Origin of the sequence: Pectobacterium punjabense, assembly GCF_012427845.1 — a bacterium.
In the GTDB taxonomy this organism is placed as follows: domain Bacteria; phylum Pseudomonadota; class Gammaproteobacteria; order Enterobacterales; family Enterobacteriaceae; genus Pectobacterium; species Pectobacterium punjabense.
Map to the genome: position 1 here is coordinate 979,939 of NZ_CP038498.1, position 57,671 is coordinate 1,037,609.

The 57,671-nt window shown below is 49.0% G+C and carries 55 protein-coding genes and 1 pseudogene (2 of these 56 only partly in view); 35 read left to right on the plus strand and 21 right to left on the minus strand.

The annotated features are described in order from the left end of the window. The 4 genes from manD to E2566_RS04365 all read left to right on the plus strand — a co-directional run. Nucleotides 1-414 carry the 3' end of a D-mannonate dehydratase ManD gene (manD, locus tag E2566_RS04350; protein ID WP_107168207.1) on the plus strand. It extends 801 nt beyond the left edge of the window, so the window shows 414 of its 1,215 coding nt (coding positions 802-1,215); its start codon lies beyond the left edge, outside the window; the stop codon is at nucleotides 412-414. A gap of 101 nt (nucleotides 415-515) precedes the next feature. After that, nucleotides 516-1,850, plus strand: a complete 1,335-nt coding sequence (locus tag E2566_RS04355; RefSeq protein WP_107168206.1) for an MFS transporter — start codon at nucleotides 516-518, stop codon at nucleotides 1,848-1,850. A gap of 55 nt (nucleotides 1,851-1,905) precedes the next feature. Next, nucleotides 1,906-3,372: a mannitol dehydrogenase family protein gene (locus E2566_RS04360; protein ID WP_107168205.1), complete on the plus strand. Its 1,467-nt coding sequence runs from the start codon at nucleotides 1,906-1,908 to the stop codon at nucleotides 3,370-3,372. Nucleotides 3,373-3,462: 90 nt separating this feature from the next. Continuing rightward, nucleotides 3,463-4,149, plus strand: a complete 687-nt coding sequence (locus E2566_RS04365) for a GntR family transcriptional regulator (protein WP_011092523.1) — start codon at nucleotides 3,463-3,465, stop codon at nucleotides 4,147-4,149. Nucleotides 4,150-4,215: 66 nt separating this feature from the next. Here the strand turns inward: E2566_RS04365 and E2566_RS04370 are convergent, their stop codons facing one another. From E2566_RS04370 to E2566_RS04400, 7 genes are all read right to left on the minus strand, one after another. Further along, a complete protein-coding gene (locus E2566_RS04370; protein WP_107168204.1) occupies nucleotides 4,216-5,577 on the minus strand; it encodes an esterase-like activity of phytase family protein in 1,362 nt (453 codons plus the stop codon). A 33-nt stretch (nucleotides 5,578-5,610) separates the two neighbouring features. Beyond that, nucleotides 5,611-6,951 (minus strand): phospholipase D-like domain-containing protein, encoded by a 1,341-nt coding sequence (locus tag E2566_RS04375; RefSeq protein WP_107168203.1) that lies wholly within the window; start codon nucleotides 6,949-6,951, stop codon nucleotides 5,611-5,613. Next, entirely contained in the window at nucleotides 6,944-7,627 is a 684-nt protein-coding gene (locus E2566_RS04380; protein WP_107168202.1) for a MotA/TolQ/ExbB proton channel family protein, read from the minus strand. The genes E2566_RS04375 and E2566_RS04380 overlap by 8 nt, the downstream gene beginning before the upstream one ends. An 85-nt stretch (nucleotides 7,628-7,712) precedes the next feature. Further along, nucleotides 7,713-9,953 (minus strand): TonB-dependent receptor family protein, encoded by a 2,241-nt coding sequence (locus E2566_RS04385; protein ID WP_107168201.1) that lies wholly within the window; start codon nucleotides 9,951-9,953, stop codon nucleotides 7,713-7,715. 78 nt (nucleotides 9,954-10,031) lie between these two features. Beyond that, nucleotides 10,032-10,766, minus strand: a complete 735-nt coding sequence (locus tag E2566_RS04390) for an energy transducer TonB (RefSeq protein ID WP_107168200.1) — start codon at nucleotides 10,764-10,766, stop codon at nucleotides 10,032-10,034. A gap of 1 nt (nucleotide 10,767) precedes the next feature. Further along, entirely contained in the window at nucleotides 10,768-11,172 is a 405-nt protein-coding gene (locus E2566_RS04395) for an ExbD/TolR family protein (RefSeq protein ID WP_107168199.1), read from the minus strand. A gap of 311 nt (nucleotides 11,173-11,483) precedes the next feature. Then, nucleotides 11,484-12,677 carry a multidrug efflux MFS transporter gene (locus E2566_RS04400; RefSeq protein ID WP_107168198.1) on the minus strand — a complete coding sequence of 398 codons (1,194 nt, stop codon included), beginning with the start codon at nucleotides 12,675-12,677 and terminating at the stop codon, nucleotides 11,484-11,486. A gap of 413 nt (nucleotides 12,678-13,090) precedes the next feature. Here E2566_RS04400 and azuC point away from each other — a divergent pair, with 413 nt between their 5' ends. Then, nucleotides 13,091-13,147 (plus strand): stress response protein AzuC, encoded by a 57-nt coding sequence (gene azuC, locus E2566_RS22020; RefSeq protein ID WP_125176151.1) that lies wholly within the window; start codon nucleotides 13,091-13,093, stop codon nucleotides 13,145-13,147. Nucleotides 13,148-13,263: 116 nt separating this feature from the next. Here azuC and E2566_RS04410 read toward each other — a convergent pair whose 3' ends face one another. The 3 genes from E2566_RS04410 to E2566_RS04420 all read right to left on the minus strand — a co-directional run bounded on the left by E2566_RS04410 (nucleotide 13,264) and on the right by E2566_RS04420 (nucleotide 17,396). Then, the gene (locus E2566_RS04410; protein ID WP_107168197.1) at nucleotides 13,264-15,129 is read right to left on the minus strand and encodes an Svx/AvrXca family virulence/avirulence protein; all 1,866 of its coding nucleotides are present in this window, start codon (nucleotides 15,127-15,129) and stop codon (nucleotides 13,264-13,266) included. A 252-nt stretch (nucleotides 15,130-15,381) separates the two neighbouring features. Then, nucleotides 15,382-16,692 (minus strand): purine-cytosine permease family protein, encoded by a 1,311-nt coding sequence (locus E2566_RS04415; RefSeq protein ID WP_107168196.1) that lies wholly within the window; start codon nucleotides 16,690-16,692, stop codon nucleotides 15,382-15,384. Nucleotides 16,693-16,706: 14 nt separating this feature from the next. Beyond that, a complete protein-coding gene (locus tag E2566_RS04420) occupies nucleotides 16,707-17,396 on the minus strand; it encodes a helix-turn-helix transcriptional regulator (RefSeq protein ID WP_107168195.1) in 690 nt (229 codons plus the stop codon). A 594-nt stretch (nucleotides 17,397-17,990) separates the two neighbouring features. On the opposite strand from E2566_RS04420, the gene E2566_RS04425 reads away from it, so the two are divergent. The 4 genes from E2566_RS04425 to E2566_RS04440 all read left to right on the plus strand — a co-directional run bounded on the left by E2566_RS04425 (nucleotide 17,991) and on the right by E2566_RS04440 (nucleotide 23,136). Beyond that, nucleotides 17,991-18,884 carry a LysR family transcriptional regulator gene (locus tag E2566_RS04425; protein ID WP_107168194.1) on the plus strand — a complete coding sequence of 298 codons (894 nt, stop codon included), beginning with the start codon at nucleotides 17,991-17,993 and terminating at the stop codon, nucleotides 18,882-18,884. A 147-nt stretch (nucleotides 18,885-19,031) separates the two neighbouring features. Continuing rightward, nucleotides 19,032-19,958, plus strand: coding sequence for an AEC family transporter (locus E2566_RS04430; protein WP_107168193.1), 927 nt, complete (start codon nucleotides 19,032-19,034; stop codon nucleotides 19,956-19,958). A gap of 208 nt (nucleotides 19,959-20,166) precedes the next feature. Beyond that, nucleotides 20,167-22,371 carry a ferric-rhodotorulic acid/ferric-coprogen receptor FhuE gene (gene fhuE / locus E2566_RS04435; protein WP_107168192.1) on the plus strand — a complete coding sequence of 735 codons (2,205 nt, stop codon included), beginning with the start codon at nucleotides 20,167-20,169 and terminating at the stop codon, nucleotides 22,369-22,371. Nucleotides 22,372-22,641: 270 nt separating this feature from the next. Beyond that, on the plus strand, nucleotides 22,642-23,136 hold the full coding sequence (locus tag E2566_RS04440; protein WP_107168191.1) for a DUF2569 domain-containing protein: 495 nt from the start codon (nucleotides 22,642-22,644) through the stop codon (nucleotides 23,134-23,136). A gap of 9 nt (nucleotides 23,137-23,145) precedes the next feature. Here the strand turns inward: E2566_RS04440 and E2566_RS04445 are convergent, their stop codons facing one another. From E2566_RS04445 to E2566_RS04465, 5 genes are all read right to left on the minus strand, one after another. Then, on the minus strand, nucleotides 23,146-23,715 hold the full coding sequence (locus E2566_RS04445) for a fimbrial protein (RefSeq protein WP_107168190.1): 570 nt from the start codon (nucleotides 23,713-23,715) through the stop codon (nucleotides 23,146-23,148). A 27-nt stretch (nucleotides 23,716-23,742) separates the two neighbouring features. Beyond that, nucleotides 23,743-24,777 (minus strand): hypothetical protein, encoded by a 1,035-nt coding sequence (locus E2566_RS04450; protein WP_107168189.1) that lies wholly within the window; start codon nucleotides 24,775-24,777, stop codon nucleotides 23,743-23,745. Nucleotides 24,778-24,795: 18 nt separating this feature from the next. Further along, entirely contained in the window at nucleotides 24,796-25,545 is a 750-nt protein-coding gene (locus tag E2566_RS04455; RefSeq protein WP_107168188.1) for a fimbrial biogenesis chaperone, read from the minus strand. A gap of 33 nt (nucleotides 25,546-25,578) precedes the next feature. Next, nucleotides 25,579-28,077, minus strand: a complete 2,499-nt coding sequence (locus E2566_RS04460; RefSeq protein WP_107168187.1) for a fimbria/pilus outer membrane usher protein — start codon at nucleotides 28,075-28,077, stop codon at nucleotides 25,579-25,581. A gap of 142 nt (nucleotides 28,078-28,219) precedes the next feature. After that, a complete protein-coding gene (locus E2566_RS04465; protein ID WP_107168186.1) occupies nucleotides 28,220-28,768 on the minus strand; it encodes a fimbrial protein in 549 nt (182 codons plus the stop codon). A 682-nt stretch (nucleotides 28,769-29,450) separates the two neighbouring features. On the opposite strand from E2566_RS04465, the gene E2566_RS04470 reads away from it, so the two are divergent. Both E2566_RS04470 and E2566_RS04475 read left to right on the plus strand, forming a co-directional pair. After that, nucleotides 29,451-30,218 carry a winged helix-turn-helix domain-containing protein gene (locus tag E2566_RS04470; protein ID WP_107168185.1) on the plus strand — a complete coding sequence of 256 codons (768 nt, stop codon included), beginning with the start codon at nucleotides 29,451-29,453 and terminating at the stop codon, nucleotides 30,216-30,218. Continuing rightward, nucleotides 30,205-30,675, plus strand: coding sequence for a FidL (locus E2566_RS04475; RefSeq protein ID WP_107168184.1), 471 nt, complete (start codon nucleotides 30,205-30,207; stop codon nucleotides 30,673-30,675). Before E2566_RS04470 ends, E2566_RS04475 begins: the two co-directional genes overlap by 14 nt. Before the next feature lie 62 nt (nucleotides 30,676-30,737). Here the strand turns inward: E2566_RS04475 and E2566_RS04480 are convergent, their stop codons facing one another. Next, nucleotides 30,738-31,319, minus strand: coding sequence for a TetR/AcrR family transcriptional regulator (locus E2566_RS04480; protein WP_107168231.1), 582 nt, complete (start codon nucleotides 31,317-31,319; stop codon nucleotides 30,738-30,740). Nucleotides 31,320-31,412: 93 nt separating this feature from the next. On the opposite strand from E2566_RS04480, the gene E2566_RS04485 reads away from it, so the two are divergent. Continuing rightward, nucleotides 31,413-32,306 (plus strand): ABC transporter six-transmembrane domain-containing protein, encoded by an 894-nt coding sequence (locus E2566_RS04485; protein WP_107168183.1) that lies wholly within the window; start codon nucleotides 31,413-31,415, stop codon nucleotides 32,304-32,306. Between the two features lie 117 nt (nucleotides 32,307-32,423). After that, nucleotides 32,424-32,993, plus strand: a complete 570-nt coding sequence (locus tag E2566_RS04490; protein WP_165800628.1) for an LOG family protein — start codon at nucleotides 32,424-32,426, stop codon at nucleotides 32,991-32,993. A 166-nt stretch (nucleotides 32,994-33,159) separates the two neighbouring features. On the opposite strand, the gene cueP is transcribed toward E2566_RS04490, so the two are convergent. The 3 genes from cueP to E2566_RS04505 all read right to left on the minus strand — a co-directional run bounded on the left by cueP (nucleotide 33,160) and on the right by E2566_RS04505 (nucleotide 34,978). After that, nucleotides 33,160-33,711 (minus strand): copper-binding periplasmic metallochaperone CueP, encoded by a 552-nt coding sequence (cueP, locus tag E2566_RS04495; protein ID WP_107168181.1) that lies wholly within the window; start codon nucleotides 33,709-33,711, stop codon nucleotides 33,160-33,162. A 219-nt stretch (nucleotides 33,712-33,930) separates the two neighbouring features. Beyond that, nucleotides 33,931-34,332, minus strand: coding sequence for a VOC family protein (locus E2566_RS04500; protein ID WP_107168180.1), 402 nt, complete (start codon nucleotides 34,330-34,332; stop codon nucleotides 33,931-33,933). An 85-nt stretch (nucleotides 34,333-34,417) separates the two neighbouring features. After that, on the minus strand, nucleotides 34,418-34,978 hold the full coding sequence (locus E2566_RS04505; protein ID WP_233671870.1) for a TetR/AcrR family transcriptional regulator: 561 nt from the start codon (nucleotides 34,976-34,978) through the stop codon (nucleotides 34,418-34,420). 144 nt (nucleotides 34,979-35,122) lie between these two features. On the opposite strand from E2566_RS04505, the gene E2566_RS04510 reads away from it, so the two are divergent. Then, nucleotides 35,123-35,656 carry an HPP family protein gene (locus tag E2566_RS04510; RefSeq protein ID WP_107168178.1) on the plus strand — a complete coding sequence of 178 codons (534 nt, stop codon included), beginning with the start codon at nucleotides 35,123-35,125 and terminating at the stop codon, nucleotides 35,654-35,656. An 83-nt stretch (nucleotides 35,657-35,739) separates the two neighbouring features. On the opposite strand, the gene E2566_RS04515 is transcribed toward E2566_RS04510, so the two are convergent. Next, complete coding sequence (locus tag E2566_RS04515) at nucleotides 35,740-36,366, minus strand: TetR/AcrR family transcriptional regulator (RefSeq protein WP_107168177.1); 627 nt, start codon at nucleotides 36,364-36,366, stop codon at nucleotides 35,740-35,742. A 117-nt stretch (nucleotides 36,367-36,483) separates the two neighbouring features. Between E2566_RS04515 and E2566_RS04520 the strand changes: the two genes are divergently transcribed. Beyond that, entirely contained in the window at nucleotides 36,484-37,071 is a 588-nt protein-coding gene (locus E2566_RS04520; protein ID WP_107168176.1) for an NAD(P)H-dependent oxidoreductase, read from the plus strand. Nucleotides 37,072-38,109: 1,038 nt separating this feature from the next. On the opposite strand, the gene E2566_RS04525 is transcribed toward E2566_RS04520, so the two are convergent. After that, nucleotides 38,110-38,616 carry a GNAT family N-acetyltransferase gene (locus tag E2566_RS04525; RefSeq protein WP_107168175.1) on the minus strand — a complete coding sequence of 169 codons (507 nt, stop codon included), beginning with the start codon at nucleotides 38,614-38,616 and terminating at the stop codon, nucleotides 38,110-38,112. Nucleotides 38,617-39,492: 876 nt separating this feature from the next. Here E2566_RS04525 and E2566_RS04530 point away from each other — a divergent pair. From E2566_RS04530 to pilO2, 20 genes and pseudogenes are all read left to right on the plus strand, one after another. Next, nucleotides 39,493-40,380, plus strand: coding sequence for a ParA family protein (locus E2566_RS04530; RefSeq protein ID WP_012822364.1), 888 nt, complete (start codon nucleotides 39,493-39,495; stop codon nucleotides 40,378-40,380). Continuing rightward, a complete protein-coding gene (locus tag E2566_RS04535; RefSeq protein WP_133169848.1) occupies nucleotides 40,377-40,766 on the plus strand; it encodes a hypothetical protein in 390 nt (129 codons plus the stop codon). The genes E2566_RS04530 and E2566_RS04535 overlap by 4 nt, the downstream gene beginning before the upstream one ends. After that, nucleotides 40,759-42,120, plus strand: a complete 1,362-nt coding sequence (gene dnaB-PI, locus E2566_RS04540; RefSeq protein ID WP_012822366.1) for an SPI-7-type island replicative DNA helicase — start codon at nucleotides 40,759-40,761, stop codon at nucleotides 42,118-42,120. The genes E2566_RS04535 and dnaB-PI overlap by 8 nt, the downstream gene beginning before the upstream one ends. Then, complete coding sequence (locus E2566_RS04545) at nucleotides 42,120-43,844, plus strand: ParB family protein (RefSeq protein ID WP_012822367.1); 1,725 nt, start codon at nucleotides 42,120-42,122, stop codon at nucleotides 43,842-43,844. Before dnaB-PI ends, E2566_RS04545 begins: the two co-directional genes overlap by 1 nt. Continuing rightward, nucleotides 43,834-44,073, plus strand: coding sequence for a TraR/DksA C4-type zinc finger protein (locus E2566_RS04550; RefSeq protein WP_012822368.1), 240 nt, complete (start codon nucleotides 43,834-43,836; stop codon nucleotides 44,071-44,073). Before E2566_RS04545 ends, E2566_RS04550 begins: the two co-directional genes overlap by 11 nt. Continuing rightward, nucleotides 44,070-44,735, plus strand: coding sequence for a DUF7168 domain-containing protein (locus tag E2566_RS04555; protein ID WP_012822369.1), 666 nt, complete (start codon nucleotides 44,070-44,072; stop codon nucleotides 44,733-44,735). The genes E2566_RS04550 and E2566_RS04555 overlap by 4 nt, the downstream gene beginning before the upstream one ends. 105 nt (nucleotides 44,736-44,840) lie before the next feature. Next, a complete protein-coding gene (locus E2566_RS04560; RefSeq protein ID WP_012822371.1) occupies nucleotides 44,841-45,422 on the plus strand; it encodes a DUF2857 domain-containing protein in 582 nt (193 codons plus the stop codon). Between the two features lies 1 nt (nucleotide 45,423). After that, nucleotides 45,424-45,654: a ParE family toxin-like protein gene (locus E2566_RS04565; RefSeq protein ID WP_012822372.1), complete on the plus strand. Its 231-nt coding sequence runs from the start codon at nucleotides 45,424-45,426 to the stop codon at nucleotides 45,652-45,654. Beyond that, nucleotides 45,651-45,848: a hypothetical protein gene (locus tag E2566_RS04570; protein WP_012822373.1), complete on the plus strand. Its 198-nt coding sequence runs from the start codon at nucleotides 45,651-45,653 to the stop codon at nucleotides 45,846-45,848. The genes E2566_RS04565 and E2566_RS04570 overlap by 4 nt, the downstream gene beginning before the upstream one ends. 241 nt (nucleotides 45,849-46,089) lie before the next feature. Further along, nucleotides 46,090-47,385 carry an STY4528 family pathogenicity island replication protein gene (locus E2566_RS04575; protein ID WP_165800627.1) on the plus strand — a complete coding sequence of 432 codons (1,296 nt, stop codon included), beginning with the start codon at nucleotides 46,090-46,092 and terminating at the stop codon, nucleotides 47,383-47,385. Nucleotides 47,386-47,890: 505 nt separating this feature from the next. Next, nucleotides 47,891-48,643, plus strand: coding sequence for a PFL_4669 family integrating conjugative element protein (locus E2566_RS04580; RefSeq protein WP_107168173.1), 753 nt, complete (start codon nucleotides 47,891-47,893; stop codon nucleotides 48,641-48,643). Nucleotides 48,644-48,657: 14 nt separating this feature from the next. Beyond that, the gene (locus E2566_RS04585; protein ID WP_107168172.1) at nucleotides 48,658-50,670 is read left to right on the plus strand and encodes a DNA topoisomerase III; all 2,013 of its coding nucleotides are present in this window, start codon (nucleotides 48,658-48,660) and stop codon (nucleotides 50,668-50,670) included. 627 nt (nucleotides 50,671-51,297) lie between these two features. Continuing rightward, nucleotides 51,298-51,801 (plus strand): STY4534 family ICE replication protein, encoded by a 504-nt coding sequence (locus E2566_RS04590; protein ID WP_014701084.1) that lies wholly within the window; start codon nucleotides 51,298-51,300, stop codon nucleotides 51,799-51,801. A gap of 69 nt (nucleotides 51,802-51,870) precedes the next feature. Further along, nucleotides 51,871-52,419 carry a single-stranded DNA-binding protein gene (locus tag E2566_RS04595; RefSeq protein ID WP_107168171.1) on the plus strand — a complete coding sequence of 183 codons (549 nt, stop codon included), beginning with the start codon at nucleotides 51,871-51,873 and terminating at the stop codon, nucleotides 52,417-52,419. A 172-nt stretch (nucleotides 52,420-52,591) separates the two neighbouring features. After that, on the plus strand, nucleotides 52,592-52,834 hold the full coding sequence (locus tag E2566_RS04600; protein ID WP_107168170.1) for a DUF4160 domain-containing protein: 243 nt from the start codon (nucleotides 52,592-52,594) through the stop codon (nucleotides 52,832-52,834). Next, nucleotides 52,818-53,066: a DUF2442 domain-containing protein gene (locus E2566_RS04605; RefSeq protein ID WP_107168169.1), complete on the plus strand. Its 249-nt coding sequence runs from the start codon at nucleotides 52,818-52,820 to the stop codon at nucleotides 53,064-53,066. The genes E2566_RS04600 and E2566_RS04605 overlap by 17 nt, the downstream gene beginning before the upstream one ends. Nucleotides 53,067-53,212: 146 nt before the next feature. Next, nucleotides 53,213-54,447 (plus strand): annotated as a pseudogene (gene pilL2 / locus E2566_RS04610) (PFGI-1 class ICE element type IV pilus protein PilL2). Further along, a complete protein-coding gene (gene pilM / locus E2566_RS04615; RefSeq protein ID WP_107168167.1) occupies nucleotides 54,447-54,884 on the plus strand; it encodes a type IV pilus biogenesis protein PilM in 438 nt (145 codons plus the stop codon). The pseudogene pilL2 and the gene pilM overlap by 1 nt, the downstream one beginning before the upstream one ends. A 9-nt stretch (nucleotides 54,885-54,893) precedes the next feature. Beyond that, nucleotides 54,894-56,615 (plus strand): PilN family type IVB pilus formation outer membrane protein, encoded by a 1,722-nt coding sequence (pilN, locus tag E2566_RS04620; RefSeq protein ID WP_240618607.1) that lies wholly within the window; start codon nucleotides 54,894-54,896, stop codon nucleotides 56,613-56,615. Nucleotides 56,616-56,618: 3 nt separating this feature from the next. After that, a protein-coding gene (gene pilO2 / locus E2566_RS04625) for a type 4b pilus protein PilO2 (protein ID WP_107168166.1) crosses the window boundary here: on the plus strand, nucleotides 56,619-57,671 show its 5' portion. It continues 255 nt past the right edge of the window; the window shows 1,053 of its 1,308 coding nt (coding positions 1-1,053); the start codon lies at nucleotides 56,619-56,621; its stop codon lies off the right edge, out of view.

Genomic DNA, 57,671 nt, shown 5'->3' on the forward strand with positions numbered 1-57,671 from the left:
AGCATTTGGGATTGTAAACAGCTGATTGAAGAACAGCTTATCGACTACATCCGCACCACGATTACCCACGCGGGCGGGATTACCGGTATGCGTCGTATCGCCGACTTTGCGTCGCTCTATCAGGTACGCACCGGTTCGCACGGGCCGTCGGATCTGTCACCTATCTGCATGGCGGCGGCGCTGCATTTTGACCTCTGGGTGCCAAACTTCGGTGTGCAGGAATACATGGGCTATTCGGAGCAAATGCTGGAAGTGTTCCCACATAGCTGGACATTCGATAACGGCTACATGCACCCAGGCGAAAAGCCGGGGTTGGGCATCGAGTTCGATGAAAAGTTGGCGGCCAAATATCCCTATGACCCCGCTTATTTGCCGGTTGCCCGTCTGGAAGACGGTACGTTGTGGAATTGGTAATAAAATAATTATAGTGCATTAATGAATAGAACACCTTACCTACCTAAATATTCAGTAATGCACCTCTCTCATAATATATTTTGAAAGGTAATAATATAATTATGTCTAGTGCAAACCATGTTGAAGATATTCATGATAATACACCAGTGATAAAACGTGTTGCTACTGCATCAGCAATCGGAACCGCAGCGGAGTATTATGATTTCTTTGCTTATGGCACCGCGGCTGTTTTGTTTTTTGGTCAACTTTTCTTTCCAAGTTCGGACCCATTAATTAGTACTCTGGCCGCTTTTGCAACCTATGCTGTTGGTTTTCTTGCTCGTCCATTAGGGGGGATTGTTTTCGGGCATATTGGCGATAAAGTCGGCCGAAAAAAGGCACTGGTAATTACAATTTTAATTGTAGGATTAGGGACATTTTGTATTGGTCTGTTACCTACATATGAAAAAATTGGTATTTGGGCGCCTGTATTATTAATTTTTATCCGCATCCTTCAAGGATTTGGTGTTGGGGGTGAACAGGCGGGAGCCGTTTTGATGACTGCTGAATATTCTCAGCCCGAACGCCGAGGTTTTTTTGCCAGTTGGGTACAAATTGGCGCACCAACAGGTTTCCTTCTGCCTCTGGCCTTATTTGCGTTGTTAAATGGTACGCTTTCTCATGAGCAAATGCTGGACTGGGGGTGGCGTATTCCGTTCCTGCTGAGTTTGCTGCTGGTTATCGTGGGGCTCTTTATTCGATTAAAAATTGATGAGTCACCTGTCTTTACTCAGATCAGAGAAACAAAAGCTGCGGAGTCACGTCCTGTTGTCGAAGTTATTCGCGATTTTCCTGGTATCGTCGCTAAAGGAGTGTGTGCCAAGCTTGTTGAAGCATGTACCTTCGCTATGTTTACCGTTATTGTGCTGGCATATGGTAAAGCGAATAATCTTGATGAAACATTATTGATGGAAACGATGATCGTTGCTGTGATATTAGAAATTATGGCAATACCATTAATGGGACATCTTTCTGATAAATTAGGCCGTAAACCTATCTATATTATTGGTGCGCTGCTTCAGATTGTTATGATTGTTCCTTTCTTCTTGGCAATCAATCAGGATAGCTATTGGTTAACACAGCTTGTGATGATTATGGTATTAACGATCGGCCACAGTATGTGTTACGCACCACAAGCATCATTCTTCCCTGAATTATTCCCTACCCATATTCGCTGTAGTGGTATTGCCTTAATATGGCAAGTTGGTTCATTAGTTGGTAGCGGAATTCTTGGACTGTTGGCCGTTAAAATTCTTCAGGTAACTGACGGCCATTATTATGGCTTGGCGACCTACGTTATTGTATTAGGAATTATTTCGGTCATTGGATTGTTATTAATGCCAGAGACTGCGCCTAAACGAATTAAGCGTGAACTACACTCATGGGGTGAAAACTGATTATTATCAGTACATTTTATTTTTTAGTTAAATTTTGCCAACATCAGGGATAACGATGAGTATTAATGAGTTTTCTACGCTTAAGCCGCAGGTTGTGGTGCCGCGTTACGACCGACGCCTGCTAAAAACACGTATTGCGCATATTGGCTTTGGCGCATTTCACCGGGCGCATCAGGCGGTCTGTGCCGATAAGCTGGCGGCGGAGCAGGGCAGCGACTGGGGATATTGTGAGATTAACTTGATCGGCGGCGAGCAGCAGATCGAAGCCATTCGCCAGCAGGATTTACTGTGGTCGGTTTCCGAAATGGCGGATAGCGGCTGGCATAGTCGGGTCATCGGTATAGCGACCCGTGCGCTGCACGCGGAAGTCGAGGGCATTGAGGCCGTGCTGGAAGCGCTAAGTGCGCCGGATATCGCCATCGTATCGATTACCGTGACGGAGAAAGGCTATTGCCACCATCCGGCTACCGGGCAATTGAATAGTGAACATCCGCTGATTTGCCACGATCTGGCGTTACCCGCAGAACCACGCTCCCTGCCCGGCGTGATTCTGGCTGCGATCAAACGCAGACGGGAACGTCAGTTACCGGCATTCAGCGTGATGTCCTGCGACAACATGCCAGAGAACGGACACGTTACGCGCAACGTTATCGTGCAGTTGGCCGAACAGCAGGATGTCGAACTGGCGCGCTGGATTGAACAGCACGTCACCTTTCCTTCCACGATGGTTGACAGGATTGTTCCCGCTATCACCGAGGAAACGCTGGAGACGATCCAAGGGCAACTGGGCGTCGCCGATCCGGCTGGGGTCGCCTGCGAGCCGTTCTTCCAGTGGGTGATTGAAGATAACTTTGTTAACGGCCGCCCCGCATGGGAAAAAGCGGGCGCGGAGTTGGTACAGGACGTGCTGCCGTTTGAGGAAATGAAGCTGCGTATGCTCAACGGTAGCCACTCGTTTCTCGCGTATCTGGGCTATCTTGCTGGCTACCAGCACATCAGCGAGTGTATGCAGGACGGTGCGCTGGTCGCGGCGGCACACCATCTGATGCTGCGTGAGCAGGCACCGACGCTGCGTACGCAGGGGGTCGATCTCGCCGCCTATGCGGATGCGCTGCTGGATCGCTATCGCAACCGGGCGCTAAAACACCGCACCTGGCAGATTGCGATGGACGGCTCGCAAAAACTGCCGCAGCGGATTCTGGATTCGATCCGCTGGCATCTGGCGAACGGCAGCCGTTTTGATGCGCTGGCGCTCGGTGTGGCGGGGTGGATGCGTTATGTCGGTGGTATAGATGAGCAAGGGCAACCGATTGAAATCAGCGATCCGTTGAAAGAGGTGATTGCTGAAACCGTGCAACACAGCGTCGAGGGTGAAAGCCGAGTCGCGGCATTGCTGACGCTGACGGCGATTTTTGGTGAGGATTTACCGAAGAACCCCGCTTTTGTAGCGTCGGTGACGCAGCACTATCTGTCATTGTTAGCGAAGGGCGTGAAAGAAACGTTGCAGAAGATAGTCTGGTAGACCGAAAAGCGCGGCGAGTTCGGTAACACTGACACTCGCTGCGCTAAGCGTGTATCATAAGCGCTAAATTTCTTGGCTAAGCACAGCGGCATGGACACCTCTTTTCAGATTAACAACAGCGAACCAGTCAACCAGCAAATTTATCGCGTACTGCGTAAAGACATTGTGGAATGCAATATTCCGCCGGGTAAGTTGCTGTCTGAAAAAGAAATCTCTGTGCGTTTTGATGTTTCCCGCCAGCCGGTTAGAGAGGCTTTTATCAAGCTGGCCGAAGCCGGGCTGGTGCAGATCATGCCGCAGCGCGGTACGTTTGTGATGAAGATCTCCGAGCAGCGCGTGGCGGATGCTCGCTTTATCCGTCAGGCGCTGGAATGTGCCATTGTGCGTCGGGCAGCCGAAATGGTGACAGATGAGCAACTGCTAACGTTGGAGCACAACTTACGCCGTCAGGAACTGGCCGCGCAAAATGAGCAGGTGCGCGAGTTCCTTAGCCTCGATGACAGCTTCCATCAGCTTCTGACACAGATTGCCAACTGTCCGCTGGCGTGGGAAACCATCGAATCGATCAAAGCAACGATGGATCGCGTGCGTTTTCTCAGCCTGAGCCAGGTTTCACCACCGCCCAGCCTGATCCAACAGCACTACCTGATTTTTAGCGCCCTGAAAGCGCGCGATCCTGATGCTGCCGAAAAAGCGATTCGTGAACATTTGCAGGAAATGATCTATTCGATCACGCCGATTGCGCAACAGAATAGCGACTGGTTCGAGCACGCCTGAACGCGTTGACCTAAGTGTGTTGAATAGTGGCTTCCCCGTCTCCGGTGGAAGCCATTTCACAGAAGACTACCTGATCGGCTGTGGCAGGGTAATCACCCACAGTTCGTTATCGGCTTCTGGCTTCTCCAACGGTTTGATGGCTAACGTCGTCTCGACCGCCTTGCCATCTCGCGTCAGTTTGCCATCGGCAGTAACCTGATAGTCGTCCGCCTTATCTTTCGCTTTCACTGGGGATTGCAGCACGGATTGCAGACCAAAATCGTTGTCGTTAATGACGGCCAGCGTTTGTTTATCCACCAGCGCCAGACCTTCCACTTTCTCCTGCTGCCAGCCGAGTTTACGCAGATCCACCAGCTCCTGCTTGCTCGCTAGCGTAATGCCGCGTTTTTCCAACTGGGCGAGATCGTCAAACTCTGGCGATTTGCCATCGGCATCGAACGGCGTCAGGTCGCTTGCCTTGCTGATATCGACCAGATAGATGCGGTTCTGCATTTGCTTGTCTTTATCCGCACCTTGCTCGACCAGCAGAATACGCTGATTATCCAGCGCGACGATATCGCCGATCTTGGCATCCTTCGCTTTCTTATAGCTGTCGATGTTGATGGGGTAGCCCACCATGCGGCTGGTTTTGGTTTCCGGGTTAAACATCACCAGACGCGTAAACTGCGCTTTGTTTTTGCTTTTGCCGTCGATATCCAGCGTGCTTTGCACGGCCATGACGATCGTGCCGTCCGGCAGGCGGGTCAGCCCTTCAAAACCCCGATTCGGCTGACGCCACTTGATGATATTCGGTAAACCGCTGGCAACCGAGTGTTCGTTGCCCGCAGGCGTCGGCCCGAATTTTTGCAGGATCTTCCCGTTGGCATCAACGTGAATCAGGAACGGACCGTATTCGTCACACAGCCAGAAGCCACCTTTACCATCCGGCGTGATCCCTTCGGTGTCCAGCCCGCGCTGGCTGGTGCTGAGCGGTTGTAACGCGTCATTCAGCGCCACTTCGTTGGTGGTACCGATAAAATCCGCAGGCAGTGGCAGGCCGGTGATGTTGCCCTCGGCATCGTGCAGCGAGCGTGGGTTTATGGCTTCGGCAGCTTTCGCGCTCACCCGAATATCCATAATTAGCGGTGCATAATCGGGGCTAGCGAAGATTTTGGCCTCTTTCTCTCCGACCAACGGCGCATCGGCGTTCGGGCCACGATCGGTGATGGTAGTGAACATTAGGTCATCGCCTTGTTTGCCCGTGAAGTAAAGACCAGAGCCGATACCGACAGGCAGACCGTTGGGAAAATTTTTGGCGAATTTGCCCTGATATGAAACATGATCGCTGGCCGGGAAGGTGACGACATAACGCGTCACTTTTTCTCCTTCGGCCTGAACGCTGAACGGCAAAAATCCGGCAACCAGCAGTGCTAACAACGTGTGTTTCATGCTATTCCCCATCAAATGTCATTGTGGTCGTGGCTACGGTGCGTTGACCGTGCCGCCTGTGGTAGACGAAGGGCTGTTCTCCTTCTCCTTATCTTTTTCTTTCATTCCACCTGGATCGGGCCGGGGGTAATCATAATCAATGCGCAGGGGATGTGCATAGGCGCTGTTCCACAGTTGTGTATAAAGCATGTCCACCCGCTGTGCCATTGCCGGGTTCTGGATCACCATTTCCAGATTGCGCGAGTTGTCCAGATAGCCGCCGCTCCAGTTGCTCGTGCCGATCCAGGCTTTTTTGCCATCGATTGTCATGATTTTACTGTGAATCACGCGGGCAAACGGGATGAAGCCGCTGCTGGCTTGAGGGATCGACACCGTTTTGATCTGGATGTTGGGTAGCACCGCCAGGCTTTTCAGGTAGGCGATGTTCGGCATTTTGGTGCTCCATTCGGACACCATCAACTCTACCTGTACACCGCGTGCGGCAGCAGCGCGAATGGCGTTATCGATAACCGCGTAGTAAGGGCGTGTGTTATCCGAGCCGTAGGAAAGCGGGACGTAATCCATCACCTGAATGCGAACCTGCTGCTGAGCTTCGGCTAGCAAACGGGGAAGCTCTTCTTCGGAATCTATCACTCCGGGAGGATTAAACGCTTTGGGGCTGGCAACCAGATAGTTGCCCGAACGGTCAACGGTGTCCGTTGCGGCGGGTAACGGCGAAACCGTTTCACCGTTGGCTAGTCGCGCCTGTGCCTGCCAGTCTTGTTCAAAAATGGCGCTAATCTGATGAACCACGTGCGGATCGTCGATCAATAACCCCGTTTCGTGAATGTGTTCCAGTGCTCGCCAGTCAAGATTCTGGCTGCCCATGTAGGCCTGTTTGCCATCAACCAGCAGGTATTTGGCATGCACAATACCGCCGCTCAGACGTTCAAAAGGAATCACGCGTAGCTCCAAATTAGGAATCGTTTTGAGCTGTTCCAGCGTGTCCTGCGTAGAAATTTTTAGCCCTTTTTCTTCAAGCAGCAGTCGGATTCGCACGCCGCGCTCTCCGGCGGCACGCAGATGCTGTAAGACGTTATCAAAGCGCGTTCCTGCCTGATTCGCGACGTAGAATTGGCCTAGTTCAATGGTGTATTGGGCGTTATCAAACAGCGATATCCATACTGCATCGCTAGGGCGTAAGTCGGGGGCGGTCAGCGTGGTTTCGACCGGGGCGTCATACACGAGTTCATAGCCGGGAATGCGATAGCCGCTCGTGCTGGTGTCGGCATAGGCTGACACACTTACAATAAACAATACGCCTCCTGTCAGCAGTGTGTTGATGCAATGTTTCCAGCGTCGCCCCGGATGGGTGAAACCACTACAATTAAGCATAGCGTTTCTCCGCCATCGCTTTTTCTGTCATGGCACTGTCTGTCACGGAATGATGCGCCACAGCAGGGCCCGCTTTCTGTTGGCGAGTATGCGGCATTCCGGCGCGAATCAGCAGGACTTTCAGCATTTCGTTGATGTGTTCCATCCGGCTTTGCAGGAAATTGTTCCCCAGCAGGCAAATCAGCGCGATGGCGATCCCCAGCCCGGTGGCGTACAGCGCGGTTCCCATTCCGGCAGAAACCTGACTCGGGTCGGAAATTCCGGCGGCAGACAGGGCTTTGAAGGTTTCGATGATCCCCATGATGGTGCCGAGTAGCCCCAGTAGTGGCGCTGCGGTGACGACGGTTTCCAGAATCCATAGTCCGCGCGACAGCTGTGGCTTACTTTGCAGGTATTGTGCGTCGATCAGGTCGTTCAGCGCATCGCGGTTTTCTGCCTGATGTGACTGCGCCAGTACGGGCGTAACGACACTAATGGGCAGACTAGGGCGCTGGGTCAGCGCGTCCGGCAGATCGTGGACGTGGCGAATATCCGCCGTTAGCGTGCGCTCCAGCCGTTTGGCCTGCCGACGCGTATAGGAAAAGTAGAGGCTGCGTTCGATGATGATCATCAGGGCGATCACCAGTGAGGCGTACATGACGTAGAAAATAATCTCGTGCAGCATATCGGCGTTCATGGCCTGATCCTTCTATTGCCTTGTTGGGCGTTGTTTGTGATGAGCGCCAGCGCGGGAAACCGCGCTGGCGTATGACATTATTGGATTAGAACGTGGCTTCCAGTGAGGCGCTGAAGGTGCGTTCTTCTCCGACGTTGTAAAACGGTGTGCCTGCCGATACGCCGTTGTACGATCTTGAGTTGAAGCTTACTGAGCGCGCAGAGTCGAGATACGCTTTGTCGAACAGGTTGTTGACGCCAAAGCGTAAGGTGGCGCTTTTCACGATCTTCTTATCCACTGGCAGATAGACGCCGGCGCTGAGATCGAAAACGGTACGTCCACCGATCTTCTCGTCATTGGTCATGTCGCCGTAGAACGAGCCAACGTAGCGGCTGTTCACGCCAGCGTAGTAAAGGCCGTCGTCATAGCCCAGTCCGAGGTTGAGCATATTTTTCGGCGCATTAGCGACCTGCTTGCCCGTGGTAGGGAGCTGGCTACCGCTGGTGGCGAGATTGTTTTTCTGCTCGGTGTCGGTATAGGTGTAAGCCGCAAAGTAGTTGAAGTTATGAGGCAGTTTGCCGCTCCATTCCAACTCCAGACCTTTGTTTTCTACTTTCCCGGCATTGATCATTTCGTAATCGCCGTTGGCGTCACGGCTGGAGATCTGACGATCGGTAAAGCGGATAAAGAACAGCGAAGCGCTCAGCAGCATGTTCTCATCCTGGAAGCGCCAGCCGAGTTCCTGATTCCAGCTCAGCTCCGGTTTGGTGTTGATGGAGTCGCCAACGTTGTACAAGATGTAGTTGGGCGGGGTACGCATGTTGCGCGTGATGTTATAGAACACCTGATTTTCGGTGTTGATGCGGTAAGCCGCGTTAAAGCTGGGCAGGAATTCGTGGTACTTCTTGTTCTTTTTCTCTGCAACGTTATACAAGCTGCCGAGGTTAGTGCCGTCACGTTCTACGTGCTGATAGGCGAGACCGCCAGTGAACGTCCATTCCGGTGAGAAGAACCAGGTGTCCTGTACCCAGATTTTATGTGCTGGCGTGACGGTAAACTGGTTACGCCCTTGAACCACCTTCCCGTTGGCGTCAGTGATCTGATTCGCATCGCCGGGTTTGCCTGAGATGTTAACCGGGTTGCCGTCGCTTTGGAGCGGAATGAATGGCTGCGTTTGGCGCTGGCGGGCACGTTCAAACCAGTAGCCGATATCCAGGCTATGCTCGTCGTTAAGATCCCATTTCAGCTTGGTGGTGATACCCGGTCGCCAGGTTTCCGTCCACGACGGGCGGTAGTAGGTGTTGGAGGTCAGATTACTGAGATCGTAGTTACCCGCGCGGTCTGACGTCGCGGATAACACGCTGGCGCTTCCGCTACCAAAGCTGCCGCCGTTCGTCGAGAAATAGTAAGGCTGTAAGGTCAATGCCAGATTGTCGCGTAGCTGCAATTTCTGAGTGAAGGTGACATTCAGCGTTTCAAAGTTATTGCGGTTGATTTTGTAGTATTGAGAAATCTGTCCACGGCTGTTGTAAACCGGCGTTGTAGCGTAATCCATCTTACGCCCGTTTTGCTCGAACTGCCGTTTGCTCAACGTCGAATAGTTGATGGCATCTTGCTGATTATATTTCACAATCAGGCTACTGCTGTGGCCATTTTCATGTTCATACAGGCCATTCCACTCGACTTTATCGGCGCGGGAATAGCCTGCGCCACGCCATTTGTCGGAGTCGGTATACGAGTAAGAAAGCCAACTGCTAAAACCGTTGTGTTTACCGGTTTCCAGACGGGCGAAGGTCTTGCTGAGATTGTTACTGCCGAACGTCTGCTTAACGAAGCCGCCAAACTCTTTCGCCGGACGGTGGGAAACCAGCCCAATGTTACCGCCGCTGGCACCGATGTGCGGACCATCCATTTCTGACGAGCCTTGGGTAACGAAAATCTGCTCCAGGTTTTCCGGGTCACCCATGCCGTTCGGGTACACGGCGTAGTCACCGGAGTCATTAACGGGGATACCGTCTGATGACAGGCCGACCTGATCCGCACTCATGCCGCGCATGGTATAGCTGACGCCGCTCAAGCCGCTGGCATCGTTACTGCTGACATTCAAACCCGCCGTGTATTTCAGTTTATCAATGGCGTTGCCTGCTGCTGGCATCTTGTCCAGCGCGTCTTTCGTCACGGTCGAGCGTGATTTGGCGCTGTCTTCCTGAACCATTAGCCCTGCGCCGAGCGGTTGCCCCTGTACGTTGATCGTGCCGACATTTGTCGCTTCCTCTGCCAGTGCGGAACCTGCCAATAAGGCGCCGACGACGGACAAACATACCCCAGAAAGTGTGAACGGTTTCATTTAATAATCCTAGTTTTATCAATAAGGTATTGTTGACGTTACTTTTGCTTATTCACCCTCTTGCTCAGGCGCGACACGCTATTGCGCCTGATAATCGAACGTGGCTAAAAAGCGTTTTGTGCTTTGTCCTGCAAAGGCGTCGGCAGGGAAAGCCCGAACCTGTTTGATGCTCTGTAAGCTGGCTTGCGCAGCACGGTTTAGCAACATGCTTGGCGCTTTGCTGTTGATCCCTGAGCTGATAACGCGTCCTGTGCGATCCACTTCCAGCCAGACTTCAACGCGGCCTTCGGGACGCTCAAGCGATGCCTGTCTTCCAGTTGGGTAGCGTTTGATTTGTTCAAGCTGCGCGCGCAGCGCCTGCGCATAGCTATTTTCCAGCGCGGCGACATTCACCGGCGGCGTGGAAGGGGCTGCCGGTGTTGGAGGCTTGGCCGGGGCTTCCGGGCGTGGTGTAGTCGGTTTAGCCTGAGCAGGTGTCGGTTTAGGTTTGGTTTCTGCCTTGGGTTTAGCCTCTGATTTAGGCTTAGGCTTCACTTCCGGTTTCGGAGGCGTAACCGGCGGAGCTTCTATGATCGGATCGGGTTCATTAACCGGAATCGGCTCTGGTTCTGGTTCCGGCTGTGGCACAGGTTCTGGGATCGGTTCGGGCTGGGGAACTGACTCCGGTTCAGCCAGCGTGAGTGCCATGACCGTTTCGTCGTATTGCTGCTGAACTTTCAGCGGTGGTTGTTGGCTGGCGAAGAACAGGCAGGTGGCAAAGACCGGTAATGGTAACCAACTGATGGTGTGGCGTGAGCGATAGAGCAGATACATGTCACGATTTCCGGGTTGCGATAGAAATGGACGAAAAGCCCCCTTGACGCAGGGTATCCATGACGGCGACCAGACGCTCAACCTCGACGCTTTTATCGCTGTTGATAATGATGGTGGTTTGCTGGTCTTGTTGCTGCTGTTGCAGCGTCGTAACGAGATCGCTCAGTGCCATCGGCTGTCCGTCCAGCTCAAGATGATCCTGTGCGCCCAGTGTGATGATCGCTTTCTTCTGCGGTTTAAGTTGCTGTGCGCTGCCTGCGGCGGGGAGCTGTGTTTTCAGGCCTAGCGCTGGAATAACGTTCATGCTGATCAGGACAAAGAAGACCAACAGGAACATCATCACATCGATCATGGGAACTAAATCGATGTGGGCTTTCTGCTTTTTAGGTTCGTTCCAGTTTCTCATTACTCATTTCCCTACAGGCGCGAATGCCTGAATATCTGAACAGGGCAATTCGCGTGGCGCCGAAACAAAGCAGCCAATATAGGTAGGGTTTGTTTAATTTTTCTTACATTTATGTGATTATTTTTTCATTTTGATCCGTTTTTTTGGTAATTTTTTGTCAAAAAATAAGTTTTTTGATGTTTTTACATCATGAATTAACAGCAGCGGGAGAATCCCCTGAGAAAGGAAAAGTACGCCAGTCGAGTGAGAACAGCAGAAAAGCAATAGCCAGTGAAGCCACTGGCCGGAGGAGGGATTCTTTAACTTGAGAGCTATCCTTTTCCGCGTGGTTTCCTGAAAGCGAAAAAGAGTTGCAGCGTGTTGCATAGCACCAGAAAAGCGGTGACAACGAACACCCAGCGGAACCCCATCAGGGCGGAGACACCGGAACCCATCAGTGGCCCCAGCACGTTGCCTAAATACATGAATGACTGGTTATAGCCGAAGATGCGGCCTGTCACCTGCTGACTGCTGTATTTGACCAACAGCGCCTGCACGGTTGGCATCAGTGCACCATCGGCAAAGCCCAGCATGAAACGCAGAATGCCAAGCTGTGTCGGGCTTTGTACCACTGCCATGACCAGGAATAGCAGTACGCTGATCGCCAGCGCGGCGATCAGGACGCGATGTGCGCCGATGCGGTCACCTAAACGGCCAAGGCGTGGTGCCGATAGCAGAGCGGAAACGCCAGGAATGGCCGCAATCACGCCGCTGATAAAAGCAATATTGTCCGTGCCGGGAGCCAGATCGCGGATGAATAAGGTGAGAATAGGGCTGATGGAGCCGTTTGCCATCTGGATCATCATTGTCGTAATGAACAGACAGATGATAAGTGCTGGATAGGGAAGCGAAGCAAAGACCGCTTTCCCGCTGAGTCGATTCTCTTTGGTGACCTTAACCACACTCTCTTTAATCGCGAAAAGCGTAATCAGGAAGCTGGTAAACAGCATGCCTCCCGTGATGAAAAAGACGATACGTAGCCCGATATAGTCAGCCATAAAGCCACCGAATAAGGGACCGAGGATGACGCCTGCGATCTGTCCGGTCGATAGCATCCCCAGCGCCCAGCCGCTTTTTTCACGCGGAACCTGTGAGGCGATCAGTGCCATCGCGTTGGGAATGTAGCCGGAGGTCAGCCCCATTAACGAACGCAGGATGAACAACTGCCACACGTTGGTCGCTAACCCTTGCAGCGACATCACGATCGCCATGCCGAGCGCAGCGCGCAGCAGCATGAGCTTGCGCCCCTTACGGTCGGCGAGGCTTCCCCATAGCGGTGCCACGGCAGCAGAGATGAGAAAAGACGAGCTGAAGATCAAACCAGACCACAGGCTCAGCGATTCGTGTGAATTCACACCAAGCTGCTCAATGTACAGTGGCAAGAAGGGCAGTATCTGGCTCATGGCCAGCCCGGTGAAAAAGCATCCCAGCCAGGCAGAGAAGAGGTTAAGTTTCCAGGTTTCCATGTGGGCGGAAGGGGCCTTCATCAGCGAATAACCAATGGCGAAATTGTGGTTACCGTGCGTAAAAAGTGGGCTAACTGCTAGCGAATAGCGCTCAATTAATAACGGAGAGTGACTAAAATTTCGTCTTTCATCATGAGCATAGCATAGCCCGCAGCGTATTGGTTACTGAGGGTAATGATTCGCAACAAAAGAAAATCAGCATCAGTAGGGGATAGCGTGGGTTAATATAATTTTGTGATTCACGTCACAAAAAATGTGCTTTTGCTAGGCTGCCGTTGTACAATTCACCGACATAAGGCAAAGCATCGCCATTAAGAGAAAAGTTATTCCATCGCGTGATTAAAACTATTGCTTAATTAAACAATAAGTTAAGTAAAACCAAGGTGAAAAAAGTGCGTAACTTCTTTAAAAAAATGCTGGCGGCTTACCTGAATACTTATAAAGACGTGCCGCCTGGCGCACTGTTCTAAGAATCTGTGCTATGCAAGCAGGCCGCCATATTGGCGGCCTGTTTATTGATGGGGCCGACTTATTTTGAGAATCAACGTAACGTGGTTCTCAGTCCGTTCCCATTTTCATCGTGATATTACTTCGTACTGTAGACCGGAACCGCTGTCACTTCTGGCACGGCCTCGGTCAAGTAAGCACCGGCTGCGCTGCTTTTGACTTCATTCTCATCAATAAAGCCATAGAACACGCCCTGCGACGCGGAAACGCCGCGAATTTCTGCATCCCCGCGCATTTGCGCATTGCCTGATAACACAATACCGCGTTCATAGGCTCCCGGCCCCATGAAGACCGTATGTAGCCGCGCGTTATCACGTACGACAGTATCGCCCTGCATAACGGTGAGGCCGCTCACAACGGCACGACCTTCTACTGTTCCGCTCAGAATCGTTGCACGATCTTCAATTCTGGCGTTATCCCTCACCGTACCACCGATGACGCGAGCGTAAGGCCCGACGTATGCGGTAGGGGCGACATTCGCGGAATTAGACACCCAGCCGCCGCCGTTTGGATGGCGAGAGCCGTTAGCGGTTGGATTTGGCGCTCCGGGCTGGCTGCCCTCCGGCCAAACGCCAGTGAAATCAGCCATCCACGGATAGCGGTAAAGGGAGTAGTAAGCCTGATCCCACTTGATTTTCTGCATTTGCGACGGTGTGCCCATCACGACCATGTAAATGCCGCGATCGTCCTGTCGAATAGTGAAATTTTTCACCGTTGCCGATGCACCGCGCTGCAATTCGCTATAACGTGAAACACCGTCTGCGCCAATCGCAACAAGACCCCAGCGCCAGTCTGAATTAGGCTGCGGCATGGTTACCGGATCGTTTTTCAGTCCAGGGAAGCGGGTAATGGCCGATTTACTTTGCACCATGCCACGGAATTTGACGGTGATTTTCGTCGCACCATTTTCAGGGATTAATCGGACGATGTTGTAGCCCAACTGCTGCGGAGCCTGATCGAACGGTACAGAGAAACGCCTGAGGCTGGCGCTGGCACCGACCACCGGCTCAAGCGCTGTGGTTCTCAACAGACGGTCGGCGTTACTCTGGTTAGGTTGTACCGCACCATAGCCGCCATAGGTTGAACGATAGAAACGACCACGATCGAAACCATCGGGATCGACGTAATCCCAGTTGACGTTGTGCATCGCCCAGTCGCCGAAGACGTCGTTGAATTCAGACTGGCTCCAGCCCATGTTGGTGCGTAAAACGGATAGCGGATCGGCGGTAGACTGGCCGCTTTCGCCCCATTTCGGCGCTTTTGCCCACATATCGTTGATAGCACCATAACCGAAACGGTTCTTCAGGTATTCCATAAACTGCCAGTTGCAGTAGCGGTTACGCGTTGAACCCAAATAAATATGCGAATAGTTGACCTGCATTTCTGAACAGTGTGCTGACGTACCGCGGAATTCATCCATCTGGTGCGTCATCCAGTTCGCGTGGGATTCCCAAATCCAGCCCACGTAGTTATCTCCCGTGCTCTGAAAACCGCCAGTTTGCCCTTGCAGCGCATGGGTAAATTCGTGCGCCAGCCCCCAGTTATCCTTGAGTGAGGCTGGCCCGATCCACATCCCCATACTGCCACCGCCAGCAATACCGCCGCTGAGGCCAAAAGTGGGATCGATGTGGATATTGGCTTTATATTTCACGGTTTGTTTGCAGTAAGGTTCGGGATACTGAATTTGGTTAATGAACTTATCCCAAATTTGTTCCAGTTTCTGCCCTGCGGCAACCGCATCATTACGGTTAACGTCGTTATTATTCCAGCGGAAGGCAAAGTGCTCCGTTTGGTATTTCACGGAAGGCATATCAGTGATGGAATTATCCACCTGCCAACTGCCTGCGACACAAGCCTCAGCGGCGTTTGCCGTATTGACCATTAATGCGCCACTTAAAACGAGTAGACAGTTTAGGGGCGTGAGACGTGTTTTTATTTTTGGCATAAATCCTTTTCCTAGCATGAATATTGCTAATTAGACTTATTATTTCGCGAGAATAGATTCCTCGTTAATATATAAGACTCCATCCCAAGGCCATCATGGCCTATACCCGTCATACTTCAAACTGCCTGTGCGTGAACGCCCATTCAGTTGGAATTATTCAGGAGCTATTTTGCTTAAGTGAAAATATATCGACCTCTGTAGAAAGAGGTCGATTGGAGTATAGGTTAATTTTACCGTGTTAACTATTTCATTTTAAGTTTTGGTTATGTCCTGGTTTCCTAAAATAATGTGATTGTTGGTGTAGTGCTTTATTAACCAATAAAGCAAGCTGGCAGCCAGTAACGAATTAAAGGCAGGTACACCCCACTCAAAGGCTAATCCGACGATGGCTCCAACAACGCTGGCGATAATTGCTGGCCAGCCAATCAGTGGCGTTTGCGTGCTGTCGGGTAATTGGCCTTCAGCACGACTGGTGTCGAGCAGCGTTCTGTGAGTGCGTAGAATATAATAATCAACCAGCATCACGCCGATAATTGGTGGGAATAACACGCCCAATAGCGTCAGGAAATCGATAAAGCGGTCCAGAATACCAGCCACGGATAGCGCGGTACCGATGAGGCCAATCACCAGTGTTATTGATACATAACGCAGTTTTTTCCCCGTTACGCCTTCTATCGCATTGGCGATACCTAAAGAGGAAGAATAAAGATTGATATCATTTACCCTCAATGTCGAAAATATAACGGCAATGAGCCCAAGTCCGCCCGCAGCCTGGGACATGATCGTTACGACGTCCGCAGTATTGAGTGCGCGGGCAATAATGATGGCGAGGCCATTCACAATAAATTCCCCGACGATAATCGACAGCATTGTCATCCAGAAAACGTGTTTTCCTTTTTGGGAATAACGCGTCATATCTGGGGTAATTAAGCTGGCGACAATACAGCCGCCTACCACCATCGTCGCGCCTGCGCTAATGGAAATAACCTCGCCGTTGGGGGCTGAGGCAAGCAGTTCAGCAATATTGTGGCCGGAGAGCGTCATGATCGAAATATAGCCGACGACGAGAACAAACATCGGTACGGCAATTTTAGCGGTGAAGCGTAATGCTCTGAAGCCAAAGGCAACCAGCAGTGTCAGCGCAATGCCGGAAAGGGCAGCAGACCAGCCAAAGCCGAGTTTATTTTCCATTGCGAAGTTGAGTGCTTTGGCGAATACGGCATTTTGGACACCAAACCAGCCAATAAGGCTAATGGCGATAACCAATCCAATCAGGACTGATCCAATACGGCCGAAACCGCACCAGCGCGCCAGAAGGCTGCCGGACATGCCTTCTTTCATCCCTGCATAGCCTAATCCCACGGTCACTACGCCAAAAATGGCGCTGCCAATAAAGATGGCGATAAATGCCTGGCTTAGCGTCATTGAATGGCCGAGCACTGCGCCTAGCATAAATTGGTCTAGCGCGGTTAACATCCCGATGTGCACTAAAGCGACATTTAAAAAAGGCAGTCGAACATTTAGCGGAACGCGACTGACCGGATAATCATCTATTTTTTCCATGTGGGTATATTCGCTTATATAAATTGAATGCCTTTTGTGATGAGAGTGCGGGGAACGTAGCTGTCTACACCAAGATTTCGACAAAATGCTTCAAATTGCTGTAGAGAATGCGTGTCAGTTTTTTGGTACATGTTATAGACCCTGTTCTCTATTGTTTTCGGTGTAACGTTCATTTTTTTGGCAATTTCTTTATTTGAAAAGCGTTGCAATAGCAGAAATATAATGTCGAGTTCTGCCGGAGTAAAAACATCGGTGGAGAGTTCTGTTTGTAATAAGGTTGGCTTTTGCTGATTGATATAGAGCAGCGGAGACAGGGAATCTAACTGTCTGGCGCTCCACATTGTGCCAATACAGACCTTGTTTTTATCAAAGATGGGAATTTTTTCGCTAACGCAAGGTGTGAGTGTTTTTTTGCCATACCAGTAATCTGTTTCGATTACTGTCACGCGTTTCTCACTATTTTCCGTCAATCTATCATGCTCTTTTAAACCATCAGAGAGTTCAGCCCAACTGGCAGGAAATTCATCATCAAAACGACCCTCGATGTCAAATCGCTCCGGCGTTCCTGTATAAAAAAACGCCGCCTTGTTCATGTAAATATGCCGTGATGATAAATCTTTAATACCCCATGGCTCGTTTAAATACTCCATCATAGTAATTAGATTTTGAATATAGTCCGTCATGCTTTCTACCAATGGTGGCATTCTGCCCTCCTGAGGGCGAAATTAATTAGAGACGTTTTAATTTTTAATAATGATTAATATTATTTTGTTTATTATTATCTTGCTAACTTATGATTCACTTACCATTTTTTTATTTCCTATGCAAGGGTGTTTTTGGCCTTTTATTATTGTATATTTATGTGATAAAATTTCCTGCCACGTATTTTTATGTGTATTATACGTCTGTGGCATGACGAAATTAAGTGAAATATTCGCTACACCAGGGAAATAATGCTTCCCCCTTCAAGGGATGGCATTGGGGTTTAAACAAAGAAATAAATTATTCTAATTTTACTATCTGATTTTTAAGTGTTTTTATGTCGTTAATTTTTATCTGTTCTTAACAATGCAGAGCATCGCCCGGTTTATGCCAGCGAAATGTAGCACTATTTCTTCGCTGGCATCTCCTCTCCCGACCGATCCCCATCACATAACGTATGTTGCAACATAGGCAAAAAGACGACATTGTTATTGCCCCATGGAATTGTTACGGCTTTCTATCGCATTGCTCTGGTGTAACGCTCGATAGCGCACCATTTTTTACCGTTCATATATAGAGGCCGGAGAGTGGACTGAATGTCGTTAAAAGCCTTACGCACGCTGGTTGCGATTGCCCAGTATGGATCTTTTTCCCGTGCGGCTGAGGCCGTATGCCTGACGCAATCAGCCGTTAGCCTGCACGTTCGTGCTTTGGAGGAGGATTTCAATGCGTCACTTTTCGATCGCTCACGTCGCGTTCCGGTTCTGACTGAAGCGGGACTCCGTGCGGTGGAGCAAGCGCGGGAAATTCTTGCGCAATATGACGCGATTGCCACCGAGCTAGGCGAGGGCGGTGAACTAGCCGGACGCCTGCGAGTTGGTGCGATCCAAACTGCTTTGGCCGGCGTTTTGCCCGCCGCACTGGCTGCGTTGCGTCGTGCTCATCCACGTTTGCGTGTTCAGGTGAATTCTGGGATGTCGGCGGAGCTGGCTATCCGTATTGACGCCGGGGAGCTGGATGCCGCCGTGACGACCGAACCGGTAAAACCCTATCCAACCGGTTTGGTGAGTACGCCACTGTATCAGGAAGGATTCTGGATTATTGCGCCGTCAGATCTGGCGTCTCTGGATGCCAGCTCGCTCTTACAGCACTATCCCTTTATTCGTTTCGATCGCCGCGCCTGGGCTGGGCGAACCATCGATCGTGAGCTGCGTCGTCAGCGACTGCGGGTACAAACCGATATGGAGTTGGACAGTCAGGATGCCATTATCCAGATGGTTACCTGCGGGCTTGGCGTGGCAGTTATTCCGCTGTCCGAACGGGAGAGGGAGCGTTTGGATAATCTGACCTGTCTCCCATTTGGGGCTCCCCAACAACAGCGGCGTGTTGTGCTGCTGGAGCGAGAAGATCGCCCGGCGGGGCGTTTTGCCACGGCGCTGGCCGAAGCTATACGGACGCAGGCGGGTAAGGCTGCAATCCATGAGAAATAATTGAGTTAATGTTGATTTAATCTCGTTTTTTTCTCATCGAAAGTCCCGCTATGGTAGTACCTGTTTCGTCACTTTCAGGTATTGAACTATGGTGTTCCATTCGCAATTCTCCCCACTTTCACCGTCTTCCCCCTTGCGTGGCAGCCTATGATCGTCTCTCTCCTGTTGGCATTATTGCCGATTGCTCTGCTGATTATTCTGGGATCGTGGTTACGCCAACGTGCTTTTTTGGCGGCAGTATTCTGGCCGCAGGCTGAAAAGCTGGGTTATTACATTCTGCTTCCTGCACTGTTTCTGCATGGACTGGCGACAGCGCGTTTGGATGGCGTGCCGATAACGGCGATGATCCTGACACTGGTGTGCTCGACGTTGGCGGTGGCCGTCGTGCTGGTTGCGGTGCGCCGCTTCTTTCCCGTTGATGATTCGGCGTTTACTTCAATCTTTCAGGGAGGCGTCCGTTTTAATAACTACGTTGGCGTGTCTGCTGCCGCTGGGTTATTTGGCGCACACGGTGTGGCGCTTGCTGCCGTCGCGAATGCGGCGATTGTGCCGACGGTCAATATTCTTTGTGTATTGGTCTTCGCCCGCTACGGCAATGCTGGGACGCCTTCATTCAAGAATATTGCCCGATTGTTGGTGTTGAACCCGTTGGTGGTGGCCTGCGCTATCGGCATTACTTTGCAGATTGCCGCTTTAGGTCTGCCGCCGGGGATTGAACCGGTTCTAAAATCGCTAGGGCAAGCGTCACTGCCGCTGGGGTTGTTGTGTGTCGGTGCGGCGCTGGATTTTTCTGCCGCTCGTAGCTGGTTGCGCCCGGTAGTGATTGCATCATGTGCAAAATTCATTGCCATGCCGCTGGTGACGATCGTCGCCTGCTACCTCTTTAATCTGTCTGGTGCGGCGGCGATTGCTGCACTGCTGTTTCAGGCACTGCCGACGGCATCGTCGTCTTACATTATGGCTCGTCAGCTTGGCGGTGATGCGCCATTGATGGCAGGTATCATTGCGATTCAAACCTTGATGGCAGGCGTCGCGTTGCCGCTGGCAGTCCTTGGGCTGAGTGGACTGTTATGAATCTCTCAAATGTTTCTTTTTTAACAATGCCTCGTTAACGATATGGTGATTTGTTCTTTTATATCTATTTGTATTTTAATGAAATTAATCATTTTATTGAAGTATTAATAATAATGCGTATAGTTATCATTTACCTTTCTGTGCAAATGTTGACAAAAAACGCCTCAGCATCTCGCCAACATTACCATCAGTTAACCGAGGATATACCATGTCTTTTGGAGTTACTCGCGCCGGAAAAATGCGCGTTTGTGATTCTTCGTTGGCCGGAGTAAAACCATTCGGAGTCTCTCTTCTCGCCCTATTGATTTCCGCTTCTTTCCTGCCTGCTCAGGCCGCTACCGAAGAAAAACCAACTTCCGGTGATACGCTTGTCGTCAGCGCGAATGCTAACGCTAACGCAGAAGTTAGCGACCCGCAGGATTACAGCGTGAAAGTCACTAACGCTGGAACTAAGATGACGTTGACGCCGCGTGATATTCCGCAGTCGGTGAGTGTCATCAGTAAGCAGCGTATCGAAGATCAGAACTTGCAAACGATTGGTGAGGTGATGGCAAACACGACGGGAGTCTTTGCCAACAATATCGATTCCGACCGCTCTAGTTACTATTCTCGTGGTTTTCTGATCAATAATTACTTATTCGACGGTATTCCAACCGTAGTGGATGATATCTGGGATTTTGGTGACTCAGGTTCCGATACGGCAATCTATGACCGTATTGAAGTGGTGCGTGGCGCGACAGGGCTGATGACGGGAACGGGTAATCCTTCTGCTGCCGTAAATATGGTGCGTAAGCATGCGGACAGCCGTGAATTCAAAGGTTCTGTGTCTGGCAGTTACGGTTCATGGAATAACCAGCGGATGGTGACCGATTTGTCTGCGCCGCTGACGGAATCCGGCAACGTGCGCGGGCGAGTAGTCGCGGGCTATCAGGATAATGACACTCGGCTCGATCGTTATCATAAACGAAAAAAATTCCTCTACGGTGTGGTCGATGCCGATGTGACTGACTCGACGACGATCTCCCTAGGTTATGATTATCAGGAAAGTAATACAGACAGCCCAACCTGGGGCGGGCTGCCGACGTGGTTTACTGACGGTAGCTCTACACATTTTGGTCGTAGCTTTAATACCGCGCCAAACTGGAGCTACTCCGATAAAACGTCGAGAAAAGTGTTTGCCGATCTGACTCAGCGTTTTGATAACGGCTGGCAACTGCGTATGAACGGAACGCATGCCGAAACCAACTTCGATTCCAAGCTGATGTATGCCAATGGTTTCCCGGATAAAGATACCGGAATACTTGTTGATCCGTTTGGGGCTAATGTGGGTGCTTACGGTGGATGGAATAAAGGAACACGTAAGGTCGATTCTATCGATACCTACGCCTCTGGCCCGTTCGAGCTACTGGGACGCCAGCATGAGCTGGTGGTAGGCGGTAGCTACAGCCGACAACGTAACCAGTTCTATAATTCCCAATCGACGATCGATCCGGCAGATATGGGCAATTACTACAACTGGAATGGCAATATTGCCGATCCAGCATGGGGAGCCTGGGTGGATTATGAGCATTCTACGTTACGCCAAAAATCACTCTATACCTCAGCGCGTTTCTCTCTGGCCGATCCGCTGCACTTAATCGCTGGTGCGCGTTATACCGACTGGAGCATCATCGGTTCGACGGGGGATACCAGTAAGAGTCGGGTGACGCCTTATGTCGGTCTGGTTTATGACATTAACGATACCTGGTCGACGTATGCCAGCTACACCGATATCTTCCAGCCGCAAACAAAGAAAGAAGGGCCTAACACGTATCTGGCTCCTGTAACGGGTAAAAACTATGAAGCAGGTCTGAAAGGAGATTGGTACAACAGCCGTCTAACTGCTTCAGTTGCCGTGTTCCGTATTGAACAGGATAACTTGGCTGAGGCACTGCCCCCTTCTGGCGCACCTGAAACCTATTACCGGTCTGTTGATGGTATGGTGAGCAAAGGCATCGAGTTTGAAGTCAATGGTGCGGTGACAGATAACTTGCAAATGACGTTTGGTGGCTCTCGCTTCGTTGCCGACGATAAAGATGGTAAGTCGATCAACTCATATCTACCGCGTACGTCACTTAAGCTGTTTACCCGCTATCAGTTGCCAATGCTGCCGGACTTAACCGTCGGCGGCGGCGTGAACTGGCAAAATGGTATCTGGCAAGAAGGCTCTGGTCCGCAACGTACCACGTTGCGTGTCGAGCAGGGCAGCTACGCGCTGGTTAATCTGTTTAGCCGTTATCAGGTAACGAAACAGCTGGCGGTGCAGGCGAATATCAACAACCTGTTTGATAAAGAGTACAGCGATTTCCTTGCACCTTATGCCGTGTATGGTGCGCCTCGTAGCGTCTCGATGACCGTTAACTATGCGTTCTAGTCCGCTGCTCTAAATCGATGCAAGTGACTTGCCCGATGGTTCGGTGACCTGCTATCGCGAATAATCGTAGCGCCCGTTGTCTCAATGACTCGGGCGCTTTTTCTTTTACCGCGATGTTGAAATGTTTCCCTTCATCACCTGAAGCATTGGTTACATGAATGGATAGTGGAATAGGGGGTTAACATTGATTCGGGGATCGGAGACAATTGCGTATTATATTCAGGCGGGGAAGCGTTTTTCCTTTTGGAACATTTTTACAGGGATTAAAAAATGAAGTGCTTGAACTGCGAGAACGATGCGCAAAAAGAGTCGGGCTTGTGTACAGCGTGTGAAGGAAAAGAGCAGCAGAAGATTAACGGTATTCTCTACCTTCCGGCGCTGGGAATTATTCTTTCTGTCATTATGGCGCCGTTCTCACTGTATGAACTGGTCAGTGTCGTGCTGGCGCATTTCAAAAAAACTGGATTTGTTAGTTATTACAGTCTGTTCGCTATATTTTGCGTAATTGCTTTATTCGGCATGTCGATTTTTACTGCGCTAACATTTTTTCGCCGCAAGCGGCGGACGAAGGTGGTAATGGTCGCTTACTATGTCATTAATGCCGTTTGCGTATGTTGCTTAACGTTATTGCCTTCACTGCTGTTTGGTGTCGCGCTGGACGATAATGCATTGAGTATGCTTTCTGGCGTTGTTGTCGGCATTATCGTCTGGATTCCGTATTTCCTGTTCTCGAAAAGAGTTCCGCAGGTTTTTAGCCGCGAGTAAATAGGTTCGTTATAAATAGCTCAACGTGAAGTTTGCCGTTGCCACAAAATCACCGGACTTAATCAGGTCGTCGCGTATCTTTTCGATACGGGCTGAAAAGGGAATGGCGTTGTCCCCACTTTGCAGCACAATGCTATCTGTGCTGCTGTTGATGCCGACCAGTTGATTGGCATGATAAATGCCAATCGCGATACCTTTGGCACCGGATGGCGTATCCAGCGCCAGACGCTTGGGCAGTAGCGGCTCTTCTTTCCCTGAAAAGCGGACGGTAACGTTTTGGTAAGTATCCAGATTGCAGTCCGTGAGGTTAATCGTGAAATCATGCCAACTGCCGTAGCTATTGATTTTTAGATAGCGCTCAGAGATTTCGCTCATGTTCACCACAATCGCTTTGCTTTCCGTACTGACATTACAGGCTGCGTTGACGACGGAGACGCGGAACGTCACTTCACGATCGCTCAAAAGAGGGGGCTGTTGTGCAAGAGGTGAACTTGATTGTAGTGTCATCATACCGGCCGCTACGGTGAGCAGGACGCGGCGAAACGTGATGCTTAGTACTGTATTGTCATTTTTTATCATCGTTGCTATCTCATGCAGGCGCGCGGATTAGTGATAATTAAATCGCAGAATAATATTTTTTTCGGTATCGCCGACGGTTGCGGGGCCTGCGGCATAGAGTTGGGCTTTATAGCGTCGCTCAACTACGCCACTTGCTGCCGTCAATCCTTCAACCAGACTAATGAACTGATTAAACGTCACGTTATTACCGCTGCGCATATCTTCGATTTTCAGCGTGGCGCCGTTCCCCATATTCATGCCGTCTATCCCGACGAGTGAATTCCCCCGTGAAGTGGCATCAAAATTGATGTCCAGATCGAATCCCTTACCGCAGTCTTCGCCACCGTCGGTGGACACATCAATGTTAAATTCTGACTGTGCTAGTGGACCGGCCTCCGTTCCTGACCACGCCCTGACCGTACCAAAATCGACATAGCTATCGGGCGAAACGTTGATCGTCGCGGCGCACTGCATAATGTCGATGCCGTGTAGCCCTGACAGGCTCAAGCCATAGTTACTGTCGGGTTTATTATTGATGCCCCCTTCACCATCAATCTGGAAGACTCTCAGGGAGTCCGCGCCTGCTGTGGTGTCGGTAATGTTCCCCGTTTTTTCGAGATAGAGCTGTACCGTGACATTTAGCATGGTTGGTGAGGCCGGTGGGCTTGAGCCGCTGGGGCCTGCGATGACCCACTGTCCTGTGGGCACGCGGGAAGAGGTGGAGCCGCCATTTGTGATCACGCCGAGATCTTGCCCATTATAGATGATACCGATTCCGATGCCCTGTCCGATGATCTTTCCTTCGGGATTGGGATAGAAATAGGACATCTCACCCTGCGGACGGACGGAATAATATGCCCAGCAGGCCAAACTGCGGGTATAGCTTTTCGACGTCCAGAGACGGCTGCCGATCGGTAATGTCGCCGGGATCTTGAGCGTACCGATATCTTCATAGTCGGCTACCGGCCCCGTCACGGTGCCCAATCGACATTCCAGCGCACTGGCATTAAACGCCGTTAAGCTGAGACAAAGTGCTGCACAGAAGACAACATAGCGATTTTTACGAATGGCTAACCAATGCATGGTGGATATCCCTGTAGCTTATTCATCGGTAATGGGCTGGCACTGGTTTTGTGCGCAAGTAAAAGGCAATGCAACATGGCCGCCGTAGTCGTTGACGTAGTACAGATAGAAGCGATTGATCGCGCCGTCATTGATTTCAACAGGCAGCGTTGAGCGCGGTGCCACCATAAAGGCGTTGCCTTTTAACAGATTGGCAGGGTTGGCATTGGCTACTTTGGGTTGCTTCAGGATGCTGCTTACGGTGATGTAGTACGGGGTCGGGTTTTCCACCTGAAAAACGTTGCCCGTTTTTTTAATCAGCAGTTTTTTCTGCCATATCTCATCTTTTGCGGGTTTCACACCGCGTGGGCGGAAGAACACCTTGATTTCAGACTGAATGGCGATCTGCAATACGTTAGCCTTTTCCGTTTTGGGCGGAATTTCCCGTACATTAAGATAAAACAACGATTCGCGATCGGTTGGCAATTGTGTGATTTGTTCCGTCTTAACCAGACGGATCAGGCTATATCCTTTTGCTTCGATGCGCTGCAATGGCGGTAACACCATCAGCGGACTTGTTACTTTATTGCGTCGCTCGTCCGTCAGCCAGGACTGTGCCAGAAACGGATTTTCCGCGTTTTGGTTCATCAGCATCACCGTTGCTGACTGTTCATCATCGTTAAAAATAACGCGGGTGCGATCGAGGCTCAGCGCACTATAGGCTGAGGGTATCAAAAGCAGGCAGCCGATAAAGATTCCTGCTGTTCGCCGATAAGATGGGTATTTCATACGTACTCTCCGGGATTTTCTATTTCTTGCCGCTTATTTGCAGGGCAGCAGCAATGTATCAAGGTGGTTTAAGGTAGCGGGTAGGGTGATGGAGCACTGCGACTCCCCCTCCCAGATAACGGACAGCGTTTCGTCAGGCGACACGCCCGTGATATAGGCCTGTCCACTGTTGGTGATCATGGCTATATCGCGGCCTTTCTTGTTTTTTATCTGAGCCGCGAAGGGGGGATATTTGCCATCAGCCAGCATGATGTGTCCCATGATTTTTGCCCCGCTGACCACATCAAATTTGCGGTAGCCAATTGCACCTTCAGTCAGGGTTCCTTGAACCACGGTCGTCATCGCTTCGATGTTTTGCGGTAATTTCTGCATATCGATGCGGGTCGAGACATCGTAGTAGCTACTGCTGCCAGCAATTACAGCCAGGCCATAGCGGTTAGTCTCGACTTGGCTGCCGGCGAATGCGACGCCTGCCTGATCCGTATCGACCATAATGCGAGTACCACCTTGGTTGCCTTTCGGATGTGCTGCAACGCCGTGGCGGGTTGCGGTGATACCGCCGCGTAGCGAACCGTTCAGATAGGTATAACGATCCTGCTGCCAGGCGACACCCACGGAGGCATCGGTCATTGGTGCCAGACGGGTATAGTTGCCGCTCAGGTACGTGTTCTCCCTGCTGTCATGCCGGGTGCTTAGGTTCCAGGTTCGGCTCGGATCGGCGTTATTGGAATAAGTCAGCGTCTGATTACTGCTGTTGTTATAGTGGCCCACGCTGTAGCTCAGACGATCCTTTTCCCTGAGGGGAATGGAAAAGCTGAGGTACAGACTGTCATCAGTACGTTGGTTGAATTCGGTACGATAGGCCGATAAATTCGCAGAAATACCTTTAATCTCGCCGATATCAAAATATTTGTTCAGTGAAATCCCATAGCGATCCTGCTCGGCTTCATTCCAGTAGGTTTGGCGCGTATAGGTAACGTAAGTTGATAGTCCGCTCAGCAGTGAGGCTGTCTCTTGTGTCGCGAAGTTTTTTGAGACCGTAATGGTGTAGCGTTCTTTTTCATTGCGATAACGGCTATCAAGATTCAGGGCGTAGAGATACTGCGCCATGCTCATGTAGGTTTTTTCTGAGAAGCGGTAGCCCGCAAAGCTGACTTGGCTATCGATCGAATTGAAATATTTAGACCAGTTAAGTGAAAAAGCATGCCCCATTTGCGACGTGGATGGCGCCGGTAGTGTTGCGCGTGACTGGGTGACGTCAGCGGACAGCGCGCCAAAGAGATAAAGATTTTTCCCAATGCCCGCCGACCAAGACTGATAGCTATCGGACAAAATCGTGCCGCCGTACACCGACCAGGCATTGGATAATCCCCATGAGGCTTCCGCGGCAGAAAAGGCAGGCCCTTGCAGGCGGTGATTGGTATTCGACGGTTTACCCGCGGCGAGTTTGTACTGGACGTGGCCTGGTCGTGTCAGGTAAGGCAGATTGGCCGACTCGGTCTGGAACGTGGTTACCGTGCCATCTTCTTCTGTTACGCGAACATCCAGCGTACCGCTGACGCCATTTTTCATATCTTGAATCGCAAAAGGACCCGCAGGCACGGTCGTTTCATAGATCAGCCTGCCATTTTGCATCACGGTCACCGTCGCATTTGATTTGGCGACGCCGCGAATTTCTGGCGCATAACCACGCAGAGAAGGGGGAAGCATAGTGTCGTTATTGGCTAATGACACACCGGTAAAGCGGTAGCTATCAAATAAATTACTGCTGAAATACATTTCACCCAGTTTGAGATCGGCTGACAGGGTGGGAAGCGGGCGGTAGGCGTAAAACTGATCCCACGAAAAGCTATCGCGATTCGAATGGCGTGATTTTTGCAGAAAATAGCGATAATCGGCACGGTAGCGCCAGGCTCCCAGATTGAATCCGGTTGTGCCGTAACTACTGAGATAGTGCGATGTGCCTCTGCCGTTAGTATCACGACGCATGTTCCCAACGAGGTTATAGTCCAGCAGCGCACCGCCGATCCCGTGGTTCCATTGTTCTGGTGGAACCCAGTTGCGATCGCTGTACATCAACCACGCTTGGGGGATGGTAATATTCAGCGTTCCCATGCCTATTTGATTAGAGACTTTGACGCCGGCAATGGGGGTTAGATCGACGCATGTTCCGTTATTCCAGGATTCGATTTTATCGCGTGCTTCTTTTTTGAGTGCCAGTTTATCGACAAGTTCAGGTGGAAGGCAGGCTGTAGGCCGGGCGCTCTTATTGCCTTCTGGTAGATAGTTTATTATCTGCTGCTGTATTTCACGTGAGTTTACTTTTAGGGATAAAAGGTAGGCACCTGGTGTGACATATTCGGGATCGGAAAAATGGCTAAGATCAATGTCATTGCGATCGTCGACATCAAGTACATTGACGTTAAATTCCGTTGCACTGATCGATGTCGTGCCCAAAGAAAAAATAAAAATACTATAGCGGGCTAACATGGTTTTTATTTTTTCTTTGAACGTAATATTTTTCATTGCCATAGGGAATATATGCTTAAGCAGATGCCGCGTTGTAGGTATCCACGCACGTCAATAACGTGTGGAATAAAGAGGGTATAGGGGAGGAATCCTCCCCTTTTTATTGGGTATACCCGTTCAAACCTGCTGTTGGCATAGCTGCCTTTTATTGATAAGAAACAACAAAATTAGCTGTGCTAGAGAAGCTACCCGTTGTGACTACTGGGGCTTGGCCTGCCTCTGGTGTTGGCAGTTTTTCGACATAAGAGGTGAAGGAGAAAATATTGTCCCCATTTGATAACGGCGTGGCCGCTACGGCCAGCGTCGTTCCGTCGAATTTAATTTTTTCGCCGACTCGTTCTACGGCAATACCTGCACCGCTGGCACTGCCATTTAACGCTAACAGCTCATTATTGGTGCCAGATGCAACACCGCCAGAGAAAACAATTTTGGCGCTGGTTGCTGTGTCCAAACTGCAATCTTTTAATGTGATATCAAAAGGCTTAATTTCTGAGGTACCGCCGTTTTCCAATACAGTTTTACTGATTTCACCAAAATCGATAGTTTGGTGCAGATCTTCGGGAGACACCGAGCAAGGCGTATCAATAATTTTTCCTTTAAACGTCACCGATCCATTGTGTGAATCTGCTGCCTGTGCACCGACAGAAAATATCACGGAGATGAGTGATGCCAGGGTGAATTTTGATAATTTCATATGATGCTCTCTCTGTTGGTTACTCTATTAAAAGCGTGAACGCGAATCATGAGTACTCGCCACATTCCTACATGGTGAGTTGTGCCTTTGCTTTTGTGGTTGCTTAACGATTTGCAGCCTTACTCACATGGTGAATATATTTGCTGACTTGCCCAGTCGGCTGCCCTGGATCTGGTGAAATAGTAGTGTTAGGTAGTTTTATGGTCAAATATATTAATTTAATTACATTTATTTAGATTAAATGTTTTAAATTTATGTTTATTTAGGTTTTTATTCTGGTTGCTGCGTGTGGTGGACAATGTCGAATGGTGTGATGTAAATATCATTTTCTAGATAAGTTATTTTAATTCAGTGTGTTATTTGTCATTCCTCTTCTTGTGGCGCTGATAAGGCTGGATATCTTTTTATTTATAAAAATAATGAAATGTCTTTTTATTTATACAATGATTAAATGAAAATTAAATAATCTTTGACAATATATAGGTAAATTTTTATCCTTGCCAAGGATAGCCTTGATAAGGCTATGTATATAATTGATTTTATCTTTTGTTGATAACGTTTTTTTGTTTGGTTTTTGTGGTTTTTCAGACTATTCCGTAGGTTTTATGCCCATAAAAAAGCGTATCTATAATCTTACTGTAACGAATGAATAGTGCCTCTAATCTTGATGGAAAAAGGTCGAATGGTTTATTTGATTAATGATTTAATCATTTTCAACGAGGGAGAGGGAACGCTGGCATGGATAGAACGTGAAAATGAAGCAACCTCTGTGAATTTTCCTATTTCACGATTGCTCTGTTTGTTAATTGAGAATCAAGGAGTAACGTTAAGCCGTGATTTTTTGTTAAAGGAGGCATTGGAAAAGCATGCACTTTGCCCTTCTCTCAATAATCTCAACAATTATCTCTCTCTACTCAGGAAGGTGTTGCGTGAGTTTGATCTTTCGGACTCGATTGTGACTATCCCTAAACTGGGAGTTGTTTTTAACGCCGCGAGTATTGTTTCCTATCCGATGTCAGAGGGGAGAGAAAAAGAAACGTTAAATCAAAGGGAAGACGAGAAAGTTAAAGAAGATATTTATGAAGAAGAAAAGCCATTTTCTATAAAACATCACGCCATACCTGAACCAGTAAAAAAACAGCAATATGTCCGGTTTCTTCTCATATGGATAATGATAGTTGGGGTTTTCCTGATCGTTTTGGGGAGCGTAAATCGTTTTCCGTATCGACATCTTGTTGATGTAAAGATGAATGGGAAGTGCGATCTTTTCTATTTATATAACAGTGTGGGCTATCCTCTCCCGACCGACTATAAAAATCTGTGCTCAGATAACGCATTATTCTTCCTATCGAAAAAGATTGTTATATCTGGAGTGTTGGACCGGAAAAGTGAGATCGTTATTTCCTGCAATAAAGATGGGCATGGATGTATCACTTATGTTAATAATTAAAGTCAGAAAGAAATTTTTTTGCACCATATTGGTGCTTTTTATTTCACTTTCTCTTGGGGTTGTTTTTTATTTAACCAGCAATTTATACAGAAAGCCGCTGATATGTCAGGGCGAAGTAAAGCTCTACGAAGAAGATCAGAAGGTCAGAAAGGAATATGACGTCTATTTTTATCTCAATAAACAAAATAGGGCGCTGGTTTTAGTCAATGGTCTTTACATTGGCGAGGATGGTGTACCGTTGACGATTCGGCGCACGTTCAGCTTTGATTCCGTGTGGGAGGGGAATCGACTGGTGGTGAACAATATCGGGATGAGTAAGAATACCAATGATAATGCGCCCGATGAGGCGATTCCCATCCTGGCTGAAAATGATGTTATCCAGTTCGAAATGCTGACGAAGCATGCCTATCTGATTAGCACCGTCCAGTCAAAGATGGCATGTAATATCCGCGATTAATGGATGTGGGAACTACACATTAATCGCAATTCAGGATGTTATCGCTATTTTTGGCGTGTGGCTTATGCGCTTAACAATACGCGTTGTATAAAATCCTCAATATCTTCAATTGCTTGATTAAAATCAGCGGGAGTAGGGTTAATAATCAGATGATCGGAGTAGCCGTTTAACAGCGCATCTAGCTGGCGGGAAACTCGCTGGGTATCGGTATTTTTAAAGGCACCGGATGCGATGCCCGATGCAATAATCTCTTCCAGTAAAGCAGACCATTTCTCTGTCATTACATGGGCGAGTTCTTCGTAAGCGGTATTGTGAACGGCCAACTGCCATAGTGATCCATAGAGATTCCAGATGACGTCAGTGGTATCCGGCAGGTAATTCTTCACCAACTCATATAGCTTCTCTTTTGGTGGTAATGTGGCGATTTCTGCCGCGACCTCTTCCAAATCCGCCTGCATGAACGCCGTTAGCGCCTCAATGGATAATGTCTGCCAGTCAGGAAAGTAGTGGTAAAGATGACTGCGCGAAATACCAACGTGTTCCGCCAGTTCGCGCGTTGTCACTTTCTCTATACCTTTCTCAATAAACAGCTCGATTGCGCCATCAAGGATTTTGTCTTTTAGCGCTTTCGTCGTCTCTTTCATTACCGTCCCCACGTTGACTTTGAGCGGTTGCTCAAATACAATTTTTTGCACTTGAGCAACCGCTCAAGTATAACTCTGTTAGATGCTATTCTCATGCAAACCCATAATATCAGCGAACCAGTCAAGGTTTCGCATAGTGCCGTTGTCACCCTTAAAAAACTTGGCAAGCTGCATGGCAAAAAACTGATTCTCACTCTGCTGCTGGTAGTAGCGGAGAATGTGACTTATCTGCTTTATCCCCTGATGGCAGGCTTCGCTATTAACGCCATTCTGAATGCTCAACCTTGGCATGCGGTGCTGTATGCGCTGATGGTCTTTATTATGTGGGCGATTGGTGCGGCGCGGCGCAGTGTGGATACTCGCACATTCGCCCGTATTTATGCTGCACTGGCCGTACCGGTGATTCTGGCGCAGAGAAAAGAAAACCATAACCACTCAACCATCGCAGCGCGCGTAGCGCTTTCACGCGAATTCGTCGACTTTTTTGAAATTCACCTCCCGGTGCTGATCACGTCGCTGGCATCGATCACCGGTGCGGCGGTGATGCTGCTGGTGATTGAATTCTGGGCAGGTGCTGCCTGCATCGTAATTTTGCTGTTTTTTGCTTTTTTTCTGCCGGGTTACACTCGCAAGAATGAAGTTCTGTTCGGTAAATTAAATAATCGTCTGGAAAAAGAGGTTGGCTTTGTCAGTAGCGCGACCGCCGCTTCACTGACCAAGCATTACCACGTGCTGGCTGGGCTGCGCATTCGTCTGTCGGATCGTGAAGCATTAGGCTACCTTGCTATCGGTGCCGCTGCTGCCGTCCTGTTTTCACTGACGATTGTGTATATGGCGCTTAACGGTGGAACCAATGCGGGGCATATCTATTCAGTGATGACCTACATGTGGATGTTTGCAATGAGTCTGGACGATGCGCCCGGATTGTTAGAAAAATACTCGCAGCTCAAAGATATCGGTAAGCGCGTGGATACTGGCGTGGTGTGAGTGAGTCGTGTGGTGACTGGTTGATTCCAGATGTCCGATAGCCTTATATGCGATAACGCAATATCGTCTTTAGTATGTAGTAGTAGAATGGTTAGTACAATTTGTTACAGGGAGCTTGTGATGAGAGTTGGCGTTTTTTGTGGTTCGGCATCGGGTAATTCACCTATCTATATTGAGAAAACTAAACAGATGGGGCATTTCCTTGCCGATTCTGGTGTAGAGATTGTCTATGGTGGCGGTAAAGTCGGGCTGATGGGGGAGATTGCGAATTCCGTGCTATCCCACGCTGGCACCGCGATCGGCGTGATGCCCAGAGCGCTCGTTGAAAAAGAAATTGTGCATCAGGGGCTGACAGAATTGCATGTTGTTGAAAATATGCATGAGCGCAAGAGCAAGATGGCAGAACTGTCTGATGCGTTTATTGCACTTCCCGGCGGTGCGGGAACATTTGAAGAAATATTCGAACAATGGACATGGGCACAGCTTGGAATTCATGATAAACCCTGTGCTTTTCTGAACATTGCCGGTTATTTTGATCCCTTGCAAGACATGATTAGTAGCATGGTTGATGCAGGATTCTTACGTCGCGATTATGCGGACATGCTACTTTTTTCTGACAGCCCTGAAGCGTTATTAACATTCTTTCATGCTTATCAGCCACCAGAAAAGAAATGGACGCAAAAGTAAGAGCGCCGATTATTGTCTGTGTAACCTGTATTTTTAATCTCGCTACATCATGTCTTCTGGTGTGTAAATAAGAAGCGAGAGCTATTTTACTGCCGGGGGCATCCCCGGCGAAAATAAGCATGGCCGTTGGTGTTTTTCCTATCGTGCAGTAGGTTAGTACCTTTCACTATGCCTGTTCTTTCAATGGCAATGTCGTCATGCAGGTTTGGCTGTCGCTATAGGTCGCAAATGGTGAGCTTGCCACACGTCCTTGATAGGTGACATTAATCGTTCCTTCAATATTGCGTGGTAACCATACGCCAACAAAACCGTTCTGGTGGCTGTTTAGGGTTTTCTGCACGATAACGTTACCGGCTTTATCCGTGATTTTTACATCAAATGCCGTATTGGCGAGCTCGCCCTGGCACCCAGACAAGCTGTGGTTAAAGCAGGGATGCGTTTGCTGAATATAAGGGGCGAATGAGAGATAAAATTTATCTCCCAGCGCATAGCTGTATTGCTGTTGCCCATCCGATAATTTCAGTTCTTTGCTGGTGATGGAAGCGCTGTAAGGCAAAGGCCTCGCTTGCGGCGACCGATCGATAGCATCGACGATCTGCTCGACAGTTTTCCCCGCCAGCCCTTGCTTGGCTAGAAAAGTGTTGGCATCAGCTGTCGCTGCGAAACCATGGCTGCTTAATGTCAGGCCGAGTAGTACCGCCATCATCTTTATCTTCATTATTACTTTCCCCTTAATAGCGTCATTACCTTGAAATAAGATGCTATGACGTTACACCTTCCCCCTACGGGAAGGTCAAAAGCTTGAGCGTATAGAAAGGTAAAATAATGTATTTGCTGGTTTTTTATTGATTTTGATCAATTTCAAACCATGCTAAGTGGCGGTGCTCTCTGAGCCGTTATTGATGTAGGTCATGAGTCGGGTTTTATTAATCCGTGCTTACTGACCTGACCAGTAAAACTCGATGCGGATTCCACTCGGTTCATAGCACATCATATGCATTGCCGGACCATCATTAATCAGAGAAGGCGCGAACTCAATGTTGATCTTATGGGCGGATAATTTCTCAAAGATCTCAAACAGCGCGGCTTTGTTATCAACCTTAATCGCAAGATGATGCAAACCGACATTGTTTTTTCGATCGAACTGGACAGGTTCGCTGGCCTGTACCTGCCAAAGCGTTAGCATCACCGTGCCGTCGCTGACAAAAATAGCAGGGTAATCCTCTCTTCGTTTCACCTCTTGCCAACCCAGCAGTTCGGTGAAGAAATGTGCGCTTTCTTCCAATGCTGATACCGTCAAACCAATATGGTGAGCGCCTTGCGTTACTGGTGAATTCATCGTTACTTCCTTAATTAAAGACAAAATCTATGGTGACTACTCGTTCGTCGGTTTGCTTTGCCGATGTGCGGTAGGCACCGCGTTGTTACTGGCTGAGAGAAGGATGAGATAATGCTAAGAGCTTCGCGTGTCGGCGATAAACATCCTCGCTGCTGGCTACGCCGATAAATTCCGCTCTCACGATCATCCCTTCAAGAAACGTCATGATAGCTTCGGCTTTATACTCCTTGTCTGATTCTTCGGGCGTGAAGATTGATAGTAAAAATGACTTGAGCCAGATTTTATGGCGCAGCGCCAGAGCGGTAATGGTTTCATCTTGCCCTTTAAATTCAGCCAGCGCATGCATGAACATACATCCTTTAAAGCTTGCGGTTCGGAACCAGGAAAAATGCCAATCCATCACGGCATCCAGGCGACTTTCCGCGTCTTTACTTCCTGATACTACGTGAGTGAGTCCTTCCTCAAAATGCGTATGCCGACGAATCAATACGGCTTCAATCAGCTTGTTTTTTGAACCGAAATGGCGATACATGGAGGTCTTGGAGACTTCCGCCTTATCTCGAATTAAATCTACGCCAACGGCGGTATAGCCAAATTCATTAAATAGCGCTTCTGCGATATCTAGAATGTGTTCTTTCTTACCCACGCTCTCTTTCATCGTTTTTCTTCATCAGTAATGGGTTGTTTTTGTGTGTACAGATCTGTACCATTTCCTTGCGAGTGTACAGATCTGTACACTAAATATAGCACGGCAATTTCATAAAACTCACATTTTTTATCGGGGATGACAATGAAGAGACTCAGGGGCGGCGGTGCTTTGCCACCAAAACCAACGTTTATGCAGTTGATGAAAGGGTTAATTGGCGGAAGTGTAGGGATTCTATTCCTAAGCTACTTAGGGCAATCCACTGGCGCACCCTGGTTGATGGCACCTTTTGGCGCAACGTGCGTCATTTTATTTGCTGCGCCAGCGTCGCCTTTCGCGCAGCCAAGAAACGTAATTGGAGGTCATTTCATCACGTCAGCAGTAGGTCTTATTGCTTTATATGGATTCGGTGACACGATCGTTGTTTTGTCACTCGCGGTTGGTGTGGCGACGATGTTGATGCAATATTTTCGTGCGGTTCATCCACCAGCTGGCGCTAACCCACTGGTCATTATTCTGGCAGGGAAAAGCGCCGTAGGGTTTGAGTTCTTAGTCACGCCGGTTCTACTGGGGAGCATTGTGCTGGTGGCGATCGCCGCTGTGATCAATAACTACGCAGAGGAAAACCACTGGCCTGCGTACTGGCACGGTATTGGTTTGCGTAAGCGCCAACCCTGAGATGGTCTGCCTCAGGGATGAGGCGAGTCGCTAGATGTTTTTTGATGTGGGGTGTTTTCTTACTAATCCGGTATTAGACCACTTCAGCTATTTTGCAGGGAAACGTTATGGCGCTCGTTTGCACTGTATCTTTGCACCATAGAAATGATCACATGGAATAGCTCATTCTTAGCCTGTTGTTCCGTAATAATCCCTTTAACTGCGGCATAAGATAATCCTTCTGCGGAACCGAGCATAGCCCGCAGTGAGGCATCATGCAGCGGTTGACCTGCACAGAATGGAGCGAAAAGAGCGCGGCATTTTTCCGTGAAAATAGCATCGTACTCCTGCCTGATGTGTTCCAGCTCGGGAGTGCCAGTGAGTGCTGCCATGACGTTAGGCATTTCGCGCCCCTGAAGCAGCACGCAATCAATGTATGAGGTGGCAATCACCGTCGCCAACTGATCGAGTACAGGTTCGGTCTTACGGATAATGTCATCCATAATCGCCGTCTGGCGAGCATCGTATTCCTTGTAAAGTGCAGCTAACAGCCCCGAACGGTTAGTAAAGTGATCGTAAACTACCGGTTTCGTTACGCCCGCCTGTTCTGCCAAATGCCCAAGCGTCAGCGCCTCCGTACCTTCCTCCCGAATAATCTGCCAGGCGGCTTGTATCAGTTGTCTATGGCGCTCTTCTCTTGATAAACGCTGTCGTGTCTGTGGTCTGGGCATCACCGATATTATCCTGTTGACATTCTTATGTACCAAAAGTAACTTACCAGTAGTAGGTTACTGTTAGTATATAAGACTATATCTGACGTCGTTTTATGGCAATAGGGAGTATCCAGAATGCATGCATTACTTGTCGTTTCTCATCCTGTTAATACCTCGCTGACCCATAGTGTCGCGACCGCCATTGCGGAAGGGATTGTTGGGGTAAATCCGACAAATACGTTTGAAATCGCAGATCTTACCCAGGAAGGCTTTAACCCGGTGTTTTCTGTGTCTGATATGGCGGCTTTTCAGCGCACAGGTGCAACACCGCCTGACGTTATTGCGCAGCAGTCCCGTATTGATAACGCCGATGCGCTGGTGCTGGTCTTCCCGATTTATTGGTGGTCCATGCCGGGGTTGTTGAAAGGTTGGATCGACCGTGTTTTTGCAAACGGCTGGGCCTATGAAGAAACGGCTGATGGGCGTGTGATAAAGAAACAGGGGCATTTACCGGTGCACCTTGTGGCTCTGGGCGCTGCCAACCAGATAACATTCAAAAAACGTGGCTACGCAGATGCTTTTCAGGCGCAGATCGCACATGGGATTTTTGACTACTGCGGTGCGCCAGTTTTGACGTCTGAAATGCTGTTGATGCCGGAACTGGGAACACCGGAAGCGTGTATCGATGCCGCTCGCCATATTGGCGAAAATGTTTTTCGGTAATTTTTTCATTGAGCCTACGTTTCGTATCATCGCTGAATTGACAAGGGCATGCCATGCGTGTGGAAAAATTTCTATCTGCTATTTGATAATCCATGCTGGAGCATGAAGAAGGTTATTAATGAATACATCTTTCAATCAGTTATCTATCAGAATGGAACATGGTGCAGAATGTTGAAAGTATGAACGATACGCTTAACTTAAGCTGGTTAATCACTATGGGTATGAATAAAGTAAAAACCCGCTATTCTGTCTTTGCAATTAGATCAAACACAGTGCGCATGGCTAGATTTCGTTAATACTGTTATTAAAAACATGTTATTAATAACAGTATTGACATGGTTTTTAAAACCCGTAAATTGGTTATCAATAGCAGTAAGGTTTCAGTTTACTGTTATATTAAAGACAACGAACATGTTCTTTAATAAGTATTTTTGCGATAAAGGCCACGAAGTATTTTTGTATGGGACATCGGTGTTGAGGGAAATTTATATTCATCACTCGATGATGCTTTTAGGCCACGTAGTCAGTACCGACAATCGCAAAAAATGGGGCGAGAGCGCGATGATGTAAGGCTATGATTTAGCGTTATTGTTTGCGATAGGTCGTGATTGAGTTATGTGTAAAATATCGCAACGAGAGTAAGGCCACGCATCAAAGAGTATATATCGCGATGGGGGATGTACCTGCTAACCGCCTACCTTTGGGTGTTTGGTAAGGTTGGTGGGGTGTTTAAACCAGCAAATATATGGGAGGTTTTAGCTATTTTTTTAATACCCAATATTATCTGTGATAAACGCGTACATTTGAGGCAGTATCAATAGTAGTAAGACGTTACTAAGTCAATGAATGTTAAATATTAAGTCTGTAGTACCTTAAAAGCCCTGGCTACGCAGTCAGGGCTTTTATCATTTTATATCTAACGATCAGAGCGTCACTTTTTCAGCTGACAGTTCGTTAATTTTCATGCTTTCTTTTTGTGCAGGGTAATTATTTATTGAAACCATTGCATATATTCGATCAACCTACTTAAAGCAGCCCTTATAGCAATTTATAAAAGAAAGTTGTGCCATCGAGAGTACCTGCGGAGCTACGAGCAAACTGTGGGATTTGACCTGCTTCCTGATAGCCTGATTTGCGATACAAAATAGAGGCTGTGTCGTTAGTTCGGGTATCAAGGACGAGCAGGGTACGCTGATTGGCTTGTGCCTGACGTTCCACTTCTGCCATTAACTGCTGAGCAATGCCGCGTTGACGAAATGCCGTATGCACCATCAGTTTTTCTACTTCAGCACGGTGGCTGCCGTTTTTCTTTGGACAATAGCTAATTTGCACTGCACCCGTGATGCGTCCCGCCTCACGCGCGACCAATAACGTACGACCACCTTCAGCCAGATCGACGGCAACCCCCTGCCAATAGCGTTCTGATTCACCGGTTTCCAGTGGCGCAAGAAAACCGATGGACGCTCCACTTTCCACACAATCGTTTAATAAGACAACTAACTCATCATAGCTTTCTGACAGCGTACTCAATTGCTCAATTTTCATATGTCCTAGCCTCTCAACGTACAATCCTGGGATGAAGAAACCAACATCTTCCCTGACATTTTCACCTACGTGTTTGCCAACATAAGCTCTGGTGCCACGCTGGACTCAGCGCCGCAGACGGTGTGGCTAGCCGCATGAACGAGCAAGGCCGTTATCCCACCGACGTTATTGCGGTGTTGAAAAAGCGAGGAACATTACTGGCAGCGGTTTCACGTAAAGCTGATTAAGTAAGTGGATGCAAAGCGTGGATGCATTCACTCTCTATTAAGTTGAAATGTAGCATAAATATTAACCCTGACTACTATCAGTATTCGTAGACCGATCCATGTTGAGTTCAAACGGGGGCTTACAGATTGAGACCTTGCGAATCAATGAGCTTATAAGATTGTGCGAGAGGTTTCGCGGATCGGACTTTGCTGTCAGTTAGCCTATGAGGGTCACTCCCGTTCATCGAACTGAATGACCCACAATCTGACCCACAAATTCCCCGATACGAAGGGATAAATCAAAACGCATTGGAAAATATTTTCAATGCGAACTATTGAATACAAACAATATGTTTATTGGTAAGGGGGCATAAAAAAGGAAAGGAGTGCTGGACTCGGACAAACGCTGGAGGCGTTGAGCAGCGCGCTTGTCGCGCTGGCCTCGAAAGTATGAGCCGCTTGCGACGAATAATCGAATGGAGTTCGGGAGTCCGAATCCCCAAAAGCAAGAAACCAGCCGTTAGGCTGGTTTCTTTAAATTAGTGGTGCCCGGACTCGGAATCGAACCAAGGACACGAGGATTTTCAATCCTTTAGTTCTATTGTTAATCAAATGTAGAGTTTTTTTGGTGTGAGCATATACATCCTGATTAGTTATCAGGTGAATCTATATGCATGTAATTCCTGTAATTTCCACTAAAGGTGGGGAAGGAAAGTCTACTCAGGCCGCAAATTTGGCGGGGTTTCTGGCTGATGCTGGATTAAAGACTTTATTGATAGACGGCGATTACGCCCAACCTACATCAAGTAGTATTTTTGCTCTGGAGTATGAGGCTCCTTGTGGTTTGTATGAGCTGTTAATGCAAACCGTCAATCTCAACGATCCCACTCAAGTTATCTCCAAAACCGTTATCTCTGGGCTTGATCTCATTATCTCAAATGATCCTAATGCCCAATTGCCTACTGCAATGTTAAATGCGCCAGATGGACGTTTTCGTCTGCGCAATATTCTCCAGCACCCACTTTTTTCTCAATACGATGTGATCATCGTCGACTCACAGGGGGCTCGAACTATTATGTTGGAGCTCATTGTACTGGCGGCTACGAGCACCGCAATTGGCGTTATCAAACCCATTTTGCCGGATGTCAGAGAGTTTATACGTGGCACCATCCATATGATGGAAAGCCTGCTGCCTTTTTCTGCATTTGGACTGGTATTGCCGCAGGTAAAAGTCCTCATCAATTGCATGAAATACACTCGTCGTGCAAAGGAAACCTACAAGACCCTTAGCGAAATTATTGATACGGGTAAGTATAGCCAGCATAGCCAGTCGATATTAGTTTCTCTTTTAGATACATTTATTTACGACCTAGAGATTTATGTTGAGGGTCACTCTGCTGGTCAACCTGCCCATCGCCTTGAAAGTGAAACCAAACGTGTAAGTGACTCTGCTGCAGCGACGATGCATGCATTGGCGTGTGAATTATTTCCTCAGTGGAAAGATAAGTTTGATTCCGCAGTACCGTTCCAAATCAGTGCAGAACGCGAGGATTCATGATGAAAATTCTCCATCGCGCAATCTGTTTCTGCTCCGATTCTCAGTATCGCGGTTTTGATGAGCAGTATGTCTTTTTCGAAACGGTAAATGATGAGCATGCTGGAGAACGCCTGCAGGCCATGTTATCTGAGGTCTGGGCTGTCCATGAATCTGCCGTGGGCATTTGTAATATCTCTTCGGAGAAACAACTGGTTCTTGATTCGCATGATGATTCTCCTGGACGTGGTGACAAGGCCCTGTTTGAAAATGGCTGGGATAATGGCTGCGTTCGGTATATTTCCCATAACGATTGGCCCTTGATGTTAGTTTCTCCCCGAACTCACGAACGTCTGCTGAAAGTCTTTCTGAGTTTGAATGAAAGAAATGTGGAGGCGAACCATGGCTAATCAAAAGCAAAAGGCATCACCTCCTCTCCCTTACTCCACGGGAGCTGAGCAATCTGTGCTCGGGTCGCTGATGCTCGATAATGAACGCTGGGATGAGGTTGTTCTCATTATTGGCGAGAATGACTTTTTTAATCTCATGCATCGCGTGATTTTTCGTGAAATGGCTCGTCTGGTTGGTGCCGGACAGCCTATAGACTTAATTACGCTGTCCGACTCACTGGAGAAGCAGGGAAGCTCTCGTGAGGAACATATTTTTGCCTATCTTGCTGAGATGGCGAAAAACACGCCAAGTGCAGCGAATACAGTAGCATATTGTGAAATCGTTGCCAGAGACAGCCGGGCCAGACAGCTTGCCGCTCTTGGTGCAGATTTGACTCAGCAGGTTAGCCAGCCTCATGCTGATATCCCCCAGATTATGGAGATGGCTGAACGACGAATTATTGATATTGCAGAAAAGGCTGATCCGCAAAAGACAATTACCGTCATTGACGGGCTTGAAAAGGTTGTGGCGGAGTTGGAGGTTCGCCATCGTTCCACCAATGGTATCACTGGTACGGCAACAGGATTTATCGAGCTGGATGCAAAAACCTGTGGCTTACAGAATGGCGATCTGATTTTGTTGGCAGCTCGCCCTTCAATGGGAAAGACGGCGTTAGGGCTAAACATGATCACCGGAACGCTAAATCACAATAGCGCCAATGTTACCCAGATATACAGCCTTGAGCAGCCTTCGACCCAACTCCTTATGCGTCTTATCTCTTCCATTGGGTTTGTTCCATTGCAAAACCTGCGTAGTGGCGATCTGACTGATGAGCAATGGTCACAGATTGGCTCGGCAGTTGAAACCATTACTAAATGGCAAAAAAGACTGGTTATCGATGATACCAGCGATCTTACGCCAGCAATGCTGCGGGTGAGAGCCCGCCGTAATGCCAGGAAATACGGTAAACCCGCGTTGATAATGGTTGACTACCTGCAGCTAATGCGATGCCCCGACATGGAGAACAGAACGCAGGAAATTGCTGAGATATCTCGTTCGCTAAAATCTCTGGCCAAGGAGATGGACTGCCCTGTTGTCGCGCTTTCTCAGCTTAACCGCTCTCTGGAGCAGCGTGCTGATAAACGCCCCAATAATGGTGATTTACGTGATTCCGGTTCGCTCGAACAGGATGCGGATGTCACGTTATTTATTTATCGTGACGACGTTTACAACCCGAATAGTCCGGACAAAGGATTGGCAGAAATTATTATGGGTAAACAGCGTCAAGGGCCAATAGGAACCATAAAAGTTCAGTTTGACGGGCGTTTCACTCGCTTCACCAATATGCCTTTCGATGCTCAGGGAGGTTACTGATGGCGAGTAAACCGAAAGCGCTGAATATGACGGATGCGCTACTGATGCGAGGAAAATCGCCAGCTCAACAATCGCAGGTCGCTGTACTACCTGTGAGTGAAATGGCGATGGTACTGACGCTCGACGAGCTGCGTCCTAACCCCGATAACCCCCGTACGTCGCGTAACCCTAAATATGCGGACATCAAAGCGTCTATCCGTATGCGTGGTCTGGATTCATTGCCTAAAGTGACCAGAGACCCTGATGGTGATGACATCTATATCTTTAGTGACGGAGGGAATACACGCTACCAGATATTGTGTGAACTCTATCAGGAAACCGGGGATGAACGATTCTATCGGATCCATACGATATTCAAACCCTGGCCAGGACGTCTGCAATGCGTGATTGGTCATTTGGCCGAGAATGAAGTCCGTGGCGATTTAACCTATATCGAAAAGGCGTTCGGTATTCACAAGGCTCGAACGATTTGGGAAGAACAACTGGGGCGTAGTGTCACACTGCGTGAGCTTTCCGAACTGTTAAATCAGCAGGGTTATCCGATTGATAACTCCAGTATCAGCCGTATGGAAGATACACTGAAATATTTGCATCCCCACCTGCCAAACCTGCTGAATTCTGGCTTAGCCCGTGTGAGAGTTTTACCACTATTGGCACTGCGCTCAGCGGCAGAGAAGACGTGGGCAAAGCATCAGATGCAGGTGGAACATGAATCTGTGTTTGATGACGTTTTTGGTCATGCCTGTCAGCAGTTTGATGACCCTGATCGGTATTCACTGGAAATGTTTCGTGATGAGCTGATTGGGGAGTTATTGAAAGCGCTGCCGCATCCGTCACTCAACTACGATCGCTGGTTGATAGAGTTGGATCCCAAAGAGCAACAGCGCCGAGAATTATTTGGTGAGCCTCCGGCTCCACCTGTTGTGCAAGAGCCCATCCGTCAGCCATTAAAAGAGAATATCACTCAGCTTCCGCCACAAACAGGGCCAGAGAATCCGGTCACTGGCTTACGTTCAGGGACGCTTGTCGGTGGAGTAACTCGCCCCGAACCTGCTCCGGGTAACGCTCCAGAAACAGGGCTGACTCCTGATGCGGGTATGCAACCGATTGATGCAGGGATAGCTTCCACTTCGCCATATCGTGCCGAGCTTCAGCCGGATCTCTACGGTGGCCAGACGGTGATTGGTGGTGAAACGGTAAGCCCTATGGGAAATGGTTTTTCGCAGACATCATTGATGTCCGCGTTATCTGAAAACCGTGACAGCGCATTATTAGAAGAAGGACATGTTTCATCCTCTTCATCTGTTTCTTTTGCGGCTACAGGGCTGGAGCCTGTCGCGGATATCTGGCACATACCTGCACTTCAGGACGACATTGAGCACCTACAGGATATGTCCTACAGACTGGCTTTTGAGTTGGCTGAAGCCATGGGATGTGCCGACGATATTTCAGAAGCTAAACGCTGGGATCAGGCTGGCTATACCACGTCGGACACAAACAACAACGAGTTTGTTTTGTTGCTTGCCGGGCTGACTGGGGAAGATCGCGAACTGCCTTTTAATACATTCGGTTTTTGCCTGAACTTCCTGGGTTTTCCTCAGAAATCCGGCTCTCCCGTCCTTCATGATGTCCATGCCGTGAAATTTATGCGGTTGATTCGCGTGCTGCGCCGCTTGCGTGAACTGCAACGTGATGATGCCCGTGGAGGTGACCATGTCGCATGATCTTGATGATGAAATGGCAATGGCCACAACCGAACAACTGTTGCAGAGCAGCTTGTCATTGATTCTTAGAAACGTTCATAACGGGCGTATTTCAAATACATGCTGTGATGCATGCGGGAATGAAATCCCCGAGGCTCGTCGTCTGGCGGTTCCTGGTGTAGAGCTTTGTGTCGGATGTCAGGAAGTCGAAGAACATCTGACAAAAGTCGGTAGCCGGAGGGGGAAATGAATAACAGCACCAGATTACCTAAACGTATTCGGAAACTGATGTCGTTAGTCACGCGAAATAACGATCTGAATGACATTACCCGAGCATTGCGTTTGGCTCAAAAGCTCATTCTGCGTCATTCAATCCTGGAGCAAGAACCTGAAATTTCATCGATTCGTGAATCGATATGCCGCCGAGTCCCATCAGATGCGGTCAGTATTCCTGGGTGGCTTAACGGACTTGCTGCTGTTGTGTGCATGGCCACAGGTTGTAGCTGCTGGTTTGATCTATACAGCACGACCAATCGTTATCGAGGAATGTGTCTTCGCCGTTCGATCCACTTTTATGGATTCAGTGGCCGTTCTGATATCGCCGCTTACCTTTTTAAGGTGCTCTCTCAGCAACTAAGGGGAGCGACTGAGCGGCATATGAAGGATTTTCCTCGTTTGAAATCCCAGCTCCGCCGTATTCGTACTGACCAGTTTCGGGAAGGTTGGGTGGGGGGCGTGTGGTGCGCTTTGGAACCATTCACTCCATCTGAACGTGAAGGCCAGCTTCTCAAGTCGTGGCTACGTCTGCGCTGCGTGAAAAACGCATTATCACCCTCTCCGGCGTACCACGCTCATCAGGATAGTGCTTTGAATTCTCCCGATTACCAATATGCAGGGGATATTCATGGATAACTTACTGAAAAACCTGGCTGGAAATACGTTTTTGTTCATTTGTTGCGGGATGAGTTGGGCTGTTGATTTTTTGTTGATCGTCGATTGGGTGAATGGGGGGCAGCTATGAGCCAGGGATTATCTCAGGCAACAAATGCGTTATTGACGCATATCTTAATGGAACTGAAGTCAGGAAATATCCGTCGTTGTGAAGCATTGGGAATGACGATGGAAGAGGTTCGTCAATTGAGCCAACTGACGGTGGACGATCTGTATTACCTGACGCAAAGCAGTGTATCCGTACTCAACTTTCAGATTAATCACGACAATTTTTGGTCAATGGTTAACCAGGCTCGTACTGAACAAAAACGGTTACAGCGAATTGATCGCGCTCTGGCGTTAGGTGGCTCAATAGAACTGATGCAATTCTATTTTGGCCTGTCGACGTCGGAAGTTAGCTCAAGACGCCGTTTAAATGGTGTCGAAACACGGCAGGGGAGAGTTCAGGCCCCCACGGAAGAAGAAGACGCTGCACTATGGGAGCAATGGCGCAGCTCTGGACTGTCATCGCCTGATTCACATGAGGCACTGGACGTCATGATGCTGGCGGCAGAACAGCAGAATGTTTCTCTCACTGCGGTCTGGACTCGTGTTAATGCCTGGTGCCGTGAAGCAGTACTGGAAAGAAAGGAAAAGGCGGGAGGCTGAGATGCAGCTTGCTGAGTTTCGTATATGTCAACGCGCAACCCCTAGTGTTGTGCGTAAAGCGACTCGTTTCATCGCGGCATGGCAGCGCGGTGAACGAATTTACAAGCGCTTGCAAACCAATGGCTACCTCAAAATCGACATTGGGCCGTTCTGGCGTTTGTTAAGCAAGGATGGTGGCGGACATTGGCATTTGATGAGCCATGAGACCTATAACAGGGAAATCAAAAAATGACGATAAAGCGCAAGATCTGGGCTGCCAAGACGACGCTATGGCTACCGTCATCCCGCGTTCAACTGGATGGTGACGTTGAGTCGGTAGTCGTCGAATTGTTTTGCTGTTTACCGGAAGAAAAGCAACAGTCATTGCTTGCCGCAATACACCGTGCCCATGTTCGTATGGGCAAATTACCTCAGGAGAGCAAGTGATGATACTTGCCGATAAATCGTATGTTCTGGGGGCGATGTTCATTCAGTTCCTGCTGGCTGATGAGCTGTGGTATACAACAACCAGAAGCGAAGGGATCATTTATCATGTGATTCATTTGGGGTTCTCATCGTTAAAAAAACCGTCTTCCCGCTTTCCATTTCGAACTTTTCATATCATTACGTTCTCGTTTCTTATCATGAATGTCCGTGTTGGATTGATTCAAACAAACGGTAAGCGATGATGGGATTACCTGCTGACAGTGTCATCGCATTCACACTCCAGAGAATGGAGGAGGGTATTTCCCGACAGGGAAATAGTGACTCCTCGAGCCCAGTCAATGAACGTAGCGGATTGCTTTATCTGGGGAATGTGCATGATGCCGTTCCCCGGCGACTGTTTCTGGATAGCAGGCTTAGCCCGCTGGATAAAACAGCATGGGTGATGATCCGTTTATATGCCCAGCAAAATGATGGTGCGGTATTTCCTACATACGATGAGCTGCAACTCCAGTTGGCTTCACCTCACGCAGAGAAAGCCTCGCGCGAAACCATCAGCCGTACGCTGCTAATGTTGCGAATAACCGGCTGGCTTAGTCTTTGTAAACGTGTGCGCGATGAGTATGGGCGCGTACGCGGGAATATCTACGCTCAACATGATGAGCCGCTGAGCTGCCGCGATGCGGAAACGTTCGATCCAGGCTGGCTGGATTTGGTTGCACGCAGCTGCGGACATAAAAATAAATCCGTACGGATGACCGCACTCAATGTTTTGGAGGCGATCCGCAACGACCCCTCCATGCGACATCGTCATTCCAGAGTGTCCATGATTGAGGCACGCCTGGATTCACCATCAACGCCCTCTCAACTGGCATCACTCCAGCGGGGAATGCAGCCGGGTTCGAATTCCGAACTCAGTAAAAAACAAGGCGAGATAAGGGAAAAATCACTGAGTTCGGAATCCGAACTTAGTGATGGGAATAGCAATAATACACAGAGTTCGGAATCCGAACTCTGTCTAAAATCAACAGGTTATAACCAAGTTCGAAAATCGAACTGTAACGTACGTAGTTTCACACACAGTGTGAATAAAAAAACGTACGTACCCGAGGGAAGGGATCGTTTAACGCTGCCTGAAGCGTTGCTCAGCCGGATCAAGCCCCATGATGCCGACATGTTGACCAGGCAGCTCTCCGTATTGCCGGATGAGCAAGCATCTGCTCTGCTGACCATGCTGAATACACAGCTCAAGCGCGGGCAGTTAGCCAACCCACTTGGTTGGCTATTGTCGATGATGAAATGCGCCCGGGAAGGGCGACTGGTGCTGCCAACTGAGCAAACAGAACAATCAACAGGAAGCGTAGCGCTTTCTGAAACGGCGAAGGGAAGAGCGTCGGCAACAATGACACCAACGGTGGAGCGTCCCGCTCCTGAGCTGGCAGAAAGCCTTCCTGCGCAGCCAGCCTCCAAGGCGAGTCAGGAAAGAGTTTCCAGCCTGGTTTCTGATATCAGAGCCAGAATATTGAACGCTGGAAAATAAGGTGGTTAAAAATTGTGCTTGCTGCCAGTGGCAGAAAGGTCAAGAAATGAGCAACCTGATGTCCAGGATGGCATGCGGGGTATCTGGCTAGTACGGATTTGGTGTGGTGGTTAAAAAGTGTACTGTGTTGCGCCCCGCAACACAGTATGAAAAACAACCAGTGCGATATTCAGGGTGGTATACGGGATATCAGGTCAGTACGGATTTGGCTGTATGGTTAAAAAGTGTACTTTGCTGCCACTGGCAGCACGGTATGAAAAACAACCAATGTGATATTTAGGGTGATATTTAGGGTGATATTCGGGGTACCTGGTTAGCGTGGATTTGGTCGTGTGGTGAAAAAGCGTACTTGTTGCGCCCCGCAACAAGGCTAAAAAACAACCATATTGATGCGCTTGCGTCAAATTCGTGAAACCAATATTGAGTTTTGCGTTGTTGGGGGAGTCCTCTTTATTAACTATTTAGTCTTTCTTAACTGATTAATTAACAGGTTAGAGAGACAACGATGGCTGAAAGAGTTGGAAAGACGACGGGTGCATTGCAGTCTGAGTTAAAAATTGAATTGCATACTAACTATGCAATCAATCTCTGGGTAGGGCGCCGAAGAGTAAAACAGAATGACGAAAATGGTGTTGCTGCCCGTCCTCCTATTATGGGAATGCCCGGGTTCCTGCATCAGGCTGCGCGTATCAACAGCGATTCGCTGAAGAACAACCCATGGGCTGACAAGACCATGTTGGCTCTTGAGGAAAAACTCAATGAGGCCAGCACATTGATGCATGAAGAAATTGCATCCCTGGATAAGGAAATGAATGTATTGCCTCGGGGAGTCACTCTGACGGAAGCCGTTGCTAAAGAGCCTCTGGACATCAAGGTATACAGCAATTCGCCACTGGGATATCGCTGTGTCTATCTGCTGATTGGGTTTGACCAACTGGCTAAACAGGTTTTACAGGCATTTCACTATGGCTTGATTTCACGTAATCGTCGCGATCAGTTACTTCAGGGGAATGGTCGATCGCTACGCCAGATCTACTCGATTGTTTTGAAATACCGATCGGTTCCAGTGTCACGAATTGACGCTATCGAACAAAATGAAGCCTGGCAAAAAGCCTGTGAGGCCTTAGGTGAGCCCGATCGTGATGTATTGCTGGGTAAGAAACGTTCCATATTCTCTCCGCCAATCCATGAAGCCAGCGTCAATTTGTTGCTCATGCACGATAAAGCGCGCGCGATTCCTACGTCAACTAATCGGTAGTCTGGAGGGACGTTGTGCGCCTCTTTATCTGTGAAAAACCCTCTCAGGCCAGAGATATTGCTGCTGTTCTGGGAGCAACAAAGCGAGGACAAGGTTTTTTATCTGCTCCAGGAATAACCATAACCTGGGCCCGGGGGCACCTTTTAGAAACCGCCTCACCAGAAGTCTATGGCACCCAGTTTGAGAAACCGTGGCGAATAGATGTGTTACCGGTTTTGCCCCCCGTATGGCAGATGGTTGTGAAGTCAGAATCGTCAGACCAGTTCACGGTCATCTCCCGATTGTTGAAGCAGGTTGATGAAGTCGTCATATCAACTGATGCTGATAGGGAAGGAGAAGTTATCGGATGGTCTCTGTTGGAATATTGCGGATGGAGAGGTCCCGTTTTTCGTTTGTGGCTGTCTGCATTGGATGAGTCCAGTATTCGTGCTGCATTAGCTGCTATCAAACCAGGTTCAGAAACAAAGCCGCTTTATTATGCTGGCCTGGGGCGTTCGCGAGCGGACTGGCTAATAGGTATGAACCTGACCCGGCTTTATACCGTGAAAGCTAGGGATAAGGGATATGACGGGCTTCTGTCTGTTGGGCGAGTGCAAACCCCTGTATTGGCGATGGTCGTTAATCGTGAGCGAGAAATAGCGACGTTCGTCCCTAAACCTTACTGGCAAGTATGGGTAGCACTACAGTCTAATGGTGTCCGTTTCTCTGCGCAGTGGGTTCCAGCGAAAATGTATGTCGATGAAGAGAAACGCTGTATTCATCAGGACATCGCTCAGCAAGTTGCACAGCTTTGTAAACAAACAGGCAAGGCAACGGTAATTGAGCAGGAAACAAAGCGAGAAAAAGAGGCTGCACCCTTGGCGTTCACCATGGGAACGCTACAGCAGGCCTGCGGCAGACTTTGGGACATGAGTCCTCAGAAAGTGCTGGACATAGCACAGAGCCTGTATGAGACGCATAAAGCAACGTCTTACCCGCGAACCGATTGTGGGTTTCTTCCTGAGTCAATGCGTGAGGAAATTCCTGATGTCCTGAGTGCATTGGTGAAAATCGACCCCTCACTACAGGCGTTGATTTCTCAGCTAGATACTCGTTTTGTTTCCCGCATATGGGATGACAAAAAAATGACTGCCCACCACGGTATCATTCCGACACGGCATGTTTGTGACATGTCGAAGATGAGCGATCAGGAAAAGCAGGTTTACGTGTTAATCAGACGACATTATCTAGCCCAGTTTTTTCCTCTGCATGAAGTCGATTTCACGCGACTTTCCCTAAATATCGGAGGCCAACTGTTTCAGACAACGGGTCGGGTCGTTGTTGTTCCTGGGTGGAAACGTTTGTTTAGTCAGCAGGATGACGGTGAGCACAAAGAGTCGGCGGCGGATGAGAAAGATCAATCTTTACCTATGCTGGTAAAAGGAGATAACGGTGCTGTTACTGGCGCTGAGATAAAGGCGCTGAAAACAAAGCCTCCCCAGTATTTTACCTTCCAATCATTGATTGCGGCCATGATGAACGCTGCGGCGTATGTGACCGATTTAACATTGAAAAAAGTACTGAAAGAGAACGCAGGGTTAGGTACGGAAGCGACGCGTGGTGGGATTGTCGAAACGTTACTTGCACGTAATTTCATCATCATAAAAGGTCGCTACTTGCGTGCAACAGATATTGCGATGGATCTTATCGACGCTTTACCTCACGCATTAAAGGAACCGGGTATGACGGCGCTTTGGGAGCAGGCGCTCGATGAGGTTGCTAAAGGGAAAATGACGCTGGATAACTTTATGTCCCGGCAAACTCAGTGGATTTGTCAGCTTGTTTCCCTGGGCGCTCAACAAGATGTTGTCGTTCGCGTTCCTCCTACGCCTGCTTGCCCGCTTTGTGGTAGTAAGACGCGGTTACGAAAAGGGGTAAAGGGATCGTTTTATGGTTGTGAGAAATATCCTGACTGTAAGGGGATGATTAACATCCCTGGCCAAGGCAAGAATACGGCACCTAAAACACGAAAGAAAAAGCAGAATTAACTGATTGCAGGCGGGGGGATGAGTTGTTATTGTGCATCCGGCTCTGAAGCCGCACCCCGTGACTGCGGTCTCTGTCAGCGTTTGCATAGCGTTGTCAGTGAACAGTCTGACTGACAGCTCCCTCACCTGAGAGCCGAGTCTGAAGGCACTAAAACTCCGTGAAACCAGTGTCGGGTCCTGAACATACCCCGGAGCTACTGTGAAAACAGATATACCGAAGATCGATGGTGCAGATCGTATGGCGGTGCCTTGTGGCACCGCTTTTTTTTTTATTTTCATTCTTCGGTGATGAGTTTTTCCATAGCCGGAAGATTGACTTCTTTTTCACCAGGTTTAATGATTAACAGGCCAATCGTTGTCTCTGACAACTGCCAATGTTCCCGTGATTTGAGAGGAGCGCCTTCGGGTAATCACATGCCAATGCCATCGTTAACCTGAGAGATGGCGCTTTCGAGCGGTAAATCTGTTTAACCTTTGAAAACAGAGACCGAATACCGGTTAAGGCCCACTTCACTCATACAGCCAGTCAAAGGCTCAATTGTCTTTGACTCCCCTGCGGGAAACATACTCCCGCCAGGGATGACTGTTTCTCCGCTACCTGTTTGTTTTTTACTCCGGAGAAACATCATGACTGCAAATAAATCTACCCAGAATCAAGCTACTAGCACTCAAAATGGCAAAAGCAATGAGTACTTCAATCTGAATGTTACTGGATTGGGGTATCTGAGCGATATTCGCCATGTTACTGGACCGAATGGTCCATTCATCAGTTGTGTCATCAATGCCTTAAGTGGTCAGAAAGACAATGCGAATTATGTTCGCTTTGACGTGACCCCAGCAGGTAAAGAGGCCATCGCTTTGATTAAACGCTGCGAAAAAGCTGTTGATGAAGACAAAAAGGTGTTGATTAATTTCACACTGAGCAATCTGTCTCCCAGCATCTTTACGCTGAACTCTGGTGACCATGCCGGTGAACAACGTGTCAGCCTCAAAGCCCGTTTAATCAAGATCACCAGGATTAAAGTGGGTCAAGAAGAAGTCTACAAAGCCGAGAAGTCTGATTCATCTGACTCCACGCCGATTCAGAACAGCCCTGCGGATTCTAAAGCGTATGCGGAGAATTCGTTCTAATTCGTTCTGATAACAAGCATCCCTTAACCCCTCTGCTTGCAGAGGGCTTCAACAGGCAGGAGAAAGATTATGGCTTCACGTGGCGTAAATAAAGTAACACTTATCGGATTTTTGGGACAGGATCCTGAAGTTCGTTATATGCCAAATGGTAACGCAGTTACTGGTATTACTATGGCAACGTCAGAAACCTGGCGCGATAAACAAACTGGCGAAGAAAAAGAGCGTACTGAATGGCACCGTGTGGTGATATTCGGCAAGCTTGCAGAAATCGCCGGAGAGTATTTGCGTAAAGGGTCTCAGGTTTACATTGAAGGGCAACTTCAAACACGTAAGTGGCAAGACAGTGCGGGTGTAGATCGTTGGACGACCGAAATTGTAGTCAGCCAGCGTGGCACGATGCAGATGTTAGGATCTCGCCCGAACGATGGAAATAACAATCAAAGTGCAGCCAATACTGCATGGGGAAAACCTCAGCAGCCAGTTGCACCGGCGCAGAGTGGTACGCCTCAGTCTCAACGTCCAGCAGGCAATGAACCGCCAATGGACTTCGACGACGATATACCGTTCCTTGGGTTTGGTTATGGTGTATGTCGCAAAGCGATTTATGCTGTTTCGTAAACACATGCACCAGTCTTTGACTGGTGCTTTTTTTTTACATGACAGAGCTTGTCGGCGGAATAATCGCCTTTTTACCTATCTCAACGGGAGAGTCAGTGTGTCGCAATACTTGTCTCAGGTTTGACTGGCGCATTTTTATTCACCATAATCCAACGTAATGAAAGGGACGCCGATGCCAGTGATACTGAGGTTTAGAGGTTTTACATTTTTCTTCTACTCGAATGAAGGCAACCCCTTGGAGCCAGCACATATCCATGTACGAGGTTCAGGCGCGGAGGCCAAATTCTGGTTAATGCCAGAGGTTGAACTTGCTCGAAATGATGGGTTTAATGCTCGAGTGTTGAAAGATCTCTCCGAAATTATTGATACTAACAAAGCGTCATTTCTGGAGGCCTGGAATGACTATTTCAGCTAAGAAAGTTCGTTTCGATGAATTCAACATGTGGGTAGAACTGAGTGATGCTCGTACCTTGGGGATCCCGTTAGCCTGGTTTCCCCGACTGTTGCATGCAACAGAAGCGGAACGGAATAACTATGAACTGAGTCCCCGCGGTATTCACTGGGATAATCTTAATGAAGATATTTCTGTTGAAGGTTTGCTTGATGGACGTGGCGATGTTACCCATCGTCCTCACTATGCAGCATGATTATTTTTATTAATCCAATAATGTAACGCTGGCTTCGGTCAGCGTTTTTCTTTTCTGAGCACGTTTTTAGTTTAGCGTTGTTCAGTCCCTGCTTGTCGGCAGAATAACCACCTGATTTTGAGATTTCTCTTAAACGGTGGAGACTGATGACAAGACTTATACGGCACCCTCGAAATACGCCAACGCTGGCATGCCTTTCTGCTGCTGCAATGTTGGTAGCGGGATGTGCTCAACAGACAACGACGTCCTCAGTTTCCCGTCAGAACGTATCCCCCAGAGTGAACGACATTTATCAAAATCGTTCGCCAGAAGTCGTGCGTTATGACCGCTATACGCTGGTCAGCACTCGGCCTGCTGATTCACAACGCGATCCCCTCAATCAAATGATCGACATCACGATGCCGCCACAACTGGTGCGTAGCGTCGGGGATGGGTTTCGTTATTTGCTGCTTGAATCGGGGTATTCATTATGTCCCAGCAGTTCCTCGATGTTCACTGAACTGTTGAATCGCCCCTTACCTGGCTTACAGCGCTCAATTGGCCCTGTTCGGTTAAGTGAGGCATTACAGATAGTGGCGGGGCCGCGTGGCGGTTACGTGTTGACGATGTGAATCGTGAAGTTTGCTTTGTTCTGCGTGATGAATATCGTTCATTTGCGCCTGTATCTCCCACCGTATCGTCTAAACCCGCTATTGCTACCACAGATAATGCAAGGCAGGTTGCGGCAACGTCTGGAATGTTAAAACCAGACAGCCAGCTGTTGCCTGTACCGGCGTTAACAGCGCTCCCTCCTCTGGCATCTTCTCGTAAGACGGTTGCTCCAACAGTGGCCAGCAATACTGTCCCCTTGAATAAACCAGTATCGTCATCGGCAACAATGTTGCCAATTAGCCCAACCCCCGCGAACGGAAAAGAATCCGTTACACAGGTAAAACCACTTTCTTCCCCTTCGACTGTAAAACCGGTTGCGGCACCGACAACGGCATTGCCTCCCTCACCTGAGGCATTGGCTTCGCAACCTTCAGCTTCGATCGCGTTACCCTCATCAACTGCGTCACGATCGCCATTTGTTTCAGGTAAGCCCGTCAGCACATTACCTAAGGGGACGCTATGGCGTGCCGAAGTAGGAACCACGTTGCATGAGTCAGTCAATAAATGGGCTAGTGAGTCGTTGTGTGTCAATGGCGGTAACTGGATTGTCATCTGGCCGGTCAATCTGGACTACCGAATTGATGCTCCACTTTCTTTTCATGGCAACTTCGAATCTGCGGTAACGCAGGTATTTGATTTGTACCGTAATGCCGAAAAACCGCTGTTTGCCGAAGCTAACCGTATTCAGTGCCTGATTTCGGTCAGCGACCGTCCGGGAGAGCGGCGTTAATGGGATATTCCATCACGGCGTTCGCTCTGGTGTTCTTCCTGATTGTCGGTAACGCCAACATCAGGCGTTCTGATATTCGAGAAGGTAGCATCGGCACAGGAGTTGCATCGTTAGTGGCAAGCGACATGTTACGTATCGCGTCATCAATTAATGACTGGCGTTATGACAACGTGGTGGAGGATGGCGTAGTTGATTTTGCCAACATTGCATTAATGCCCCGTCCTGATTACCGAATCAATCATGTCATTGCCGATGGACGACTCTGGATATGGACGACGAGTTTTCCTGGTCTGATTGCTGCACTGAGCGAGCGATCGGTGACATCTGCGCTGATCGGTGTGGCCACTCATGGCCGTCTGACGATGTTAGACGGCACAGATATGAATTTAACGCTTCCGGTCGGTGTCGCCGACGGAGATGTTGTTTACCTTAATTAGGAGAGCAGGATGCAACCGTATCCGGTTTATATGGGGCGTCGCCGATTCGCGTTAGGTTCGATTGCGTTAGCAGTATTACTGTCGGGATGTGCGCTGCGAGACATCAAGCAGATGGAAAATGATGCGGAAGCGACAGGGCAGCAGGCTAGTCGTATTACTGTATCACAGACATCACGTAAGCAATCCTCGGTTACCTGGGTGGATACACCCTGGGTGAATTTGAGCCCGATTGTCGCGGTTCCTTCATCGTCGGCAGAGAATAAAAAACTGGCCTATTGCCCCTTTACGGTCAATCGCCCAGATGGACTGTCTTTGCTGGAGTTGGGGCAGCGTCTAACTCGAGTTTGTGGTATTCGCGTTGTCATCACACCAGATGCAGCACAAGTTCAGTCTGCCGCCATCAGTAATTCTATTACACAGCAAATGCCGGGAGCGTTGCCTGCCCCGGATGATAATGGGCGAGTATCTTTGTCACGGATACCGGGTGCGGCGAATGCACAATCTGCACAAATTTCATCGGGGGCGTCGGGGCTGCGTTTAGGCGCGTTGAAATGGGATGGTAATGGCGTTGGTGTTGCAGGCCTGCTTGATAATGTGGCCGGTCAGTTAGGGTTGTCATGGCGAGCAGATAACGTCAATCAGGCGGTATTTTATTACACAGAAACCCAAACGTACCAACTCGCCATCCTTAATACCAAGACGGAAAGTACGGCCAGTGTGATTTCTGGGTCATCGACGAGCATGGGGGCTTCTGGAGGGAGTTCGGCGTCAAGTGCGGCTTCCGGTGATGCGAGCTCATCGCAGAAAACGACGACAGATTTGAGCAGTGACCTCTATGAAGATATCCGGAAAACGGTAGAAACCATGCTGACACCTCAGCATGGTCGATTTTGGTTGTCTGCGGCCAGCGGATCGTTAACCGTAACGGATACGCCAGAGGTGCAGGCCCGTGTCGCCCGCTATGTTGAGCATCAAAATGAGGTGCTTAATAGACAGGTACAACTGAATGTTCAGTTGATCAGCGTCATACAGAGTAAAACGAATCAGGTCGGGCTGGACTGGTCTCTGGTTTATAAATCATTAAATAATATCGGCGCCACCATGAGCGGTAGTTTCAACGGGGCGTCGGATAACGCGATGAGCGGTGGCGTGTCGATTCTAGAGAGTGCGACAGGCAATGCGGCGAAATTCTCCGGATCCAGTGCGTTGCTCAAAGCGTTAGCAGAACAGGGTAACGTCAAAGTCGATATGAGTCAGGCCGTACCGACGACAAACTTGTCTCCTGCACCGTTTCAACTATCAGATCAGACTGTCTATATTGCGCGTAGCAGCACAACCTCGACAACGAATGCTGGCTCTACCAGTTCTCTTGAGCCTGGCATGATCACGACCGGACTCAATATCACCATGCTGCCATTCATCAGAGAAACCGGTGATGTGCAGTTGCAGTTCTCATTCAATTTATCTGACCCGCCAACTATCCGCTCATTTGTGACGGCAGACGGTAACTCGCGTATGGATATGCCGTACACCAAAGTACGGTCGTTAACCCGAAAAGTGAATCTACGCGCAGGGCAATCTTTGGTACTGACCGGGTTTGAGCAGGTGAATACCACAACAAACAAATCAGGCACGTTTAGTCCTGATAATTTTATCTTCGGTGGCGGGCGCAGTGGGAATAATACCCGAACGTCGTTGGTTATCGTCATTACCCCAGTCGTGTTGAGGTAAGCGATGAAGCCACTAAGTCGAAAAGCGAAAAATACAGAAACGGCACACGCATCACTGGTATTACCAGTTGGTCGCAATGGGTGGGTCGCCGGATTAAAATGGGTACCGGAAGCCGATATGACATCTACGACATCCCGGTTTGCCAGAACCTTCAAAACCTATCCAGGTACACACCGTGTTGCGATAGGAAAAAAACGTCCGCGTAATATGGGGTATGGTCGCTCGGGTCGTTTGCATCAGCGCCGAACATTGTATTCGCTGGCAGGCGCGTTCCTGCAACACGAAGGGGACAACAGTTACGGTATTTACCAGATTGATGAATCTCGCTGGGTCTTTCTGGCGACACTCAATGGTCAACCGTCTGTTATGGCGGATATCGTTGGCTCACTGAATGAGGTATTGAACAGTCAGACACGCTTTTTATCATTTAATGATGCGCCAGCGGACGGTTGGACATTGGCGGCAGACCCCGAGTCTGCGACGAGCTGGCAGGTACTGACACAGGATCTGAGCCATCAGCAACTCAAACAGATCCGGCTCGTACGTCTGACATCCCCGTATAGAATGTTTATTGCCGTCTTGTTACTGGCAGCCATTGGGGTGGGGGGAGGATATTGGCAACAGGAAAATGAATTGGCCGAACAACACGCTGTGGCTCTTGCTGCCCTGAAAGCGGAGCAAACGAAAGCGCGTCAGCAGGCACAAGCTCATACATTCCCGCACCCTTGGGCAAAGGTTTGGCCAACGTCGTATTTTCTCAGCAAATGTTATTTCACCCGTCAGCCGTTACCCGTGTCGATTGCCGGTTGGCTCCTCAACGCCGGTGAGTGCGTCAACGAGGGTATGCGTTTACGCTACGACGCCCGTCCAGGTAGTACGGTTGCTGATTTTGACAAACGAGTCCGTGAGCTTTTTGGTCAGACGGCATCATTCAAATTTTTGGAAGGCGCGAAATCAGGCGACGTTTTTATTCCCTTTATTACTGACAGCGCCCCAATTCCATGGCGTGATGAACCCGTCCCGATGGCCAGGGTTCAACTGATACGTTTTGTCTCG

Coding starts and splice junctions, on each gene's coding strand:
- E2566_RS04355 (WP_107168206.1), top strand. CDS start 516: ATGTCTAGTGCAAACCATGTTGAAGATATTCATGATAATACACCAGTG.
- E2566_RS04360 (WP_107168205.1), top strand. CDS start 1,906: ATGAGTATTAATGAGTTTTCTACGCTTAAGCCGCAGGTTGTGGTGCCG.
- E2566_RS04365 (WP_011092523.1), top strand. CDS start 3,463: ATGGACACCTCTTTTCAGATTAACAACAGCGAACCAGTCAACCAGCAA.
- E2566_RS04370 (WP_107168204.1), bottom strand. CDS start 5,577: ATGAAACACACGTTGTTAGCACTGCTGGTTGCCGGATTTTTGCCGTTC.
- E2566_RS04375 (WP_107168203.1), bottom strand. CDS start 6,951: ATGCTTAATTGTAGTGGTTTCACCCATCCGGGGCGACGCTGGAAACAT.
- E2566_RS04380 (WP_107168202.1), bottom strand. CDS start 7,627: ATGAACGCCGATATGCTGCACGAGATTATTTTCTACGTCATGTACGCC.
- E2566_RS04385 (WP_107168201.1), bottom strand. CDS start 9,953: ATGAAACCGTTCACACTTTCTGGGGTATGTTTGTCCGTCGTCGGCGCC.
- E2566_RS04390 (WP_107168200.1), bottom strand. CDS start 10,766: ATGTATCTGCTCTATCGCTCACGCCACACCATCAGTTGGTTACCATTA.
- E2566_RS04395 (WP_107168199.1), bottom strand. CDS start 11,172: ATGAGAAACTGGAACGAACCTAAAAAGCAGAAAGCCCACATCGATTTA.
- E2566_RS04400 (WP_107168198.1), bottom strand. CDS start 12,677: ATGGAAACCTGGAAACTTAACCTCTTCTCTGCCTGGCTGGGATGCTTT.
- E2566_RS04410 (WP_107168197.1), bottom strand. CDS start 15,129: ATGCCAAAAATAAAAACACGTCTCACGCCCCTAAACTGTCTACTCGTT.
- E2566_RS04415 (WP_107168196.1), bottom strand. CDS start 16,692: ATGGAAAAAATAGATGATTATCCGGTCAGTCGCGTTCCGCTAAATGTT.
- E2566_RS04420 (WP_107168195.1), bottom strand. CDS start 17,396: ATGCCACCATTGGTAGAAAGCATGACGGACTATATTCAAAATCTAATT.
- E2566_RS04425 (WP_107168194.1), top strand. CDS start 17,991: ATGTCGTTAAAAGCCTTACGCACGCTGGTTGCGATTGCCCAGTATGGA.
- E2566_RS04430 (WP_107168193.1), top strand. CDS start 19,032: ATGATCGTCTCTCTCCTGTTGGCATTATTGCCGATTGCTCTGCTGATT.
- fhuE (WP_107168192.1), top strand. CDS start 20,167: ATGTCTTTTGGAGTTACTCGCGCCGGAAAAATGCGCGTTTGTGATTCT.
- E2566_RS04440 (WP_107168191.1), top strand. CDS start 22,642: ATGAAGTGCTTGAACTGCGAGAACGATGCGCAAAAAGAGTCGGGCTTG.
- E2566_RS04445 (WP_107168190.1), bottom strand. CDS start 23,715: ATGATAAAAAATGACAATACAGTACTAAGCATCACGTTTCGCCGCGTC.
- E2566_RS04450 (WP_107168189.1), bottom strand. CDS start 24,777: ATGCATTGGTTAGCCATTCGTAAAAATCGCTATGTTGTCTTCTGTGCA.
- E2566_RS04455 (WP_107168188.1), bottom strand. CDS start 25,545: ATGAAATACCCATCTTATCGGCGAACAGCAGGAATCTTTATCGGCTGC.
- E2566_RS04460 (WP_107168187.1), bottom strand. CDS start 28,077: ATGGCAATGAAAAATATTACGTTCAAAGAAAAAATAAAAACCATGTTA.
- E2566_RS04465 (WP_107168186.1), bottom strand. CDS start 28,768: ATGAAATTATCAAAATTCACCCTGGCATCACTCATCTCCGTGATATTT.
- E2566_RS04470 (WP_107168185.1), top strand. CDS start 29,451: ATGGTTTATTTGATTAATGATTTAATCATTTTCAACGAGGGAGAGGGA.
- E2566_RS04475 (WP_107168184.1), top strand. CDS start 30,205: ATGTTAATAATTAAAGTCAGAAAGAAATTTTTTTGCACCATATTGGTG.
- E2566_RS04480 (WP_107168231.1), bottom strand. CDS start 31,319: ATGAAAGAGACGACGAAAGCGCTAAAAGACAAAATCCTTGATGGCGCA.
- E2566_RS04485 (WP_107168183.1), top strand. CDS start 31,413: ATGCAAACCCATAATATCAGCGAACCAGTCAAGGTTTCGCATAGTGCC.
- cueP (WP_107168181.1), bottom strand. CDS start 33,711: ATGAAGATAAAGATGATGGCGGTACTACTCGGCCTGACATTAAGCAGC.
- E2566_RS04500 (WP_107168180.1), bottom strand. CDS start 34,332: ATGAATTCACCAGTAACGCAAGGCGCTCACCATATTGGTTTGACGGTA.
- E2566_RS04510 (WP_107168178.1), top strand. CDS start 35,123: ATGAAGAGACTCAGGGGCGGCGGTGCTTTGCCACCAAAACCAACGTTT.
- E2566_RS04515 (WP_107168177.1), bottom strand. CDS start 36,366: ATGCCCAGACCACAGACACGACAGCGTTTATCAAGAGAAGAGCGCCAT.
- E2566_RS04520 (WP_107168176.1), top strand. CDS start 36,484: ATGCATGCATTACTTGTCGTTTCTCATCCTGTTAATACCTCGCTGACC.
- E2566_RS04525 (WP_107168175.1), bottom strand. CDS start 38,616: ATGAAAATTGAGCAATTGAGTACGCTGTCAGAAAGCTATGATGAGTTA.
- E2566_RS04530 (WP_012822364.1), top strand. CDS start 39,493: ATGCATGTAATTCCTGTAATTTCCACTAAAGGTGGGGAAGGAAAGTCT.
- E2566_RS04535 (WP_133169848.1), top strand. CDS start 40,377: ATGATGAAAATTCTCCATCGCGCAATCTGTTTCTGCTCCGATTCTCAG.
- dnaB-PI (WP_012822366.1), top strand. CDS start 40,759: ATGGCTAATCAAAAGCAAAAGGCATCACCTCCTCTCCCTTACTCCACG.
- E2566_RS04545 (WP_012822367.1), top strand. CDS start 42,120: ATGGCGAGTAAACCGAAAGCGCTGAATATGACGGATGCGCTACTGATG.
- E2566_RS04550 (WP_012822368.1), top strand. CDS start 43,834: ATGTCGCATGATCTTGATGATGAAATGGCAATGGCCACAACCGAACAA.
- E2566_RS04555 (WP_012822369.1), top strand. CDS start 44,070: ATGAATAACAGCACCAGATTACCTAAACGTATTCGGAAACTGATGTCG.
- E2566_RS04560 (WP_012822371.1), top strand. CDS start 44,841: ATGAGCCAGGGATTATCTCAGGCAACAAATGCGTTATTGACGCATATC.
- E2566_RS04565 (WP_012822372.1), top strand. CDS start 45,424: ATGCAGCTTGCTGAGTTTCGTATATGTCAACGCGCAACCCCTAGTGTT.
- E2566_RS04570 (WP_012822373.1), top strand. CDS start 45,651: ATGACGATAAAGCGCAAGATCTGGGCTGCCAAGACGACGCTATGGCTA.
- E2566_RS04575 (WP_165800627.1), top strand. CDS start 46,090: ATGGGATTACCTGCTGACAGTGTCATCGCATTCACACTCCAGAGAATG.
- E2566_RS04580 (WP_107168173.1), top strand. CDS start 47,891: ATGGCTGAAAGAGTTGGAAAGACGACGGGTGCATTGCAGTCTGAGTTA.
- E2566_RS04590 (WP_014701084.1), top strand. CDS start 51,298: ATGACTGCAAATAAATCTACCCAGAATCAAGCTACTAGCACTCAAAAT.
- E2566_RS04595 (WP_107168171.1), top strand. CDS start 51,871: ATGGCTTCACGTGGCGTAAATAAAGTAACACTTATCGGATTTTTGGGA.
- E2566_RS04600 (WP_107168170.1), top strand. CDS start 52,592: ATGCCAGTGATACTGAGGTTTAGAGGTTTTACATTTTTCTTCTACTCG.
- E2566_RS04605 (WP_107168169.1), top strand. CDS start 52,818: ATGACTATTTCAGCTAAGAAAGTTCGTTTCGATGAATTCAACATGTGG.
- pilM (WP_107168167.1), top strand. CDS start 54,447: ATGGGATATTCCATCACGGCGTTCGCTCTGGTGTTCTTCCTGATTGTC.
- pilN (WP_240618607.1), top strand. CDS start 54,894: ATGCAACCGTATCCGGTTTATATGGGGCGTCGCCGATTCGCGTTAGGT.